Here is a 57671-nt window from a genome sequence, read left to right on the forward strand (position 1 = left end):
ACTGCGTGGTGCGCAGTCATGGCCCGGCCGCTTTCGGAGAAGATATGCGGGTGCGGCAGTTCCTGCCGATCGCAGAACTCCTTGAGCATCCCGACTACTGTGCCGGCGTACTCATCGATGTCGTAGTTAATCGAACTGGCATTGCGCGAATGGGTGCCATCGTAGTCGACGCCGAGGCCGCCGCCCACATCGATATGGTCGACCGGCAACCCGAGCGCGCGGAGCTCGGCGTAATAACGAATGGCTTCACGGAAGCCATCACGGTAGTCCGCCAGGTTGGCAATCTGCGAGCCCATGTGGAAGTGCAGCAAGCGCACGCCCTGATCGACGCCAGCCGCGCGAAAGCGCTCGATGACAGTCAGCAACTGCGCAGCGGACAGACCGAACTTTGACTTTTCACCACCGGTGTCGGCCCACTTGCTCGAAGCCAGTGAGGACAACCGTACGCGCAAGCCAACCTGCGGGATGATCTTCAGCTCCGCCGCTTCCTCGATCACCATGCCCACTTCGGACATCTTTTCGATGACGATGAACACGTTGTGGCCGAGCTTCTGCCCCATCAGCGCCAAGCGGATGAATTCGCGATCCTTGTAGCCGTTGCAGACGATGGTGCCGCCCTTCGGTGCCAGCGCCAGCACCGCCATCAGCTCAGGCTTCGAGCCTGCTTCCAGGCCGATCGATACATTCTGTGTAGCGATGATGTTCTCGATCACCGCTTCCTGTTGGTTGACCTTGATCGGGTACAGCGCGGTGTATCTGCTCTGGTATTCGAGGCGCTCGATATTGGCATCGAAGGCACCGGTCAAATGACGTACCCGGTCCTGCAAAATGTCAGGGAAGCGCACCAGCAGCGGCAAGGTCAGCCCGGCATCGCGCAGCTGCTCGATCAGGCCGGTGAATTCAACGGCCGCGCCATTGGGTCCTTGTGGGCGCACTTCGACGTGACCGTCATCACTGATCGAAAAGTAGCCTGCACCCCAGTGGCGAATGCCATAGACGCTACGGCTGTCCGCTGCGGTCCACTGACTGCCGTCATCTTTACGTGTGCGTCGTACGGGCATCTAGGCCTCCTGAGAATAGGGATGAGTCTGTCGAGCTTAGCGCGACAGCGGGGCAATCCGGTTTGGACAGCCGACGCGCCCGGAAATAAGCGCACGCGCCTGAATGAGTCAGATCGGACGTTCAACCGCCCGATTTCTTGGCCTTGAATCCGCGCTTGATCAGTTCGTCGATGAGCAACTGAACATGGTCACCCTGGATTTCGATCACGCCTTCCTTGAGTGCGCCACCAGTACCGCAACGACGCTTGAGCGCACTGGCCAACTCCTTGAGCTCGACCTCCGCAAGCGGCACACCGGTTACCGTGGTGACTGTCTTGCCGCCGCGACCTTTGCTCTCCCGGCGCACGCGCGCGATGCCATCACCCTCAGGTATCAGCGCTTGCTTGCAGACGCAGGCATCCAGCGGCTGACCGCAATCCGGGCAGTGGCGCCCCGCATCGGTGGAGAAGACCAGACCACCTAGTCCGGAAAGGGATGTGGTTTTCTTGGCCACACGCAACCTCATGAGTGTAAGAAATCGGCGCGGCAAGGCTCTGCGCCACAAAGCTGGATAATTTAACAGCAAAACCGGCACACCCGAAGGGCTGCACAGCGCTTTGCCACAAACACCGCCGGATAGCACCGCAGCTACGCACTGACCATTGAAATGCTGCACCCAGACTACCGAAAGGCCAGTGGCTTTGCCGCGAGAGCGAGCGCCTCACACCCAGTGATAGATGACGTGTGAAGCGCAGCGTGCGCCTATGTACAACCGGGGAAGGTTTCGATGCGACGAGCGCACAACGAAACGCCTCCCTTGAACATCGAAACCAGCTAGTCGCAGGGCTGGCACGCATGGCACGCACCAGCCGTGGGCAATGTCACAACCGACCCGCAGGGGCGTAAGGCTCGGGATCGATGCACGGCGACCGATCCAGCATCAGATCGGCCAACAGCTGACATGAAGCCGGTGCAAGCACTAGTCCGTTTCGGAAGTGCCCGCAGTTGAGCCAAAGCCCATCATGCTCCGGCACCGGACCAATATACGGAATGCCGTCCGGCGAAGCAGGACGCAGACCCGCCCAATGCTTGACCACCTCAGCATCGGCTAGCCCAGGCAGCAAATCGACAGCGGTCGCCTTGAGACTTTCCAGCGCATCTTCGGTCGGCGTCTTGTCGAACCCAACGTCCTCCAACGTACTGCCCACCAGAATGTGGCCATCACGCCGCGGAATCGCATAGCGGCGCTTGGCCAACACCATGCTCGGCAGGAAGTCCTCAACGCACTTGAACAGAATCATCTGCCCCTTCATGGGCTTGACCGGCAGCTCCAGCCCCAGCGTTGCCAGCAGATTCCCACTCCAGGCACCCGCAGCCACTACAACCTGATCCGCCCGCATCTCACCCTGCGCCGTCTGCACGCCTACGATACGCGTACCTTCACGAACGAAACCGCTAACAGGGCAATGCTCGATGATCGTGACATTGGGCAGCTTCGCCAAAGCTGCACGCAGCGACTGCAGCAAACGGGGATTACGGACGTTGGCGACGCCTGGCATGTACACCGCCTTTGAGAAACCCTCCCCAAGCGATGGCACCGCAGCACGCACCTGCTCCATAGCCACTCGATGCAGCGGTCGATTATGTCGGTGCGCCCAGGCTAGCGCCTGATCCTCGTCTTCCAGGTCGAGCCAGTAGAGCCCAGTCTCGTGAACTTCAGGGTCGATCCCGCTCTGCTGCTGCAACGACTCGCCAAGCTTCGGATAGAAGTCCTGCGACCAGTGCGCTAGCGCCGTTATCGCTGGGCTGTAACGCCAAGGATAAAGAGGAGAAACGATACCTCCGCCTGCCCAGGAGGCTTCCTGGCCAACCGCCGCTTGATCGATTACCTCAACCTTCCAACCAGCCTGTGCTAGCAATAAAGCAAACTGGAGCCCTATCGCTCCAGCTCCGATAACCAAGACATCCATAAACCGTTACTCACCTATGTCAAATGGCGAGGATATAAAACACTTCAGTTAACGTCACCAGCATGCGTCCAGCGGCATCGGGTTCTGAATACCTGTCTGATCAAGCGTCTGGTTGTTGGCTTGGTCAATCTGATATTCGCCGCAGAGGTCTCCAGCCATGCTTCCAGCACGGGTAGCCCTCAAAACGTAGTTTGAGCGAGTCGGAGTCCCTTCCGCAGCTATGGTGTAATTTGCGTTTCCGCTTTGCGGGGATTGGGTAGGGAATACTGCAGCCAGCCCAGAACCATCTGCGTTCAGATACGTGCTGTTTAGCGAGTAGTGCCGCTCGAGCGCTTGCGCTGCCTCAAGGAGCGTTGCCTTAACCTCTGCACGCTTTCCTTTACGCACATACTCCTGATATGCGGGCAAGGCAATCGCAGCAAGGATACCCATTATGACGATCACAATCATAAGTTCGATGAGGGTGAACCCAAATTGCCTGATAGCGCAGTGAGGTGTTCCTGTCATTGCAACTGTCTCCAGGATTGCCGGCCAGTGGCGGCGGTGCCTGCGTCCTCCAGCGTCACGCCAATGTTGCCGCTGGAGCCGGAGGTGTATTTGTACTCGACTTCACCACCCGAGATGATCCCTGGGTTGCGGATCAGCTCCTCAAAGCCCTTGCCGCCAACGCTGCCTTGATTTTCGCCATCATCACCCCACTCGGCGAAATCGTCGTCATTTATCACGCCGTCGTTGTTCACATCGAACACCGAGCCTTCGAGGCGACCACCGGACATTGCGTCGACCTCCATCAGCCAACTGTTTCCTCCATAGGCGCACGCGTCGCCGGAGGGAACACTCGTGGCAAAGATGATTTTGCCACCGCGCAATGTTGCGGCAGACGTGACCCGCTCGCCGTCTCCCGTGGTTCCGGTGGGGTACACCAGATTCAAATACCAACCTTGCTTGCGGCTGCCATTAGTGCCGTATTCAAACGTGGAGTCAGACATGACACGCACCGCAAAATCAGCAGCTGAACCAGAGCGGGTTGTGGCCGACGAGGACTCGTAGACGATCGTCTGCTGCTGCAAGTCGCTAAGTGCAACGAGCTGGGTCTTTCTGTTCATGTTGACCGAGGTGTGCACATCGCTGTCCCACACACCGTAGAACGACTGGACCGGCGGTTCGTCGCCGACGATCCGGTCGGTGTCACCCAGGTAGCGGCCCGTACCGAAATAGAGCATCACACCACCGCTGGGGTGATTGCCGGCGACGAGTCGAGTAGTGATCGGCTGATTGGCCTGGGTTGTAAAGATCGGTTTGCCGGACAGCCCAGCCGCCCACGAGGTCTGAGTTGATCCGTTGAGGTCGAATCGCCAGACGTTCCCCTTCATGTCACCCGCGTAAACATAATCCGTGATTCCATCAGCATTCAGGTCGGCCGGAAACACCGCCGACAAGCCGTTGTCCCCAGCTACACCGACGGGGATTCGTTTGAGCAGCTCACCGGAATTAAGATCGACGATGAACAAAGCAGCCTGGCCACTCTGGCTGTTATAGCCATTGCCGAAGATGGCGACCCATTTGTCATTCGCGGCGAGACGAGCGATGGTCGGCTGGGTGATGCCCTGCCCGACCTCTACACTGTCCGCTTCGGGAGTATCGGCATTCGGAAACTCCCACAAGACCTTGTTCGGCCCGAAGTTATCAGGATCGGTTACATCCAGGGCGAACACCGAACGCCCGCCAGCTCCCAGGCTGCCCAACAGCACGGTGGCCCAGCCGGCACCGCTTCCGGTGCCAAGGTAGGCATCGACCACCCGTGCCGAACCATCCACATAGTAGCGATGCTGGTAGGCGGGATCAGCTAACTGGCTGAGCCCGTTGGCAAGGGCGCCAGGTATGTAAGCAAGAATTTCCTGCCCCGGGCTCGCGCTGCCGCAGCCTCCTGCGCAGAATCCATGCAACATGCCGTCGTTGGCGCCTGCATAGACCATCGCCTTGCGACTGATGCCAGATTTGAAGGTGCGATAGGGGTTACTGTCGGCCGTCGGCCGCTCCGGCTCACCGATTGGCAGGCGGCTGAAACCGTAGTCCTGGTTGCCAACGAATACCGGGTCTGAGTTAACGATGTCACCCAGCAAGCCGGAAGGACGGTCACGGAAGCTGCCGCCGTTGCGCTCCTCTCCCTCGGTGTCGCCACGCAGATAGTTGATCAATGCCTCGCTACCCACCGCAGTCTGATAAGGCTCGCTAAGTTCGCCCCATTCGAATTCCACAGCCTCTTCGGCGGCGTGGTCCCAGGTTGCGATCGTCCGGTCGTTTTCGGCCGGAATCAGCTCGGAGGCTTCCCAGGCGGTCGAGCCAATAGACCCATTGGCGTTGACGTTGAGCGCACGCAGCTCACCGGACCAGAACTCGCTGTTGAAGCGCGCCTGGAAAATCTGAGTTCCGGTATCCAATCGCGTAGAGTTGGTCGCAACCGCTGAAGCCGAAGATGTCTGGATGAGGATATTGTTGAAGGCGCTGGTCAGTTGATCACGCAGACCTAGCGCGTTAGTAACCAGGTAATAGTTGTCTGGATCGGGATCGGACTCGCCGGCGGCGGCACTCGTCCACTCCTCACGCAGATCCGGAATGCCGTTGCCGTTACGGTCCTTAAAGCCACCCCACTTGGCCGCGTACCACAGCGGGCCCTTGAGGAGCGAGGCCGTGCTGGCACCACTCGAGGTATTAACCGTGAAAGTGCGAGTCGCCTGCAAGGGCAGCTCGTCCGCACCCCGCAGATCGGACGGCGTCGCGCGGCTCGGAGGTGTATCCAGCGTATAGGCAACGCTGACGTCGTTGGCAGCGGGAGTGTCCTCGTCGCGTACTTCGAGGTAAACCCCATCCGCGGTCGTACCTGAAATGACGTAACCCATATGCTGTACCACGCTACCGGCCGCGTACTCGGATGTCAGCTCCAGCCGTAACTGGCTGTCGCCGATCACCTCGTACTCATAGCGCACGATCGCATCCATGTCGTGGTCGTTGCCCTGTTCGACGTCCTCGAAGTTGATGCGGAAGGTACCGCTACGTCCATCCTCGGCGATGTCCTCGACATAGAAATCAACAATGGTATTGGTCGGGTGATACGCACTGTATGGCGTCGACCCACTGCCAACGGACTTGCCGAAAGGTACCAGCGTGATGAAGTGGTCGCCTACAGGAATACGGAACTGCGGAAGGGGGGAGGCAAGCGCCACGACGTAACTGCTCAACTTCTGGTCGCCTGTGGCAGCGCTAAGGTCGTTGCGCAAACCGTAATAAGCCAAACTGGCCGAGTAGTAACCGCCCATCTTGGTCGGTTCGGCCGGAGCGAGGCCACGAATATTGCCGAACGAAGTCACGGTTTTTGCCGTTGGAGCGCCGTCGCTGACCGCAGCCGACTGGCCAATGAAATGCTGACGGCTGAAACCCGAGCCAAACTCACCGTTCCAGATCGTTTGCCCCTCGTTCGCCACATTGAGTGACGACAAACGTGAAGGCGATGCTGTCACCCCATCGCCGAACGCCGTGCCAGGGAGGTCATCTGTGTCATAGGAGGGATTAATGTCGCTGATGATCGTCTGGACCGGCGCAGCGCAGCTATACGCGCCCTGACCAACGTAGGGGTTGTCCCAGGTCGCCAACGGCAGCCCGAGCCCGGTTTCGTAACCGTTAGAGCTGACATTGCTGGAATAATCCGACGTCGCCGAACTCGCCCCAGCAAAATAGCGCAGGGTTTCGTACATCATTTCGGCGACTGGGTTGCCCCACATGTTGCACTGATTGTTGCTGATTGCCCCATTGGTGATCAGGCCACAGCCGCCGCTGTTGCCGTTCGAACCATGCTGGGATCCGTTGTAGCCCATGAACCCCAAGCGATCGATGGTTTCAATGACGCCGATGACGTCGTCGTCAAACACACCCGTTTCAAGATTAAGCTCGTCGCTGATGTCACCGACCGTGCGCCGCAGCACGCCACCTCTAAGGTTGTTGCGATAACTCCCGGTAAGCAGGCCAAATTTCATGCGCGCCACCGAGGTTTCGTCAGTGGCGGTGCCAAACTCCTGCAAGAGGCCTACCGGCTTGTGGGTGACGTAGCTAGTGCCGTCATCAACACGTGTGTAGCTTTGGCAGTTGTCTTCCAGCAGCCCGGTTGCGCAGACCTGAACCCGCACGACGTAGTCGGGATCGTCTCGCGTAGAGGCCGGTACGGTACGGCCATATACCCAGAGTTTGAGGTTTTCGAACCAGGATGCGGGCACCACTTCCCAGGCCGTTCCATTCCGCCAGCCAAGGCTATAGCTATCGCCACCGCCGACCTCCTCATGGCGAAACTCGATAGTGTGATCACCGGCCGTCAGCGTGATTGATCCCGCGTGGTCGGCAAAGTTGCCCGCACCGTGGCCGCCATACCAACCAACGACTAATTGGCCATCAATCAGCACCTCGACGGCATCATCGCCGTTGACGGCGAACTGGTACGGTCCGCTGGTCGGTATCCTGATGGTGCCCTTCAACACGGAGACGTAGTTATCAGCTTGTCCTGCGGTCGTCCCGCTGTCCGCAAGCGCTCCCGCTCCGTTTGCTGTCTTGTTAATACGGGTGCGGGCAACCCCGTCAATGAGTACATTGCCCTCCATCCGTTTGATCAGATCCGCAAATTCAAGGCTGGAACTCGGATGGCTCGTATCCACCCCGGCGACATACACACAGGTTGGCCCGTTACTGCCATGCTCGCAGCGATCACCGGCCACCGGGGCTTCGATGGAAACCCACTCCCAGATGCGAAAACGCGAGTTGCGCAGGACGCGCAGGAGAGGCGCATTGCCGCTGGTTGCAGGTGAAGCCCCGATGGTCACGTTGGCGAAAAGATGACGCGTACCAGCCTGAGGGACGGGCAGCGGCGTGTAGTTTGAGATGTCATACCCATCGACCGCGACGCTGGTGTACTCCTTGCCCCAACTATGTCCGTCTTGCGGAATCGCGCTGCGTTCGAGCACAGTCACGCCCGCACCGGTGCTCGTGTGAGTATCAATGACGCGCTTGCCGCCATAAAGCACCTTACGCAGCGCATCGATGCGAGACATGGTCACGTAATTGAGGAAGTTACCACTCCAATTACCGCTGCAACTGCCATCGAACCGGCTGTTGCTGGTGGCGCCAACCGGCTCGAAACGGCTATCGCCTTCGACATACTGGTAACACTTGGCCGAGTCGAAATAGCCGTAGTAGTCAATGTCGTCCGGCTTGAAGCGGGTATCGAGAAGCCCATCGCCATCAAGGTCCGAAGCGTCGTTATAGGCTTCGTAATAGAGCGTATGGTCACGCCCCATCACCAGCATGTTCAGCGGCGGCACCGCTGCATTGATAAAAAGTGGTGTCTGGGCGATATCGATCGCGGCTTGTACCGAGCCGCTAACGACCATTAGCGCAGCTACGAACACGCCAAGACGAACTTTACTTTTGCTGGTTACCGGCATTTTCCGCTCCCTGCCAAGCCGTTATCTACGGTAGGTTGATTGCAACACGACGCGAGCGTCGGGACTGGCCCCGTAGCCACGGCTGGTTACTCGATAGGAAGAGATGGACTCCTCCGGTTCATCCGCGCCCAAGCCGAACATACCTGTCTGGGTGACTTCCTCGATGATGTACTGGGGCTGGCTGTCGACACCGGCAAGGGTGTCGGCCGGCAAAGCGAGCCAGTTGGTGCTGCCGCTCATGGCCCAACTCGGCACGGAGCCACTACCGGCCGTAAACAAACCACTGGCATTGGTCTCGAAGGGACCGACCACGGCACCCTGCAGGTAACGCTCGGCCGTCCGCAGCCCGGCCTCCGCCGCCTGGAAGGCGACTTCGCGGTCGCGGTTGTTACCCGCCATCCGCTCCTGAAGGATCGAATCTTGGATCGAACTGATGCCGATCATGGTTAGCAACAGAAGAAACACGAGGCTGACCAGCAGGGCCGAACCACGCTGAGATTTCGATACACACATGATTGATCCGGCCATGACTAGGGAACCCGGTTGCGCACGGTGACCACGGAGCTGAACACCTGCCTGAGGAATCCATCCGCGGCAACCGCGCTGCCGTTATAGGTGAGAATCTGGCTTGCCTCGCCAGACGCGGGAGCAACATTCTCCTCGGTGCTGCGCATCAGCAGATTCATCCGGATGCTGACCACGCGCGACCAGTCGGCGACTTCATCGGCGGGCCTGTATTCGTTGGCAGCCCGATTGCCGGAGGTGTCGACACCGTACTCGAGTTGCATATCCTCGACCCCCTCGATGAGCTCCTGCACTTCGGTAGTCGCTCCGCTCCCTGCACGCATCGTCTCTACATAAAGTGACGGAATGGCGGTGCCATTTGGCGTCGTACGGCCTGTATTGCGAACGAAGAAGACGCTGTATTCGAACGCCAGCACTTGGGCGTCTGCGCCGTACGGCTTACTCAGCCGATTGTCGATATTTATGTCGTTTGCATGTGCGATGTTGATTGTCGAACCGCCGCCATTTGAAACAGTAGTGGCTCGAAAAAGATCGGCAGTCGTGCAGTCGGTGATAAACAGCGCATCGCCGGCATCGAAACCGGGCGCATTGTTGGTCACGTGAATTTGCGCGTTGTCGGCGCTCATGTTGCCGGTCAGCGTCACGCCGGTACTGGCCGCACGCCGGATCTCAATCACATCGGTTCCAACCTTGGCGCCCCAGTCATTGACGGCGGCAACCGCATCGTGCCCTTCAATTACGGCCTCCTGGCTGATGTCGAAGTCGAACCCAGCCGGCACATCGGCCGGATCGATAATGTCATTCACGGTGATGCTGCCAAGATTGCCGCATCCCATATACCCAGCCATACGGATATCGTTCGCCATGTAGCCCACAGCGAATCGGCCGTTCTCCTGCACGCGGGCCATCGCCTCCTGCATCCGGTACGTCGTGCGACTTGTAAGAAATACCTGCATTACGGCGGCGCTGATGATCAGGCCCAACGCAAGGGCAATCAGCAGCTCTATCAGGCCAATGCCTCGCGAACGGTGAAAGGTAGGTCCACTCATAACTGCGTCTCGAACACGAACTGCTGGGTTTCGCTTTCGCCGATGCGGCCTTCGCTCCACTGCACCGTAATCGAGATCACGTTGCCGCTGCGCTCGATGGCCCCGGCCCCGGCCGGAAGCTGGGTACCCAGCGCGGCTTTCCACTGCCGCAGATCAGTTGCAGTGATGTTCGCGCCCGCCGGAGCGGCGTCATCGAGGTCCGTGTCGTAGGAGCCACCTCGAGCGTCCGCTCGGTTGGCACGCAGACGGTCCGACATGTCGTAGGCTAGAAATGTAGCCTGAGTGCGAACTGCCGCCGTCTGATTGAACTTCATCGAATTGAGCTGCAGCGCGGCCATACCCAGAATACCGATGCCCAACACCAGCATCGAGACAAGCACCTCGATCAGGCTGAAGCCAGCAGCTCGCCGATGCATTCCCTTACTAGTCATCATCACAATCCTTGCGAGCGGTGGACACGCGCCCTATATGGTTGATCTGCATATCGCGTGCGAGCGGGCAGAAGTCGTCGCCCATGCTGAACGCAAAAAAGAGGCCCTGTCCTGGCAGTACGCCCTGCTGCAACCCTTGTGCGTTGAAGCGAAACTGTTCGGCGGCGCTGCCCGGCGTCACGACACCGCCGACGGTTGTGTAGCTCCTGCCCTTAAGGGAAACGCCATTTCCACCCAGCGCGCCAAACGCGCGAATCAGCTCGGCCGCCGCATAAATGCCGTTACTGTTGGCGTCGTGCCAGACACGCCAACCAGCCTCCCACGTATCGCCGTCAATCAGCGCGGTTACGTAGACGTTGCCGCCGCGCTTGATGGCCTCGCTACGGGCAAGCGCCACCGTTCGGGTGATTTCGGAACTTTGGCTATGGGCCCGGTAGGATCGCAGCAGATCAGTGAAACCTGGCACGGCAATGCCTAACGCAATTCCTAGAATTGCGATCGCGATCATTAATTCGAGCAGGGTGAATCCTCTCAGGAACTTCATTCCGATATCCTTCATCGACGGCTTAAGCCTAACCGCCGCCGATTAGCATGACACTAGCAAGGGGACGAGATGGCCTCTTGGGGCGATGGCTGGCAGCTTAGCGGGCCAGCAACATGAGCATCTGAGAACCGAATCACAAGGCAGGAAGCCATATGAAACAACAGGGATATACGCTCATTGAGTGCATGGTAACGCTCGTTCTGATTTCGATTGTGCTTGGCGTGGGTGTACCAAGCTTCAGCCAGATGCTGCGCAAACAGGCGCTCGATGCGGCTCGAATGAAATTAGTAAGCGCGATACAGATGACCCGGCAGGAAGCGGTGTACCGCAACCGCGCGGTCACGCTGTTACAGCGCAACGGTAATTGGACCAATGGCTGGACGATCATGGTTGACCTTAATGGCAATGGTGCGATGGATGGCACAGACGTAGTCATCCGGCAACAGGCAGGGCCGGACGGAGACGTTACCCTTAGCGGTAATTCGCCGATCAGCCAATACATCCGCTATATGCCCGACGGCACCGCCCGGTTGTACAGCGGAGCGTTCCAGGCGGGAACGCTGACGCTTTGTCACGCAACTGGTGATTTGAAGGGGATCAAGCTGGTGCTGAGCAGTGGCGGCCGGCTACGGCAGGAAACAACCAGCTGCAGCTAGTGAAAAAACCCCAGCACTGTCACACCGCCTTTAACCGCAACTCCTTAGGCATCGCAAACGTGACGTTCTCGGGCCGACCATCCAACTCGTCCATTCCTGTCGCGCCCCATAACCTGAGCTGATCGATAACGCCGCGCACTAGCACTTCAGGTGCTGATGCGCCGGCGGTGATGCCGACTCGCGCAACGTTCTCAAACCACTCCTGCTTGAGATCTTCTGCCCCGTCGATCAGATACGCTGGTGTATCCATGCGCTCCGCCAGTTCACGAAGACGATTGGAGTTCGAGCTGTTCGGGCTGCCCACTACTAGTACCAGATCGCATTCGGCCGCGAGCTGCTTGACTGCATCCTGACGGTTCTGCGTCGCGTAGCAAATGTCATCCTTCCGCGGACCGCCAATGCTTGGAAACTTGCTGCGCAGCGCGTCGATGACGCGACTGGTGTCATCCATGGAAAGCGTGGTCTGGGTGACGAAGGCCAGCGCCTCGGGGTCGCGCACCTCTAGCTTTGCCACATCGTCTTCGTCTTCGACCAGATAGATCGAGCCACCACTGGCGGTGTCGTACTGGCCCATGGTGCCTTCAACTTCGGGGTGCCCAGCGTGTCCTATGAGAATGCACTCACGCCCTTCACGGCTATATTTGGTCACTTCCAGATGAACCTTGGTCACCAATGGGCAGGTGGCGTCAAATACCTTGAGGCCGCGCCTTTCCCCCTCCATCCGCACAGCCTGGGATACGCCGTGCGCACTGAAGATAACGATGAAGCCGTCCGGCACCTGATCAAGCTCATCGACGAAAACAGCGCCCCGCTCGCGGAGATCCTCTACGACAAATTTGTTATGCACAACTTCGTGGCGCACATAGATCGGCGGACCGAAGACTTCCAGCGCGCGATTAACGATCTCGATGGCGCGGTCTACACCGGCACAAAAGCCACGCGGATTGGCGAGTTTGATTTGCATATGAATTCTCGTCGCTCGGGGCGGGTGGGTTGTGGATCAAGTGAAGCTTGATGCTTTATCAGCGTGACGGCCGGACTCACGATAGCGTACGTGGGTCGGGTCGCCCAAAGGGACTGGGCGTGCCCTGCCTCCTACACGAGCAGTGCGCATGAGAGGCTATCTCTTCAGACAGGTTTGACGTCGAATATTTCCACATCGAACGTCAATGCCTTGCCGGCCAATGGATGATTGAAGTCCACGGTTACCTGACGATCATCGAAAGCCTTGACCACCCCTGGCAGCTCCGTCTTGGCAGCATCGTTGAAGATCACCAGCAGCCCTTCGGAGAGTTCCATGCCTTCGAACTGGCTCCGCGGCATGGTTTGCACATTCTGCGGGTTGTGCTGGCCGAAGCCCTGCTCGGGCGCGATCTGAAAAGTGCGCTTGTCACCGGCCTTGAGGCCGAATAACTGCTGCTCGAAACCGGGCAGCAAATTGCCATCGCCAACCTTGAACGTCGCCGGCTGCTTGTCGAAGGTGCTGTCGACTTGCTCGCCATTTTCCAGACTAAGGGAGAAATGCAGGGTGACCTGCATGTCGGGCCCGATACGCTGCTCACTCATTTACCGTTTCTCCCGTTTTACTGCTACGGAACATATCCAACGCCAGCATGACGGCACCGATTGTGATGGCGCTGTCTGCGATATTGAACGCCGGGAAATACCAGCGATTCTGCCAATGCACCAGGATGAAATCGACGACGTGTCCGAGCACCACGCGATCATAGAGATTGCCGACGGCGCCCCCTAAGACCAGTGCCAGGGCCACCGCAAGCCAGGTCTCACCGGGCTTCAAGCGTTTCATCCAGACTACTAGTACGACACTTACGCCAATGGCGATCAATGCGAACAGCCAACGCTGCCAGCCGGAATGGTCGGCGAGAAAGCTGAAAGCAGCGCCTGTGTTGTAGGCCAGCGTCCAGGCGAAGTAGTCGGGAATGACCTCGACTTTCTGATAAAGGCTGAAGTTGGCCTCGAAGTAATGCTTGGTCGCCTGATCTAGCACAATGACCAGCACGCTTAGCCACAGCCAGGTGAGCTTACCGAAGCGCGAGGTCATGCCGACACCCTCGAAAGCGCGTGCCGAGTCTCAGCCGCGCAACCGTACCGCATGCCGTCACGCATGGTGGCGAACCTCACCTGCACCTTCGATGTTCTCAATGCAGCGACCGCAGATCTCAGGATGACCTGAGTGCGTGCCGACGTCAGGCAGGTGATGCCAGCAACGGCCGCACTTGGCGTGACCGGTTTTGCTGATCTGCAGCTTGAGGCCAGGCATTTCGCTCTGCACGGCTTCGGCTGGCGCTTTGGCAAGCGGCGCTACTGTCACCGCAGACGTAATCAGTACGAAGCGCAATTCGCTTCCCAGCTTCGCCAGGTCGGAAACCAGCGTGTCTTCAGCGTACAGGGTGACCTCAGCCTGCAGGTTGCCGCCGATGGTCTTGGCCGCGCGCTGGGTTTCCAGCTCTTTGTTCACCGCAGCCTTGACCGCCATGACCTTTTCCCAGAACTCGCGACCCAGTTCGACGCTGGCAGGCAGCTCAGCAAGTCCCTCGTACCAGGTGTTGAGCATCACCGATTCGTTGCGCTCACCCGGCAGGTACTGCCAGATTTCATCAGCCGTGAACGACAGGATCGGCGCAATCCAACGCACCAGCGCCTCGGCGATGTGATACAGCGCGGTCTGACAGGAGCGGCGCGGCAGGCTGTCGGCACCGGTCGTGTACTGACGGTCCTTGATGATGTCGAGGTAGAAACCACCCAGCTCCTGAACACAGAAGTTATGCACTTTCTGATAGACGTTCCAAAACTTGTAGGTACCATAAGCCTCTTCGATTTCCCGCTGCAACAGCAAGGCGCGGTCGATGGCCCAACGGTCGAGCGCGATCAGCTGATCGACTGGAACCTGATGCTGCGCTGGATCGAAGCCGTCGAGATTACTCAAGAGGAAACGCGCGGTGTTGCGAATGCGGCGATAGGAGTCTGCACTGCGCTGCAGGATGACCTTGGACACAGCCATCTCGCCGGAGTAATCGGTTGAGGCCACCCAAAGACGGAGGATGTCTGCGCCCAGGCTGTCAGTGACTTCTTGCGGCGCGACGACATTGCCCAGCGACTTGGACATCTTGCGGCCGTTTTCATCAACCACGAAACCGTGGGTCAGCAACCCTTTGTAGGGTGCGTGGCCGTCAATCGCCGAGCCGGTCAGCAGCGACGAATGGAACCAGCCGCGGTGCTGGTCCGAGCCTTCCAGATACAGGTCCGCACGCGGGCCGTTGTCATGCCCCATCGGGTGCGAACCGCGCATCACATGCCAATGGGTGGTACCGGAGTCGAACCAGACGTCCAGCGTGTCACTGATCTTCTCGTATTGCGCGGCTTCATCGCCCAGCAGCTCGGCTGCATCCAGCTTCGACCAGGCCTCGATGCCGCCCTGCTCGACATCTTGAGCGACGGCTTCCATCAGCTCGACGGTGCGTGGATGCAGCTCGCCGCTTTCCTTGTGCAGGAAGAACGGGATCGGCACGCCCCAGGTGCGCTGACGCGAGATGCACCAATCCGGACGGCCGGCGATCATGCCGTGCAGCCGCGCCTGGCCCCAAGCGGGAACGAACTCGGTCTGTTCGATAGCGTCCAGCGCGCGACGACGCAGGGAGCTGCCGTCGTGAGCGACTTTGTCCATGCCAACGAACCACTGCGCCGTGGCGCGGTAGATCAGCGGCGTCTTGTGTCGCCAGCAATGCATGTAGCTGTGCTGGATGGATTCATGCTTGAGCAGCGCGCCAACTTCACGCAGCTTCTCGACGATGGCCGGATTGGCCTTCCAGATGAACTGGCCGCCGAAGAATGGCAGATCCGGCACATAGACGCCGTGGCTCTGCACCGGGCTGAGAATGTCATCGTTCTCCATGCCGTAGTGCTTGCAGGAACGGAAGTCGTCTTCGCCGTAAGCGGGCGCCGAATGAACGATGCCGGTACCAGCGCCAGTTTCAACGTAATCGGCCAGGTAGACAGGGGCGAAGCGCTCGTAGAAGGGATGGCGGAAGCGGATGAGCTCCAGCGCCTTGCCCTCGCAGCGGGCGATAATTTCGCCCTGCAGTTCGTAGCGCTGCAGGCAGGATTCGACCAGCTCCTCGGCAAGCACCAGCAGCCGGTCGCCAGTGTCGACCAGGGCGTAGACGAAGTCGGGATGGACGTTCAGCGCCTGGTTGGCCGGGATGGTCCAGGGCGTGGTGGTCCAGATCACGATACTGGCCGGCTTGCCAAAGGCAGCGACGCCGAAGGCCGTCGCCAGCTTATCCGAGTCTTCGACCTGGAAGGCCACGTCGATAGCATCGGACTTCTTGTCCTGATATTCGACTTCCGCCTCGGCCAGCGCCGAACTGCAATCGAAGCACCAGTTCACGGGCTTCAGCCCTTTGAAAACGAAGCCACCCTCGACCATCTTCGCCAGCGCTCGAATTTCACCGGCCTCGTTGGCGAAATCCATCGTACGGTACGGGTTATCCCACTCACCCAACACGCCGAGACGGATGAAGTCGGCTTTCTGCCCCTCGATCTGCTCTGCGGCATAGGCACGGCAGCGCTCGCGAGTCAGATCAGCGGGCTGATTTTTGCCATAGGTGATTTCGACCTTGTGCTCGATCGGCAAGCCATGGCAGTCCCAACCCGGGACATAGGGAGCATCGAAACCGGACAGTGTCTTCGAACGAACAATGAAGTCTTTGATGACCTTGTTCACTGCATGACCGATATGAATGCTGCCGTTGGCATACGGAGGGCCATCATGCAGGACAAATTTCGGGCGATTTTCACCAATCTGCCGCAGCTTCCCGTACAGGTCGATACTGTTCCAGCGCTGCAGGGTCTCCGGCTCGCGCTGTGGCAGACCGGCCTTCATCGGGAATGCCGTGGACGGCAGATTGAGAGTCGCTTTGTAATCGGTCATTTCAGTCCTGACTCGTGGTAAAGGGTGAAGCCCGCCAGTATTCGCGAGCCGCAGCAATATCTGCTTCGATTGCCGTCTTGAGCGCCTCAAGCGAGGCAAAGCGCTGCTCGTCACGCAGTTTGCGGTGAAAGGTCACGCGCAGCAGACGCCCATAGAGGTCGCCTTGATAATTGAGCAAATGCACTTCCAGATGCGGTTGGCCGTCGCTTTTAACCGAGGGTCGCATGCCGATGTTGGCGACCGCCGGCTGAGTGAGACCGTCAACCTCGGTGCTCACCATGAACACTCCGCTAAGCGGCGTATTTTTGCGTTTGAGCTGGATATTGGCGGTCGGCGCACCCAACTGTCGACCTAGCGCCTGACCATGCATCACTCGGCCGGTAATGCTGAACGGCCGACCGAGCAGCTTTTGCGCCAGATCCAGGTCGCCGTCAGCGAGCACCTGACGCAAGCGCGTGCTACTGACGCGCTCGCCCTCGACTTCTATGGTAGTGGCAGCCTCGACGGTGAAGCCTTCGGCAGCACCGGCCTTCAGCAAAAAATTGAAATCCCCGGCACGGTCGCAGCCAAACCGGAAGTCGTCGCCCACTTCCAAGTGCCGCACGCCAAGGCCATCAACCAGCGTCGCGTGAACGAACTCTGCAGCACTCAACTCCCGCAAACGACGGTTGAACGCCAGGCACAGCACCAAATCGACACCCTGCTCACTCAGCAGCTGCAATTTCTCGCGCAGGCGGGTCAAGCGAGCGGGCGCCTGATCTGGTGCGAAGTACTCGCGCGGCTGCGGCTCGAAAATCACCACGCAGCTGGGCAAGCTAAGCTCGGAAGCACGTTCGCGCAGGCGCTCCAGGATGGCTTGATGCCCCCGGTGAACCCCGTCGAAATTGCCGATGGTGGCGACGCAACCCCGATGCCGGGGTCGCAGGTTATGAAGACCTCGAACCAGCTGCATACCGCACTTCTTGCTTGAAAAGTCGCCGATTATACGCATGAGGCTGCGGTCACGGACAGGTTTGCCACCCGCGCAAGGTACGGATCAATGACGGAGATGCCGAGGACGCAAACCAAGCACTACCAGGCCCGCCGCGAAAGCACCCAACCCGGCCACGACGAGCAGCCCCAACTGCAGCGCTCGCTGCTGCCAGCCCCAAGCGAACCATTCGACCGACGGCGCATTGAGCCACCAGACCATCGCCACCATTGCAGCACAGCCGCCGACCAACCGAAGGAGGAACAACCCCCATCCGGGCGTAAACCGGAACACGCCTGTCTTGTACAGCCCCCAGAACAGCAGGCCTGCATTGAGCATCGACGACAACGAGGTCGCCAATGCCAGCCCCACATGCTGGAGTGGCCAGATCAGCATCAGGTTCAGTGCCATGTTGGCGATCATGCAAATGATTGCAACGCGCACTGGCGTCTTCAAATCCTGGCGAGCGAAGAAACCTGGCGCCAGCACCTTGATCAACATGAACGCCAGCACGCCCAGCGAATAGGCCTCTAGCGCATTGGCGGATTGCACTACGGCCTCCTCGCTCATTGCACCGTAAAAAAACAGACTGGCAATCAGCGGCTCAGCGAGGATGCCCAGCGCAAGCGCCGCTGGAATCCCCACCAGGAGAACCATTCTCAGCGCCCAGTTGAGGGTATCGGAAAACGCCTTGGGATCCTCCCCAGCATGCTGACGCGACAGGCTGGGCAAAATCACCGTACCGATGGCGATACCGAATGCTCCAAGCGGCAATTCCGAAAGGCGGTCAGCGTAATAGAGCCAGGACACGCTACCGGTCTGCAGAAACGACGCGAGAACCGTATCGAGCAAGAGGTTGATCTGACTGACCGACACACCGAACAAGGCCGGAACCATCAGCAGCATGATTCGCCGTACGCCCTCGTCTCCGAATCTCACCCGCGGCCTGGGCAACAACCCCAGCTTGGCGACGTAAGGGAGCTGAAACGCCAGCTGGGCGAAGCCGGCAATGAATACCCCCCAAGCCAGGGCCATGATCGGTTGATCGAAGTAAGGCGTCAGGAAAACAGCCGAGCTGATCATGCAAACATTCAGCAGCACCGGCGTGAAGCCCGGCACCGCGAAATGCCCGTAGGTATTGAGCACGCCGGAGGTGAAAGCCGTTAGCGAAATCAGCAGCAAGTAGGGAAAAGTGATGCGCAGCAGCTCGCCAGCGAGCTGCATTTTGGCTGGGTCGTCATGAAAGCCGGGCGCAAAGAGCATGACCACGTATGGCGAAGCCAACACGCCAACCGCCGTAATGCCCGTCAGGATCAGCCCAAGCATGCCGGCAGTACGATCTACCAGCAGCTTAACCTCCGTCAGAGTTTTTTTTGTCCGGTATTCCGACAGCACCGGAACGAAAGCCTGTGCAAACGCGCCTTCTGCAAACAGACGGCGTAAAAAGTTGGGAATCTTGAAAGCGATGAAGAAGGCATCAGCAGCAGCGCCAGAGCCGAAGTAGCTGGCCACCACCATATCGCGTACCATGCCCAGCACCCGGGATAGCAGCGTCATCACGCTGACTACCGCACTGGACCGCAGCAATCCACCTTTGCCGGATGTATCGGACATTTGTCTTCCTAGAGTTGCAGCAGGAGGGGTTCTGGCCAGGGCACTGAGCATCGACTCGATGACCAGTTTCGACAGTTAACAGAGTGCGCGAGTTTAGCGACCCCCCTTCTGTCCGGCCAGTGTCTCGATTAGTTCAACCGGGGTTGACAAGGGCCAGCCGCATCGGCATGATTCGCGGCCTTATTTGCTTTGTAATCCCACGTTTTCGAGGAGTTCGACGGTGGCCAACAGCCCTTCCGCCAAAAAACGCGCAATTCAGGCTGAGAAGCGTCGCAGCCACAACGCCAGCCTGCGCTCCATGGTTCGTACCTACATCAAGAATGTGGTCAAAGCCATTGATGCAAAAGATCTGGATAAAGCTCGTACTGCTTACACTGCAGCCGTGCCTGTAATCGACCGTATGGCCGACAAGGGCATCATCCACAAGAACAAAGCAGCTCGGCATAAAAGCCGCCTGAACGGCCACATCAAGGCCCTCGGCGAAGCTGCTGCAGCCTAAGCTGTACGCTCTTATGAAAAAACCGGCCTCGAGCCGGTTTTTTTATGCCTGCGATTCAGCCATCACAACAACCAACTGAACCACATACCGCTTACGGCTGAGCCCAAGGCAGTATTGGAATCGCAGTCACCGCGTTCTGCGGGCTTCCTTCGATAACCCGATCGCTGTACACCAGATAGACCAGCGTATTGCGAGCCTCATCGAAAAAGCGGACCACCTGCATTGCCTTGAACACCAAAGACGTTCGCTCCTTGAAGACCACTTCGCCATCTTTGAGCTTCTCGCTCATGCGGATGGGCCCCACCTGCCTGCAAGCGATCGACGCCTCGGCGCGATCCTCAGCCAACCCGAGCCCGCCCTTTATGCCGCCAGTCTTTGCACGCGATAGATAGCAGGTCACACCCTCAACCTTCGGGTCATCAAACGCCTCAACCACAATCTTGTGGTTCGGCCCCAGCCATTTAAAGACCGTGTCGACCTCGCCCACTTCGCGCGCCATACCAACCACTGGCCACATCAACAAAACCACTAACGTTTTTGCCAGGCGCATCGAACCACCTCAGACCAAGATCATATTGTCGCGGTGAATTAGCTCGGGCTCATCGACATAACCGAGCAGCTTTTCGATTTCATCCGACGGACGCCCAAGGATTCGCTGCGTTTCAGCCACGCTGTAGTTGGCCAGACCGCGCGCAACCTCACGACCGTCCAGACCGACACACACGACCATCTCACCACGACGGAAACCACCTTGCGCCGCCCTGACCCCGACCGGCAACAAGCTGCGATTACCCTGCTTCAGCGCATGCACAGCACCGTCATCAAGGACGACCGTACCACGCATCTGCAGATGCCCCGCCAACCACTGCTTTCGCGCGGCATGACGATTACACTCTGGCGCCAACAGTGTGCCGAGCGACTCCCCCGCCTTCAGCCGCGCCAGCACCTGCTCGATTCGACCACCAATGATCACGGTATAGGCACCAGAGCGCGCAGCCAAACGCGCCGCGCGCAGCTTTGTCTGCATGCCGCCCCGCCCGAGCGCACCACCCGTAGCACCCGCCACTGCGTCCAACGCAGGGTCATCGGCGCGCGCTTCACTGATCAAGCTGGCATCAGGATTATTGCGCGGATCAGCATCGAACATGCCGTCGCGGTCAGTAAGGATCACCAGGAGATCCGCTTCGACCAGATTCGCCACCAACGCAGCGAGCGTGTCGTTGTCGCCGAAGCGGATCTCGTCAGTGACAACCGTATCGTTTTCATTGATAACCGGCACCACACCCAGATCAATCAGCGTACGAAGCGTACTGCGAGCATTGAGATAGCGCTTACGGTCCGAGAGATCATCATGGGTTACGAGAACCTGCGCAGTTTGTTGTTCGCAACGCGCAAAACTGGCTTCCCAGGCCCGGATCAACCCCATCTGCCCAACGGCTGCCGCAGCCTGCAGCTCATGGACGGCCTTTGGCCTGGCAGCCCAACCGAGACGACTCATACCGGCAGCGACAGCGCCGGAGGACACCAGAACCAGCTCGACACCCGCCTCGCGCAGCGCGACCATTTGATCAACCCAGACAGCCATAGCCGCCTGATCCAGCCCGCGACCATCAGCCGTCAGCAAGGCGCTGCCAATCTTCACTACCCAGCGCCGCGCACCGCTCACCTTGTCCCGCATCGATCCTGCCTTCCAATCGGTACCTGGCCAAACCACTCGGCGGGCGACAGACGAGCCAGCCCGCAACCATTCGCTAGTGACGCTCGCAACGATGCAAACATGCGCCATCAACGCACGTAGAAGATCTCAGCACCACCTTCATCGTCGTCATCATCATCGAAGTCGTCTTCATCGACCTCATCGACAGATTTCACGCCCGCACGACGCAAGGCGCGCTGATCATCCAGCTCCTGAAGGCGAGCACGCGCCTCGTCCTCGATCTGCCGATCCAGCTCAGCAAGCGCCTCCGCATATGCTGGCTCCTCGGCGATACGCACCAAGCGCTCATCCAGGTAACGCATGATGGCCTGACTTAACGCCTCGGTACCCTCGCGCTCAAGGGCAGAGATGACGAAGACAGGACCGTCCCAGTCAAGGCGCTCGACCACCTGCTGAACACGCTCGTCGCGGTCCTCTTCGAGCAGCTGGTCAGCCTTGTTCAACACCAGCCAACGGTCACGTTGCGCCAGCGCCGGACTGAACTTCTCCAACTCACTGACGATAACTTCAGCCGCATCGGCCGGATCACTTTCATCCAGCGGCGCCATGTCCACCAGATGCAGCAACAGCCGCGTCCGCGCAAGGTGCTTGAGGAACCGAATGCCCAGCCCTGCACCTTCCGAAGCGCCTTCAATCAGACCCGGAATGTCAGCCACCACGAAGCTCTTGTAGCGACCAACGCTCACCACCCCGAGGTTCGGCACTAGCGTGGTGAACGGATAGTCGGCAACCTTCGGCTTGGCAGCCGACACCGAGCGAATGAACGTACTCTTACCAGCGTTCGGCAACCCCAGCAGCCCAACATCCGCCAGTACCTTCAACTCAAGTTTCAGGTCGCGAGCATCACCTGGCTTGCCTGGCGTGGTCTGGCGAGGAGCACGATTGGTGCTGGACTTGAAGCGGGTGTTACCCAGCCCGTGCCAGCCACCCTGAGCGACCAGCAGGCGCTGACCGGCCTTCGTCAGGTCGCCAATGACGTCCTGAGTAGCCGCATCAATTACCGTAGTCCCAACCGGGACTGGCAAGACAAGGTCGTCGCCCTTGGCGCCGGTACATTCGGTACTGCCGCCTTTCTGGCCATTCGGCGCATTGAAGCGACGGGTATAGCGGTAGTCGACAAGGGTATTAAGGTTCTCGTCAGCCTGCAGATAAACGGAGCCACCGTCACCGCCGTCACCCCCGTTGGGGCCGCCTTTTTCGATGAACTTCTCGCGACGGAAGCTCATCATGCCGTTACCGCCGTCGCCAGCCTTTACAAAAATCGATACTTCATCGACGAATTTCATGGGAACGCCTCCCGCCGCCAGGACGGGCTAGAAAACAGGAACATAAGGGTCTTGCAAAACCCAGCGATAATTAGAGCACAGCAGCGTTTTGCAAGAGCCCTACAGAGGATACAGAAACAAAAAAGCCCCGTCGCATGACAGGGCTTTTCCAGCAACGCCGCGATTAGGCCGCGACGACGCTCACGTAGCGACGACCAAACTGGCCCTTCACTTCGAATTTGATCACGCCTTCCACCTTGGCGAACAAGGTGTGATCCTTGCCCATGCCAACGCCGTAACCGGCATGGAACTGGGTGCCGCGCTGACGCACGATGATGTTACCGGCCTTGATGACCTGGCCGCCATACATCTTCACGCCAAGACGTTTGGCTTCTGAGTCGCGACCGTTGCGGGTAGAACCGCCAGCTTTTTTGTGTGCCATGAGTTCAATACTCCTATAAGGGGATTCAGGCCCGATTAGCCCTGAATGCCGGTGATTTTGACCTCAGTGAACCACTGACGGTGGCCCTGACGCTTCATGTGATGCTTACGACGGCGGAATTTGATGATAGTGACCTTGTCATGACGGCCCTGAGCGATCACTTCAGCAGTGACCTTGGCACCATCGACCACCGGAGCGCCGATCTTTACATCATCGCCGTTGCCAATCAGCAGAACGCGGTCAAAAGTGACGGCTTCGCCAGTGGCAACTTCGAGTTTTTCAATCTTGAGGCATTCGCCTTCGGCGACCTTGTATTGCTTGCCGCCAGTAACGATAACTGCGTACATCTGTGTATCTCCGTTGATCCTGCTCACCCAGCGCTTAAGTGAAATAGTTGGAGGCTGGCATGGCTGCTCGGGGCCGGATAGGACGCCCTTGCAATTGCGTAAGGCAGGGAAATGCCCAGGGGGAAAGTTCAGGGTCCGCGATTGTACGCATCCACCTGAGCCTGCGCAATAGCTGCCGGACCTTGCCTTGACACTGCCTGACCCGCCCCATAGCATGCCGCGCAATCTCCGAGGAGTACTCGTCCCCGATGCAACCCCAGGCCTTTTACCAAGTAGTGGCTGAAGATTTCGCCGATGTTGACGGCATCATCCGCAACCAGTTGACGTCCCGCGTACCGCTGGTGGAAAAGATCGGGGATTACATCACCTCGGCCGGCGGCAAGCGCCTGCGTCCTCTGCTGGTCCTGCTCAGCGGCAATGCGCTGGGACTCAAGGGTGAGCAGCTGCGCCTGCTGGCAGCGATCATCGAATTCCTGCATACCTCGACGCTGCTACATGATGACGTCGTCGATATGTCCGGCATGCGCCGCGGTCGCTCAACCGCCAATGCCCTGTGGGGCAATGCGCCCAGTGTACTGGTCGGTGACTTCCTCTATGCGCGTTCTTTCGAAATGATGGTCGAGCTGGGCTCGATGGAAGTCATGCGAATCATCTCGCAGGCTACTCGCGTCATCGCCGAAGGCGAAGTGCTGCAACTGTCCAAGGTGCGCGACGCCAGCACCACCGAAGAAATCTACATGGAAGTCATACGCGGCAAGACCGCCATGCTTTTCGAAGCCTCCACGCACAGCGCCGCCACTCTGGCGGGTGCCAGCGAAGAGCAGCGCGAGGCACTGCGCAGCTTCGGCGACTACCTCGGCATTGCATTCCAACTCGTCGATGACCTGCTCGACTATCAGGGCGATGCCGAAGCGCTGGGCAAGAATGTTGGCGATGATCTTGCCGAAGGCAAGCCGACATTGCCGCTGATCTACACGATGCGCGAAGGCACGCCGGAACAGGCCGCCCTGGTGCGCCAGGCCATTCAGAAAGGCGGCATCGAGGATCTGGAAAGCATTCGCCGTGCGGTAGAAGCAGCCGGCGCACTGGATTATACGGCCCGCCTGGCTCGTGACTATGCTGATCGCGCCATAGCCTGCCTCGAGCTGATCCCTGCCAACAGTTATCGTGATGCCCTGGTCGAGCTGAGCCGTTTCGCAGTCGCACGCACCCACTGAGCACAGAACAGTGGAGGGTGCGAACTGAGCGCTCTTCACCCCTCCCTAAACACCCTACTCTGCGCATCAGCAAATGCCTCAGAGATTCTTAGCGCTTGCATATCTGCAAATAACAATTATTCTCATTAACAGAGATTAATTGGAGGTGCGCATGACTTATCTGATCGATGCCTGGCTGGACCGCCCGCAACCTTACCTGCGGATACTCGACCGCAGCACCGGTGCTGTGTGCATTACCTTAGAGGGAGACGCCCTGGACGAGCTTCGCGACCAGGGCGACTTGGATCTGCAGGAACTGAGCACCAGCGAACCCTGCGTGCTCAAGGAACAGGTGCGAAACCTGTTCCTGTTCTCCTATGCCAGGGCGTTGCGCCCCTAGCGGCAGCGGCTTTAAAGAACAGCCAGCAACTCGACATCGAACACCAGTACGCTGTGTGGCGGGATACTGCCAACGCCTTGCGCACCATAAGCGAGCTCGCTTGGCACATAAAGGCGCCATTTGCTGCCCACGCCCATAAGTTGCAGCGCTTCGGTCCAGCCGGCGATCACGCCACCCACCGGAAACTCGGCCGGCTGGCCACGCTGGTAGGAGCTGTCGAATACCGTGCCGTCAATCAGTGTGCCGTGGTAATGGGTACGCACTTGATCCTCAGCGCTGGGCTTGTTGCCCTCGCCGGCGGTCAGCACTTCGTATTGCAGGCCTGACGGAAGCGTAGTCACTCCGTCACGCTGGCCGTTTTTTGCCAGAAACGCTTTGCCTTCACCGGCAGCGGCTTCGGCCTTTTGCTGAGCCTCGGCTTGCATGCGCTCACGAATGACGGCAAAGCTGGCGTTGAGTGCTTCCGGAGCAACCTGGCTGGCTGCACCCGAAAAGGCGTCTCGAATACCTGCGATCACTGCATCCAGGCTGATCCCCGGCGGCGGGTTCTCGCGCAGCTGATCACCCAGTTGACGGCCGATACCGTAGCTCACGCGCGTTTCGTCGGTTGATAGATTCAGGTCAGTCATGCATCGGCTCCGCCGGAAAAAAGGCCGCACAGCCTAGCACAGCGACTAGCATCGCCCACCCTAGACTGTTCTATAGAACAGCATAGAGGCGCTAGGTAAACGGAATGCTCACCAGGCAGAACGCAGGCTGATCGGCACCCGCAGCGGCTCTCGAACACCCTCGGCCAAGCCGCACATTTCATCGTACGCAGAACTGTGAACCAGAAAGAAAGGGACCGTGGGCATCTCACTGAGGAGATCACGCGCATGCTCAACGGATCGCAGATGAATCACTTTGGCCTGCTCATCACATAGCACATGTGACTTGCCGTGGGCGTGGACACTCAACAAGTAGAAGCCGCCCTCAAGAGACACCAGATCCAGCGCCTCGACATCATGCGCTTGCGCGCCTTCCAGCAATGCCTGCAGATTCATGCGCACCACCCTGTACAAAATTCTACCTTTGTACAATATCAGGGGAGCCAATCACAACCAATCAACCTTTCACGACTTCGGCGCGAAAAAAACCATCAGTGCTTGGTGAGCTTATCCAGATACCCCATGGCGAAAGCTGAAAAGACGAACGTGAGATGGATAATGACGTACCACATCAATTGATCGCTCTCGAGCTGCTGCGCGTCCATGAACATGCGCAACAGGTGAATCGACGAGATTGCCACAATTGAAGCAGCGACCTTCATCTTCAAGGAGCCGGAATCCATTTTTCCGAGCCAGTCGAGCTTTTCCTTGCCCTCGTCCACGTCCAGCTGCGAAACGAAGTTCTCGTAGCCAGAAAGCATCACCATCACCAGCAAACCGCCAACCAGCGCCATATCGATCAGCGAGAGTAGCTTGAGGATCAGATCGCCTTCACTCAGAGAAAGCACGGCAGGAAGGATGTGCCAGATTTCCTGAAAGAATTTAATCGCCAGGGCCAGCAGGGCAAAGGCAAGACCAAAGTAAATAGGCGCCAACAACCAACGGGCGGCGTACATGGTGTTTTCGATCAAGCGTTCCATCTGTTCTCACTGCGCGGGGCGGGGTTCGGCAAGCGAGTATACGCAGCGCGGCGGAGTCTTCAAGACGGTGCTATAGCGGCATGTTTCTGCTGTGGATAAGAATTTGCCAAGACCTTTGCCAGCCCCAATAACCGGGACCGCGCCGGCATCCCTTGGCCGGTGCGCTCAGGATTTAGCGCCCCATCCGCTCAGATAGCGCGACTGGTTGGCGTTGACCTTGCGTAACTCTGCCTGCATGTGCAGTTGCCAGATCGATGGCGATTCCGATTCCGCATAGCCTTGCCCATAGAGATTCTCGGCAATCGCCTTCAGTACCGATTCGGCCTCGCGAGGCCCGCGAAATGGGCCTTGCGCTTTGATTGCAGTAGGCTGCCCAGCATCGATTCCAGCCGCACACAGCAACGTCCACAAACCATTGCCTCCGGACAGGGGCCGGATGATGCATTCGATACGGGTCACCAGACCCAGGCACTCGCGGTTCAAACAGAGTGTTTGCGACATGACGGCGATCCTCGCGCTCGGTTGCGCGCCCTCATCTGGGAGGATAGGGCCGCAAATCCGTTATCCACAGATGCTGTGGATAACCATGTGGATAGAGAGTGGAAACTCTCTTCCATTGCAGACCCGCCGCGTGCCGTATCGTTCCGTCCACTACTCTGCGTTTGAACCGATTACCCTTGCTCGGCCCCTTTTACCTGGGCTGCGGCCAGCACCTCCTCGGGGGACGCTGCATCGCTTCGATGATCGTCTTCCAGTTCGATCTCGGCGATGTCGCGCAAACGCTCCACGACCCGCGCATTGACGCTGCCCTTGGGGAACTGCCCGTCCTTGTCCGCCGCGCCTACCGGCTCACCCACCAACAGCGAAAGCGCTTCATCGACATGACGCACCGCGTAGATATGAAAACGCTCCTGGCGCACGGCTTCCAGCACGCGCTCGTCGAGCATCAGCGTCGTAACGTTGGCGAAAGGAATGATCGCACCCTGGTCTCCGGTCAAACCGCGTGCTTCGCACAAGCGGAAGAAGCCCTCGATCTTTTCGTTCACACCACCGACCGCCTGCACCTCGCCGAACTGGTTGATCGAGCCGGTAATAGCAAAGCATTGCTTTAGCGGCGTGCGCGAAATAGCCGAAATCAGCGCACAGCATTCGCCCAATGACGCACTGTCGCCGTCGACATAACCATAAGACTGCTCAAGCGCGATGCTGGCGGAGATCTCCAGCGGAAACTCCTGGGCATAGCGGCTGCCGAGAAAGCCGGTGAGGATCATCACGCCCTTAGAGTGAATCGGCTGGCCGAGATTGACCTCGCGCTCGATATCGACGATTCCCGAGCCGCCCGGATAGACAGTGGCGGAGATACGCGCCGGCATGCCGAACGCCGAGTCACCCACCTCCAGGACGGTCAGGCCATTGCACTTGCCAATGGCCGCCCCCTCGCTGTCGATCAGTATCACGCCGGCGAGGATGTCTTCGAGAATGCGCGCCGAAACACGCCCGGTACGAGTGGCCTTTGCCTTCAACGCGCGTTCAATATGGCCGACGTCGGTCACCTCATTCTTGGCCAGCTGACGGATGAAATCCGCCTCGCTGACCAGCTGGAACAGATCACCGATCCGGGCCGACAAGCGCCCCTGGTGCTCGGCCAAACGGGCGCTATAGGTTGCCAGACGCGCAACTGCGGCGGCCGTCAACGGCGCCATACCCTCTTCCGAGGTGCGCGTTTTCATCAACTGTGCGAATTGCTCTAGGCTGTCCTCGGCCAGCGGGATTTCTTCATCGAAGTCCACCAGCACGCGAAACATCTCCTGAAAGTCCGGATCCAGATCCTGCAGGGTGTAATAGAGCTGGCGGGAGCCGATGATCACCACTTTGACATTGAGCGGGATCACTTCCGGATTCAACGTCACCGTAGCCAATCGACCCAGCTCGGCCAGCGGCGACTCCATCTTCAGCTTGCGCGACTGCAAGGCACGCTTCAGCGCTTCCCAGACAAAGGGTTCGCTGAGCATCTTTTCCGCTTCGAGCATCAGGAAGCCACCATTGGCACGGTGCAGCGCGCCGGGTCGCAGCTGGCGGTAGCTGGTGTAGAGCGCGCCCTGATCCGTACTGTACTCGATGCGACCAAACAGGTTGTCGTAGGTCGGGTGCGGCTCGAACACCACTGGCGCGCCGCCATCAAGCGGATGGCCGACAACCAGGCTTGGGCTGTACTGTTCTTCAAGCAGTTGCCGGGTCTGAGCATCGGGACGGTTTTCATCCACCAGCTGCTCCACGACGGTTTTCAGCAGATTGACCTGCACGGCCTGCAGGTAAGCCTCAATGCCGGCGTTTTCGCCATACTTCTCCGACAGCGGGGTCAGCAGCGGCTGCAACGCCTGGCTGATGGTTTCATCGTTGAGTTGGCGCAGCTGGTTGCTGGACTCGCGCTTCCATTGCGGCAGGCTGGCAAGCCCCTCGTTCAGGTTGACTTCGAGCGCGGAGATGTCTTCGTGGTAACGCTCGCGCTCCGCTTCCGGCAACTGGGCAAATTCCGCCTCGTCCATCGACTTGCCGTCCTTCATGGGCGTGAAGGCAATGTTGCTGCTGTCCCGATACAGCGCGATTTCTTTTTCGAGGGCCAGCTTTTCGATGACATCCAGCGCCTTGTCGTAGCGCTGGTTGAAGGCGCGGTCGATGGCGCTCTTCTTCTGCTGGAAGCTCGGGTGCTCGAACACAGCCGGGAACGTGGCCATCAGATTGTCGATCAGCTGCCCAATATCGGCGATGAACTCACCCGCACCGCCCTGCGGAAGCTCAACCACGCGAGGCTCGCGAGGCTCGTCGAAGTTGTTCACATAGAGCCAGTCCGACGGTGTATCCAGTCGCTTGCCTTCAGCCTTGAGGTAGCGGCGCACGAACGAGAAGCGTCCGGTCCCCGGCTCGCCCATCACATAGACGTTGTAGCCAGGGCGCGGCATCGCCACCCCGAACTGCAGCGCCTCGACGGCCCGCTCCTGTCCGAGCACGCCAAGAAAAGGCTCCAGCTCATCGGTGGTCTTGAAGGCGAACTGGCTGGGTTCAAAGGGACGGGTCAGCGCATCAGGCGCCAGGCGCAGGCCGGCAGCGACGGTTTCGGGCATTGGAAATCCTTGCAGGAATGGCCTGGTGGCCACGATTGATGCTGCCATTCTGGCGATGCCTCCCGCTGGCCGCAAGGTCCAGCAAGGCGCAGCTCGAAGGTTTGCCGAACGGGGCAAGTTTGCGTTCGGGCAAGGCAACCCCTGCGACACACGAGCCGGCGGCGAAAGCCTCCGCCTTGATTCAGATCAACCTAGCGCCTTCGCGAGTAGCGCCTCATGGAGCGGCCAACGTAGAAAAAGGACTCCGTGATGCGCTCCCCTATCCCCGTCATGATCAGCGGATTGATGCTGATCTCGAACATCGCCCATGCCGACGAACTGCGCGAACGCGCCAACGAAATTTTCAAGCCGATCCCGGCCAAGGTGGCAGAACTCCGCGGGAAAGCCGTCAGTCCGGATCAGGCACAACTCGGTCACAAACTCTGGTTCGACCCCCGCCTGTCGCGCAGCCACGTCATCAGCTGTAATACCTGTCACAACCTCAGCCTAGGTGGCGGCGACAATGTCACCACCTCGATCGGCCATGGCTGGCAGAAAGGGCCACGCAACTCCCCCACCGTTCTTAACGCCGTGTTCAACGCCGCCCAGTTCTGGGATGGACGCGCCGAGGATCTGCAGGCCCAGGCCAAGGGCCCGGTACAGGCCGGAGTGGAGATGAACAACACGCCCGATCGCGTCGTCGCGACCCTGAAGAGCATCCCCGAGTACGCCAGCGAGTTTAAAAAGGCGTTTCCTAGTGACAAGGATCCGGTCAGCTTCGACAACATGGCTTACGCACTGGAAGCGTTCGAAGTCAGCCTGATTACTCCGGACGCCCCGTTCGACCGCTATCTCAAGGGCGATGACCAGGCACTCGACGCCAAGCAGAAGCAGGGCCTGGCGCTGTTCATGGACGCGGGCTGCACCGCTTGCCACAGCGGCGTCAACGTCGGCGGTCAGGGCTACTTTCCGTTTGGCGTGATCAAGAAGCCTGGTGCTGAAATCCTGCCCGCTGGCGACAAGGGCCGCTTTACCGTGACCAACACGGCCACCGATGAATATGTCTTCCGCGCCGCGCCGCTGCGCAACGTAGCGCTAACGCCGCCCTACTTTCACAGCGGTGAGGTCTGGGAGCTGGAGCAGGCAGTGGCAATCATGGGCGACAGCCAGCTAGGTCGCACACTCAAGGAAGACGAGGTCGGCGCCATTGCGGCCTTCCTGCGCAGCCTGACGGGCGAGCAACCTCGGGTTGCCTACCCCGTCCTCCCCCCCAGCTCGGTCGATACGCCAAAGCCGGAGTGACCCTTCTCAGCTCCCGACACCCCCGTCGGGAGCTGAGTTGTTGAAGCCTGCTATATCCGGATCACGATCGATTCTGCTCACGTAACGCGTCGCGAATCTCTGTCAGCAGCTGCTCCTCCTTGCTCGGGGCCGGCGGAGCTGACGGCGCTTCAGCTTCTTTGCGCTTGAGATGGTTGATCGCCCTAACGGCGAGGAAGATCGCAAACGCCACAATGGTGAAGTCGAACACCGTCTGGAGGAAGCGGCCATAGCTCAGGGTAACCGCCGGCGCATCGCCAACGGCCTGCTTGAGCACGATAGCCAAGTTCGAGAAATCCACGCCCCCAATCAGCATGCCCAGCGGCGGGGTAACCACGTCAGCAACGAACGACGAGACAATCTTGGTGAAAGCGGCGCCGATGATGATGCCGACTGCCATATCGATCACATTACCTCTGACTGCAAAGGCTTTGAATTCACTGAGCATGCCCATTTGCCTGTTCCTCTGATGCTGATAGGGAGTGGTCGACGCGACCGCCGTGCCGCTTCGACCATCGGCAGCATAGGTTGGGTTCAATACTCAGGCCAGACAGCCCGTGCGACAGACGGGTTTAACGCAGTCGGTTTGGCTTGATCGCCGTCAAAAAGAATTGCGAAAGGCGGGGCTAAGGTACAGCTCCTCATATCCACCCGGAGCGGCACCATGCACGTTGAACACCATCCCCTGATGAAGGACTTCCCGGAAAAGCTCGAGCAGCTTCATCAGCTGCGTCAGCAGGATCCAAAGTTCGCCCGCAAGGCTGAAACCTACGAGGCGCTGGACAAGCAGATCTGTCGCGTGGAAGACGGCGTCGAACTGCTCGATGACGAAGCGCTAAACGCGCTGAAAATTGAACGTGTTTCCCTCAAGGATGACATCGCTCGCGACCTCAAACGCGCCAGCGGTAGCTGCTGCGGTGGCTGCTGCGGCTGATCTGCTTCAAGCCGCGTCCCGTGTCCATACGCCAGCCATGTGGCGTATGGATGGCGGAAGTTCCACTCTCTGCCCTGCCCTCTACCGTCTTTTGGCGGCTATCGCTAAACGTCCGACTCGCCAGCCTGCCCACTCCGAGCAAAACGTTTTTAAGCTCATCCCTGCAACAATCCACCGAACCTGAAGCCGGACCCCACCCAGACAAAGGCTACCGCCGTCAGCGTGATCAGGACGATATGCACGCCCAGCTGGGGCAAGCGCTGGGCATCAAGTTTCGGGATTATCGCTAACCGGGCATGTACACCCAGCACCGCCGTAAAACCCAGAAGCACCAGCTTGGCCTGGACCAGATGAGCGATGGACGTACCACCTAACCACTGCGCGTGCGGCAGCCACTGCCCGGCCAGCCATATGCCAGTCGCTATCTGCAGCAGCAAGGCCGGTATCCCGACCCGTTCGTAGAGCTGTTCAAAGGCACGCACGGGCTGCACGTCACGGCAGCGCAAGGCGCCCGGCAGCACACTGAACAGCAGCACCAGATGGCCGCCCACCCAGACGCTGGCACCTAGCAAGTGCAGAAACAACAAATGGCGCATGGATTCACTCCTGTTCGATTTGTTTACAGTCTGGCGGCTGATGTGGCGCTTGTGGCTGATGGCGATCAAGTCAGCCGCTATCATGCGGCTCCACTCATCCGACGCGGAGTTCCCATGGCCAAGGCTAAGCGCATGTATGGCTGCACCGAATGCGGCTCAACCTTTCCCAAATGGGCCGGCCAGTGCGGTGACTGCGGCGCCTGGAACACCCTGGTGGAGACCATTATCGATGGCGCCGCGCCCCCGTCCGGGCGGGCCGGCTGGGCTGGCGATCAGGCCAACATCAAAACCCTCGCTGAAGTCAGCGTTGAGCAAGTGCCGCGATTTTCCACTGCGTCCGGCGAGCTGGACCGCGTGCTCGGCGGCGGTCTGGTCGATGGCTCGGTAGTGCTGATCGGCGGCGATCCCGGGATCGGCAAGTCGACCATCCTTCTACAGACCCTGTGCAACGTCGCCCGCCAGTTTCCTGCGCTCTACGTGACCGGCGAAGAATCTCAGCAGCAGGTCGCCATGCGTGCCCGACGTCTGGATCTGCCGCAGGACAAGCTCAAGGTAATGACTGAAACCTGCATCGAAACCATCATCGCCACCGCTCGGCTGGAAAAGCCCAAGGTCATGGTGATCGACTCGATCCAGACCATCTTCACCGAGCAACTGCAGTCCGCCCCCGGCGGGGTCGCCCAGGTTCGCGAGAGCGCCGCGCTGCTGGTGCGCTTTGCCAAGCAGAGCGGCACGGCGATCTTTCTCGTTGGCCACGTGACCAAGGAAGGCGCACTGGCGGGGCCGAGGGTGCTCGAGCACATGGTCGACACGGTGCTTTATTTCGAGGGTGAATCGGATGGGCGCCTGCGCCTGCTGAGAGCGGTGAAGAACCGCTTCGGCGCGATCAACGAGCTGGGCGTGTTCGGCATGACCGACAAAGGGCTCAAGGAAGTGACCAACCCCTCCGCGATCTTCCTCACCCGCGCCCAGGAAGCCGTGCCAGGCAGTGTGGTGATGGCAACCTGGGAAGGCACCCGACCCATGCTGGTGGAAGTGCAGGCGCTGGTGGACACCAGTCACATGGCCAACCCGCGCCGCGTCACGCTCGGCCTGGATCAGAACCGCCTGGCCATGCTGCTGGCCGTCCTGCATCGCCACGGCGGCATTCCGACTTACGATCAGGACGTGTTCATCAACGTGGTAGGCGGCGTAAAGGTGCTGGAGACGGCCTCAGACCTGGCGCTGATGGCGGCAGTGATTTCCAGCTTGCGCAACCGACCGCTGGACACCGATCTGCTGGTGTTTGGCGAGGTCGGTCTGTCCGGCGAGATCCGGCCAGTGCCGAGCGGGCAGGAGCGGTTGAAGGAAGCCGCCAAGCATGGGTTCAAGCGCGCCATCGTACCGAAGGGCAACGCGCCCAAGGAGGCGCCCGCCGGGCTACAGGTGATCGCCGTGACGCGCCTCGAACAGGCGCTGGACGCGCTGTTCGAGTGATCGCGGTTTTACCGGGGCTCGCCGAGTGCTGCCAGCTCACGCTCGAGCAGCGCTTCGTCGCCGAGGTTAAGCTCGACCAGCCGCCGCAGATGGCTGATGGAGTCCACATCGATGTGCCGACAGACTATACCGACCAAGTCACCATCGCCGCGGGTCATCTCGACCTGCATGCGCACTTCGGCGTCATCCGAAAGCCGGATGCGCGCTTCGAACGGCTGAGCGGGATCGGCGTCCCACTCAGCTGGGCGGTGAACCAGCAGCCCCTTAAGCGAGAGATCGTGTAGCTGGACCGGCCAGCAACGCTCGCCTTGCCTCAGCTCCGTTTCGGCGTCGAATTCGAAGCGCTGAAAGCGCCGGCGGTCACTGTTTGTCTCGGTCATCGTATCCACTCCCCTCGGACTTCTTGTTCAACTATAGGCGACGTCAACGTCGGCCCGCTCAGAGCCAGCGCCGTACGCGCCGACGGTATATTCGGTAATCGTCGCCGAACAACCGCAGCAGCAAATGCTCTTCATGAATGATCACGGTGCGCTGCATGCACACAATCAACAAAGGCAGCAGCAGCCAGGGCCAGACACTGTTCAGCAACAACCCGACACCGCAATAGACAAAGGTGTCAGCCAGATAGATCGGGTTGCGCGAGAAACGAAACGGCCCGCTCTGCAACAAACTGCTCGGCTTGCCATAGGGGTTGATGGTGGTGCGATAGCGAAACATTTCCAGCGCTGACCAGAGCATCAGTGCGATGCCGACGGCTACCACCACCCAGCCCGCATAGAACGTCAACTCGTATTCAGGCAGATCGAGAGGCACCGCTCTCGACAGCCCCCATGCACACCCCATGAAAGCCAGGTAGACCAAGGGCGGTGGCGGAATCAATCTGGCAGAGGCATGGCTCATGGCGCGTCCCGGTGTATTGGATAAACCTATCCTACAGAAGCCGGCAGTTAACACCGCCAGCTTTTAGTTGGACTTCCCAAGAAACCTAAACAAGCGCGTAAGTTAATGCTGCCCTGGTAGCCAGCCATGCACCATGGCGTGTTTCATCAGGTCCGCCGGTCGATCGATATCCAGCTTGCGGCGAATGCTCAGTCGATGGGTTTCCACCGTCCGTACGCTGATCTGAAGTTCGCGCGCCATGGTTTTGTTGTTGTGCCCTTGTGCCAGCATCAACAGCACTTCGCGCTCACGCGGGGTGAGTTCGCGCTCCTCGGCACTGCGACTGGCCAGCTTTTCAGCGATGCCCTCGCTGTAGTAGGTGCCCCCCGCAGCAATCGCCTGAATCGCGACGATGATTTCCCGTGACGGCGCGTCTTTCAGCACATAGCCGCTGGCGCCAACCTTGACCGAGGTGTTCACGTATTCCTGATTGTCGTACATGCTCAGAATCAGCACCCGCACGTCCGGAAACTGCTGGCGCAGCGATTGGGTCAGCTCGAGACCGTTTACATCCTTTAGGCCAATGTCCATCAGCACCACATCGGCCGTGGCGCGACTCAGCAGCTCAATGGCCTCGGCGCCGCTGCCAGCCTCACCGACCACATCCAGTTCGGGCACGGCCATCAGCAAGGCGCGGATGCCGTCCCGAACCAGGGCATGGTCGTCGATCAGAGCCACCTTGATACAGGCTTGCGGGTTCATCGAGCGGGCCTCTTGTATTGAAATTCGATATTCAGCCGGCCCGTGCCGGCAAGGTGACATCCAGTTCCGTGCCGCCGGACTCAGACAACAGGCTGAAACGTCCACCGAAGTGCTCCACCCGTTCGCGGATGTTACGCAAACCGATGCCGCCTCCCTTGATGCTGTCGAGATGGCGCGGGTTGAAGCCGACGCCATCGTCCCGCACCCGCAAGCGTACCGACGCATCATCGCCGTCCAGACTGATGTGCACTGACTGCGCGGCGGCGTGTCGCTCGATGTTGGCCAGCGCTTCCTGCAACACGCGGAACAGCGCAACAGCCACCGAATCGTCAGGATCGCTCTCACCGAGGCCGTTGCTGTATAGCATTTTCAGGCTGCTGCGCTGTTCGAACTCTGCCACAAGCTGGCCAACCGCTGCCGACAAGCCCAAGGTGTCGAGCAGCGACGGATGCAGATCATGGGAGATGCGCCGCACCTCGCCAATCGCCCCGGCCAGCCGCTCGGTGCCGCGATCCAGCGTTGCCTGCGCATTGGGATTTCCGCTGGCGAGTTCATGACTGGCCAGTTCGAACTGAAACTTGATCGACACCAGCAGCTGACTGATGCCGTCATGCAACTCTCGGGAAACGCGTGAACGTTCTTCTTCCTGCAAGCTGACGATGCGCTGGGTCAGCAACTGCAGCTTGCGGTCGGCCAGGCGCCGCTCGCTGACGTTGAGCGTCAGGCCGCTGGCGAAGACCAGCAACACCGCGACGAGCGCGACGCCGGCGATGGCCAGCATGGTGGTGTAGATACCGCTGGCGACCTCTCCGCGCACCTGCAGGATCGCCTGATCCACATCCTCAAGATAAATGCCGGTCCCCAGCATCCAGCCCCAGCGCTCCAGCATCACCACATAGGCCAGCTTCGCGGCGAACTGTCCGGTCGAGGGTTTTTGCCAGGCGTAGCGTTGGAATCCCGTGCCCGTCTCGGCGCTCTGCATGAGCGCCTGGATCACCTTGAGACCGTTAGGGTCGGTCATATTCCAGAGATCCTTGCCGACCAGCTCCTGCTGGCGCGGGTGCATCAAGTTGCGTCCGCTGCGGTCGTAGACGAAGAAATAGCCATCGCTGCCGAAACTGAAGCGTCCCAGCGCGGCCAGCACCTTCTGTTTGGTCTCTTCATCATCCAGCTTGCTGTCGTAGAGCGGCGCAATGGTGCTCAAGGCCATTTCGACGTAGTTCTTCAGCTCGGCCTGCTTGCTCGCCAGGATGCTGCTCTCGATCAGCTTCGCCTGCTGCTCGCCGAGACGCTGGTTCTGGAACAGCACCAGTGCGCAGACCACCGCCACGGCCAGGAGCAGTGGCAGGATGCTGAGCGCGGCGATTTTGTGCTTGAGCTGCATCGACCCTCTCCGATGACCTGAACCTGGGCGAAACGTAGCGAAACTTAACCCAGACGGTAGGCCAGGCACAGTACCAGATGGCACTTGGCCTTGACGCTCGGTAACTCGGCCCTTTCTCGCTGAAACGAAAAAGCCCGGCAAAGGCCGGGCTTTCGATACCGCATGAAGCGTCTTACTTACCGTAAACCGGGAACTTGGCGCAGACCGCTTCGACCTTGCCACGCACTGCTTCGATAACCGACTCGTCGCCCATCTTGTCGAGGATGTCGCAGATCCAGCCTGCCAGGTCACGGCACTCGGTCTCGCCGAAGCCACGGGTGGTCACGGCCGGGGTACCAATGCGCAGTCCGGACGTCACGAACGGCGAACGCGGGTCGTTCGGCACGCTGTTCTTGTTCACGGTGATGTGCGCGTTGCCCAGCGCGGCATCGGCGTCCTTACCCGTGATGTCCTGCTTGATCAGGCTGAGCAGGAACAGATGGTTCTGGGTGCCACCGGACACCACGTCGAAGCCGCGCTGAATGAACACCTCGGCCATGGCCTGGGCATTCTTTACCACCTGCTGCTGGTAGGCCTTGAATTCAGGCTGCAGCGCTTCCTTGAAGCACACTGCCTTGGCCGCGATGACGTGCTCCAGCGGGCCGCCCTGGGCGCCAGGGAATACAGCAGAGTTCAACTTCTTCTCGATCTCGGCATTGGCGCGGGCCAGGATCAGGCCACCGCGCGGGCCGCGCAGGGTTTTGTGAGTGGTAGTGGTAACGACGTCGGCGAACGGCACCGGGTTCGGATAGACACCAGCGGCAACCAGACCGGCCACGTGGGCCATGTCGACGAACAGGTAGGCGCCTACCTTGTCGGCGATTTCGCGGAAGCGAGCAAAATCCAGCTTCTGCGAATAGGCAGAGAAACCGGCGACGACCATCTTTGGCTTGTGCTCGAGGGCCAGGCGCTCGACTTCGTCGTAGTCAATCAGGCCCTGGTCGTTGATGCCGTACTGCACGGCGTTGTACAGCTTGCCAGAGGACGACACGCTGGCGCCGTGGGTCAGGTGACCGCCGTGGGCCAGGCTCATGCCGAGAATGGTGTCACCGGCGCTCAGCAGGGCCAGATAGACGGCGCTGTTGGCTTGCGAACCGGCATGCGGCTGGACGTTGGCGTAATCGGCGCCAAACAGCTCTTTGGCGCGGTCGATGGCCAGCTGTTCGACCACGTCGACGTACTCGCACCCACCGTAGTAGCGCTTGCCCGGATAGCCTTCGGCGTACTTGTTGGTCAGCACCGAACCCTGGGCTTCCATCACCGCCGGGCTGGTGTAGTTCTCCGAGGCGATCAGCTCGATGTGGTCTTCCTGACGCTTGGCTTCCTGCTCCATGGCAGCGAAGAGATCGGCGTCGAAACGGGCGAGGGTCAAATCACGGCTGAACATGGCAGTCCTCTGAGAATCAGCTGGCGGTAATAAAGAGGCGCGGATTCTACCCTATCCACCGAGGTGCGGGTATGAGCCGTGGTCATCTGCAACATGAGACAAGCTGCAAGCAAATCGAAGTTGCGGCTCGCCGCACCGCTACAACACGGGCCTTGGTTCGAGCTGACCACAGGCAGCCTGCAGCCGGCAGTTTGAAACCGATTCTTTCAACATCGCCGCTGAAACTGGCCGCCCCAGATAGAAACCCTGCACTTCGTCACAGCCATGGTCGCGAAGAAAATCCAGCTGGGCCTGATTTTCGACGCCCTCGGCAATCACCGACAACCCGAGACTGTGCGCCATGGCAATGATCGCTCGGGCTATCTGCCCGTCCTGCTCGCCTTCGGGAAGGCCATCAACGAAGCTGCGGTCGATTTTCAGCACATCGATGGGAAATTGCTTGAGGTAATTCAATGAAGAGTAACCCGTGCCGAAATCGTCAATGGCAATCGATGGACCGAGCTGCTTGAGCGCATCGAGCATCCGCAGCGCGCCGCCGACATCCTGCATCAGTATGCTTTCGGTCAGCTCCAGCTCCAGTCGGCTCGGTTCAATTCCGCTGGCCGCGAGGATTCCGGCGATGCGCTGGCCCAGCTGCCCATCGGCAAACTGGCGGGCCGAAAGGTTCACCGACACCTTTGGCACCACCACGCCCTGCCGCTCCCAGCTGCCGATCTGCCGACAGGCTTCGTCGATGACCCAGTCACCTACCTCGACAATCAGCCCCAGCTCTTCCAGCGCAGGGATGAACTCACCGGGCGGCACCAGCCCTCGGGATGGGTGCTGCCAGCGCAGCAACGCTTCGACGCCAGTCAGCGTGTGGCCGTCGGCAAGGTACTGTGGCTGGTAGTGCAGCACGAACTGTTGCTGTTCGAGGGCGTGGCGCAGATCGCTTTCCAGCTCCAGACGTTCCAGTGCGCTGGCATTCATCTCGGCCTGGTAAAACTGGAAGTTGTTTTTGCCTCGTTCTTTGGCGTGGTACATCGCGGTATCGGCATTCTTCATCAGCTGACTGATGTCGTTGCCGTCCTGTGGGCTCAGGGCGATGCCAATACTCGCAGTGACAAAGAACTCGCGGCCAGAGAGCACGAAGGGGTCGGCAAGACTGGCCAGGATTCGTTCAGCCACGTGAATGGCCCTGCTCAGTGCTTCATCGCGATCTCCGCCAGGGTGCAGCAGAAAAGTGAACTCATCGCCGCCCATGCGCGCCACGGTATCGTCTTCATCCACACAAGAGGCCAGACGGACCGCGACATCCTTGAGCATGCGGTCACCGGCGGCATGGCCGAGCGAGTCGTTGATCGGCTTGAAGCGATCCAGATCGAGAAACATCAGCACGACCCAGCCACGGCGACGGGCGGCCAATTGAAGGCTGCTGTGCAAACGGTCCTGAAACAGGGTGCGATTGGGCAACTGAGTCAGCCCGTCGTAATAGGCAAGGCGGTGGATCCGCTTTTCGCTGGCTTTACGCTCACTCATGTCGCTGAAAAAACAGACATAGCTGACCAGCTCATTCTCATCATCGCGAACGGCGGTAATGCCAATCCAGCACGGGTAAGTCTCGCCACCCTTGCGCTTGAGCCAGAACTCCCCTTCCCAGCTACCGGTCTGGAGGACCTGGCTGTGCACGTAATCCATCTGGTTGGCCTGCTGCCTATCGGCGCTGAGCACCATTGGCAGCTCGCCTTTTACCTCGTCGCCGCTGAAGCCGGTGATCCGGACGAACGCCGCATTGACCTGAGCGATCTTGCCCGCGGGGTCGGTGACGACGATGGCCGCGGTGGAATGGTCGAATACGGTTGCGGCGCGGCGCAATGCCGTATCGGCCTGACGCTGTTCGCTGACATCCCGGCCGATGCACAGGGTCCCATCGAACCGGTTGCTCTCGTCGGAAATCAGCATGATCCGCAGTTCGATTGCAACGGGCCGGCCATCAGCCGCGAGGCAATCGAAATACAGCGTTTGCGTCTGTAAATCCTGCCCCAGCTTGGCCAGTTCAGCCGGGCTGGCCGACGCATCGCGCACCCGCCGCATCAGATCATAGAAGCGCGCCGCCTGACGCGGCTTGGTCACTACCCGCGCCAGCCCATGACGTGCCGCCCACTCCGGGCTGTAGCCAAGCACGGTCTGGATTGAAGGGCTGATGTAATCAATGCGCAGCGAACTGTCGGTGGTGAAGATCACATCGCGCAGGCTGCCAGCGAGCATCCGGTAGCGGCGCTCGCTGTCACGCAGCGAGTGGCTGTGGTCCATGTTCGCGGTAACGTCTCGTGCCACGCCGATCAAGCGTCGCACCCGCCCCTGGTCATCACGGGTCAGGACCTGTTCCGTCACATTGAACCAATGCCATTTGCCGTCACGGTGGCGCCAGCGCAACAACGACTCCTGAGCCACGCCGTCAATCATCGAACCGCGCAGGGCCAGCAGCCTCCAGATATATTCTTGATCGTCTGGGTGGCTGATGCGCTGCCAGAACAGATCGCTGTCCTCGCCGCGTTCCTCTTCGCTGTAGCCCAGTCGCGCGGCCAGATTGCTGTTGCTGAAGAGCAACTTGCCGGCCTCCAGATCCTGCACGTAAAGCGTGTCGGGTACCGCGCGCAGCACCTCTGACCAGAAGCGCTCACGCTCAACCAGCGCGGCCTGCGCCGCCCGCTCACGGGTGATATCACGCATGACCCAGACAAAGCCGGACGGCTCCACCTCACCCGCCAGCCGCAAAGCCCGACGCGTGATCGAAAAGAGATGGCTTTCGCCCTCTTGGAGCAGTCGCACCGCCTCAAGGCACAGGTCAACGGTCGAATTGGCCGCATCGAACGCCAGGGGATCCAGAGTCGGCAGCAGCTCCTGCAAACGATAACGCGGCGCCTCTCGGCTATTCAGGCCGAACATTGCCTTGGCCTGGCTGTTGAGAAATTGCAGGCGACCACTGAAGTCGCTGATCAGGATCCGCTCTTCAATCGCTCCGAGAGCCGTCGCCGAATAACGCAACAGCTGCCAGTGGACGCGCAGGCGTCGTGGCACCAGAAGTCGCGCACACGCGGTGGCGATTCCCCGTGCAAGCCTTTCAAGGCGGGCTGACGCTGATGGAAGTCGATCGACCAAACGTTGAGAGTCCCAAGTGGCATGGCAATGAGCGCTGGGCCGAACCAGCGCCTGAACGGGGCCAAGAATGCCTTGAGAGCCATCAAAGCGCCAGCATCGGATCGACGTCCCGGTTTGCCCTGCCAGGTGCATTACGGTAGCTTTGCCAGTTCGGTTCGACCCGTCCACGGCGGCGGGATTCGCCTCACTTTTTCCTTCGTCACGGGCACTCGTCTCCATGGCTCAATACGTCTACACCATGCATCGGCTCGGCAAAGTCGTTCCGCCGAAGCGTGAAATCCTCAAGAACATTTCCCTGTCATTCTTCCCGGGCGCCAAGATCGGCGTGCTCGGCCTCAACGGCTCGGGCAAGTCCACCCTGTTGAAGATCATGGCCGGGGTCGACAAGGAGTTCGACGGCGAAGCGCGAGCGATGCCCGAGCTGAATGTCGGCTACCTGCCGCAGGAGCCGGAGCTGGACCCGAACAAGACGGTTCGCGAAGTCGTCGAGGAAGCTGTCAGCAGCATCAAGGATGCCCAGGCGCGCCTAGACGAGGTCTACGCCGCCTACGCCGAGCCCGATGCCGATTTCGACAAACTGGCCGCCGAGCAGGCCAAGCTCGAAGCGATCCTGCAGGCCAGCGATGGCCACAATCTCGAGCGCCAGCTGGAAGTCGCCGCCGACGCCCTGCGTTTGCCGCCGTGGGACGCCAAGGTCGAGCACCTGTCCGGTGGTGAGAAGCGCCGCGTAGCGCTGTGCCGTCTGCTGCTGTCGGCTCCCGACATGCTGCTGCTGGATGAGCCGACCAACCACCTGGACGCCGACTCGGTCGCCTGGCTGGAGCACTTCCTCCACGACTTCACCGGCACTGTCGTCGCGATCACCCACGACCGCTACTTCCTCGACAACGTGGCCGGCTGGATTCTCGAGCTCGACCGCGGCCAGGGCATCCCCTATGAGGGCAACTACTCCGGCTGGCTGGAAGCGAAATCCAACCGTCTGGCGCAGGAATCCAAGCAGCAGTCGGCCCACGAAAAAGCCATGAAGGAAGAACTGGAGTGGGTGCGCAAGGGCGCCAAGGCCCGCCAGGCGAAATCCAAGGCCCGCCTGCAGCGCTTCGAAGAACTGCAGTCGCAGGAATTCCAGAAGCGCAGCGAGACCAACGAAATCTACATCCCTGCCGGCCCGCGTCTGGGTGACAAGGTCATCGATTTCCACAATGTGACCAAGGGCTACGGCGACCGTGTACTGATCGACGACCTTTCGTTCAGCATGCCCAAGGGCGCCATCGTCGGCGTGATCGGCGGCAACGGCGCAGGCAAGTCGACATTGTTCCGCATGATCATGGGCAAGGAGCAGCCGGATTCAGGCAGCATCGAGATCGGCGACACGGTGCAGGTCGCCTGCGTCGACCAGAGCCGCGATGATCTCGATGGCAGCAAGTCCGTGTGGGAAGCGGTGTCCGATGGCGCCGACATGATCCGCATCGGCAACTATGAGGTGCCCTCGCGCACCTACGTGGGGCGCTTCAACTTCAAAGGCGGCGACCAGCAGAAGTTCGTCAAAGACCTTTCCGGCGGTGAGCGTGGTCGCTTGCACCTGGCATTGACGCTGAAGGAAGGCGCCAACGTGCTGCTGCTCGACGAACCCTCCAACGACCTCGACGTGGAAACCCTGCGTTCGCTGGAAGAGGCCTTGCTGGACTTCCCTGGCGCGGCCATCGTGATCTCCCACGATCGCTGGTTCCTCGACCGTGTCGCCACGCACATCCTCTCCTATGAGGATGACGGCAGCATCGTATTCTTCGAAGGCAACTACACCGAGTACGAAGCCGATCGCAAGAAGCGCCTCGGCGATGCAGCTTCTCAGCCGCATCGGGTGAAATACAAGAAACTTGCCCAGTAGCAAACCATAGCGGAGCCGAAAGGCTCCGTTTTTGTGTGGCGAAGCGCCTCTGGTGGCAACTGGCCCAATACCGGATAATCGCGCTTTTTCGGCGCCGGGCACGACACTTTTGTGTCAGAGTCAGCAGCAATCACAATGGAAGGTCAAGGTCACCATGGCAGCACTGGGATTACGCGGCAAATCACTGCTGGCGTTGCTATTGACCTTCCTGCTGGCAATCGGCGTGGCTGTACTGGTCGGCCGTGAAGCGTTGCAAGGCGTGCAGAACCGTTTTGGCGAAGCCTATGCGCGCAATGTAGTTCAGCTCAACCGTGAACGATTGTTTGCACCGGTCACGCGAGAACTAGCGCTGGCGCAGCGGCTGGCGGAATCGCAGATCACTCGCGCCTGGCTGCTCGATGAGAGCGATCCGGCCAAGCGTGAGCTGTTCTTCCGCGAAGCGGCCGGTTATCAGCGCGCGCTGAGTGACCATTCCTACTTTGCGGCGTCCGCAGCGAGCAACCGTTACTACTCCAACGGCGACCAGCAACCTCCCAGCGAGGCGCCCCGCTATGAGATGAAGCCCGACGCGCCAGAAGACGAGTGGTTCTACGTCACCCTGCGTTCGGACGCGCCCTACCATCTCAACGTCGACCGCTCGGCCGTGACTGGCGACCTGAAAATCTGGTTCAACATCCTGGTCCGGGATGGCAGCCGCCCGCTCGGCATCGTCGGCTCCGGGATCAGCCTGAACGCGTTCGTCACCCAGTTCATCGAAGAAGACAAGACGGGCGTCGAGTCGATGGTGCTGGATAGCTTCGGCTCGATCCTGGTCCACCCCAACCAAAACCTGGTGACGCTGAACGCCGACACCTCGCAAGGTCGTTCGCTGTCCACCAGCCTGCTCGGCCTGCTCGACGATATCGACCAGGCAAAGGCACTGCGACAAGCGATGCGCTACAGCCGCGAACACCCTGGCGAGACGGCCACATTGGAGGCAAGCCTCGATGGTGAGCCCCGCCTGCTGGCGCTGACCTGGATTCCCGAACTGCAGTGGTTCGTCGCCAGCGCCGTGGATCTACGAACCGCGCAAGTCATCGAGCTGAGACCCCTGCTGCCCGCTCTCGGTGCTGTGTTGTTGCTACTGCTATTGCTGATCGCGGCCGGTGCCTGGCTGGTCGACCGTCGCGTACTTAGCCCGTTGCGGCAACTGCGCAAGAGCGCTCAGGCCATCGCTGCCGGACACTACAACGCGCCGCTACCGACCGATCGGGACGACGAGATCGGCGAGCTCAGCGCAGCCTTCCGCAGCATGGCGCTTAAAATCCGTAGCCATACCAGCGAACTGGAAAGCCGCGTCGACGAACGCACGCGTGAACTGCAGCAGGCCAACCGGGACATGGCCGCCGCACACAAGAAAATAGAGGACTCGATCGATTACGCCAGCCTTATCCAGCACGCCATCCTGCCCAAGCGCCAACTGGTGGCCGACCTCGATGAGCGCCACGCGGTGCTCTGGCATCCTCGCGACGTGGTGGGTGGCGACTTCTATGTCTATCGCGCCACCGAACAAGGCTGTCTGCTCGGCGTGGTCGACTGCGCCGGCCACGGGGTGCCCGGCGCCCTGATGACCATGCTCGCCCACGCTGCCATCGAACAGGCCATCGCCGATGCGGGCCTGCACGACCCGGCGGCTATTCTTGCGCGCACTGACGGCATCGTGCGCAGGATGCTGCGCGACGACACGACCCAACAGGCACTCGCCACCAACATGGACGTCGGCCTCGCCTACGTCGATTTCGAACGCCGCCTGGTGGTCTACGCTGGCGCCAAGGTTGCGCTCTACTACAGTGATGGCGAAAGCCTCGAGGAGCTGCCGGCCGGACGCCGCGCCATTGGCGACCGACGCGTTGGCGAGTACGGGAATGCCGAAGTCGGGCTGAAGCCAGGCCGCACATTCTATCTGGCCACCGATGGCTTCCTTGATCAGGCAGGTGGCGAGCTCGGTTATGGTTTCGGCAATAGCCGCTTCGCCGATATGATTCTGCGTCATGCCCGCCTGCCCATGAACGAACAGGGGGCGGCGTTCAAAGCCACCCTGGACGAATACCAGGGCGATTACCCCCAGCGTGACGACATCACGATGTTGTGTTTCCGTTTCGATTGAGCGCCATTCACCGGAGTCGAGTTGCCCCATGGAAACCCTTGACCTGTTCGCCATGCGCGAAAGCTACAACCGACAGCAGATCATGCTGTGCTTCAACGGCCCGATTTCGCGCAGCCTGATCGAGGAAATCGGCAACGCGCTGCGTAACTACCTCGCGGCTGATCATGCCAACCCGTCGTCGGCGATGGATGTGTTTGCCGTGTACATCGAGATGACCCAGAACATTCGCCATTACGCCAAGGTGCGTAACTGGGCGGATCAGGAGGCCGGCGCGACAGTCGTGGTCGCCCGCAACGATGCCGACGGGCGCTATGTGGTATCCGCCGGCAACCTGATCGAGACCGCGGACGGCGAAGCGCTGATCGCCAGCATCGAAGAGCTGGCCCGCCTGGACAAGACGCAGCTCAAGGCTCGTTACAAAGAACAATTGCGCAAGCCACGCGAAGACAACAGTGTCAGCGGCGCAGGACTCGGCCTGATCGACATCGCCCGCAAATCCAGCGAACCGCTGAAAGCCTCGCTGCAAACCGTCGCCAACGGCCGCTCGTTCATCAGCCTGAGCGCGGTCATCTGACTTACAAGAGCCAACTGCACATGAATGATTTCTCCATTGCCGGCAGCCAGTCATCGCCCGCCATTCAGTCCGACTGGGAAAACGGCGTGCTCGCCATGCAAGGCGACTCCTACCCGGAAAACTCCTATGAGCTTTTCCATCAGGTCATCGAGTGGATCGAACGTTACCTGGCCGAAGCCGGCCGCCCGCTGCGCCTGGAACTGCACCTGCTCTACCTGAACACCAGCAGCATCAAAGCCGTGATGGACATCTTCGACCTGCTCGAAGCGGCCCATCAGGATGGCAAAGGAGTGGCCGTCAACTGGCACTACGACCGGCGCAACGAACGTGTGGTAGAGCTGGCCGAAGAGTTCAAGGAAGACTGCACCTTTCCATTCATGATCCTCAGCCACGATTAGAAGGTCCTTATGCGCGGGCAGAATCCGCTGGAAAGTCAGGTTTTGGAGTCGCTGTCCGACCCCGAGAACCAAGGCCATCCACTGCATGAAACGCTGGGTCAGCTGTGGGAGGCACACCACAGCCTGCTCAACCGCATCGAGCGAATCGCCCGGGTCTCCGACGGCTACCAGAGCATCGTCCGCGACCGCGAGATGACACTTTCGGCCCGTTTCGACAAGCAGCTGCGACAGCTGGAAAAGGTCGCACGCATTTCAGATCGTTATCAGACAATGCTGCGTGACCTGAACGTCGCACTGAAAGAAGCCTCCACCCATGACGCCCTCACCGGCATCGCCAACCGCCGCTTGCTTACCGAGCGACTACGCGAAGAAACCGAACGGGCGAAACGTTATTCACGGCCCCTGTGCGTGGTCATGGTCGACATCGACCGTTTCAAGGCCATCAATGACGACCATGGCCATGAGGTTGGTGACAATGTGCTGATGGAAGTGGTGCGGGTGATGGAAGCCGAGATCCGCGAGCATGACCTCTGCGGCCGCTGGGGTGGCGAAGAATTCCTCCTGCTGATGCCGGAGACCTCGACCGAAAGCGCAGTGCGGATAATGGAGCGGTTGCGTCAAGCCGTCGCCAAGCTGCGGGTACGGGTCAATGACGACTCGCTGTCGGTAACGGTGAGCCTGGGCATGGCACAGCTGCGACACGATGAGAACTACTCCAGCGCCATCAACCGAGCCGATGTGGCACTGCTGCGCGCCAAGCGCAACGGCAGGGACCGCTACGAGCTGGCGGACTGACCGTACAAATCCTTGCATCGTCAGCGCTCAGTCGCTGAAAACGCCGGTTTTGCGCTCGACCCGGCGTTCCCCATCGCCCAGCGCAATACCGCTGGCGACCTTCTGTTCACATCGGTGCGATGAATCTCATCGCACCCAGCAAGTACTGGTAACGCACCCGCCTGCAAGCGGGCGCGTCACCGGATGACGCCGGCGCTTAGTCGTTGATCTGCTTCAGGTAGCTCGCAGGCTCAGCGCCGAGGTTGTTCAGCATGCGCTCGCTGTACCAGTCGATGAAGTTGACCACACCGAACTCATAGGTCTTCGAGTAAGGGCCGGGCTGATAGGCCGTCGAGTTGATCCCGCGCTGGTTCTCTTCGGCGAGGCGACGGTCCTGATCGTTGGTCGCGTCCCACACCTGACGCAGGCGCGCCACATCGTAGTCGACACCTTCGACCGCATCCTTGTGAACGATCCACTTGGTGGTAACCATGGTCTCCTGCGCGCTGATCGGCCACACGGTAAAGACGATCACGTGATCGCCCATGCAGTGGTTCCAGGAGTGCGGCAGATGGAGGATACGCATGGAGCCGAGCTCGGGGTTCTGGATGCGGCCCATGAGCTTCTTGCTACCCTGCTTGCCGTCCATGGTCATCGAGACCGTGCCCTTGAGCAACGGCATGCGCACGATGCGGTTACGCAAACCAAAGCTGGCGTGGGCATAGGGAATCTTCTCCGCCTCCCACTTGGCGGCGGAATCGGCAACGTGATCCTTGAACGCCTGGCTGGCCCGTGGATCGGTGACGTCGTCCCACTCCAGCAAGGTATTGAGCAATTCCGGATGCGCGCCGTTGCAGTGGTAGCACTCGCGGTTGTTTTCCAGCACCAGCTTCCAGTTGGCCTTTTCCACCAGGGTGCTCTGCACCGCCACCTTGGTGTTCTCCATGTCGTACGGTTCCATGTAATGCGACAGGGTGGCCAGGAAGTCGTCGATCGCTGGCGGGTTCTCGGCCAGGGAGATGAAGATGTAGCCGCCAGCCGTCTTGCACTGCACCGGCTTCAACCCGTACTGGTTGAGATCGAAGTCAGCGCCCATCTCGGTGCCGGCGAACAGCAGCCGACCGTCCAGCTCGTAGGTCCACTGATGGTAGGGGCAGACCAGCTTGGCAACCTTGCCCTTGTCGCTGGTGCACAGCCGTGAACCACGATGGCGACAGACGTTATGGAAGGCATGGACCGCACCTTCCGCACCGCGGATAACCAGAATCGGGTTAGTGCCGATCTGTAAAGTCAGGAAATTGCCCTTGGCGGGTATTTCGCAGGTCATGCCGGCGATCAACCATTCTTTATGGAAGATCTCCTGCATGTCGATCTGGAACAGCCGTTCATCGCTATAGAACGGCTGCGCCAGAGAAAAATTCGGCTCGCGTGCCTGCAACATCTCGGCCGTGGCTTTGCGCGCGGCTTCGAGTGGATCGCCCAGGCTCAGGTTGGAAGTGACATCCATCGGTTGCTCCTCAAGCCGGCCGCGCCTTGCAGGCGTCTGTGGCTGGCGACAAAAGTGGCTATTCGGTTACGACGCAAGGCGGCGAGCCGGACGGCATCAGCGCCGTCAAATAGAGAAGCGGCTCCAGCGAATCACCCCCTGCTCGGCTGGGACCGAGTGTGTCGCGGCGCAACAGGCAAACCTTATCCACGGGCGACAGGCGCGCATCCGTTTCCGACGCGCAAACGCCCATGACATCGACCTGGTCGCGATAAGCATGCCGATGTCGCGGGTAGGTAAGTGACGCCGCGGCGTGTTACGCACAATTCTGTGCCATAAGGGCTATGCGGCGTGGAGTCGCAGTCCCGGAAAAGGGGCCCAACGGGTCGATGTAGCAGCGCGCAATCGAGGTGAGCATGTCCAGTAATTTCCTCAATCCGGTCAATACCCAGACATGGACCAACGGCCGCCATCTGGTGCGCTGCGTGAAGGTGATCCAGGAAACCTGGGATGTCCGCACCTTCTGTTTCATGTCCGATCAACCCATCATGTACTTTTTCAAGCCGGGCCAGTTCGTGACCCTCGAGCTTGAAATCGAAGGGCAGCAGGTGATGCGTTCCTACACCATCGCCAGCTCACCCTCGGTGCCTTACAGCTTCTCGGTGACGATCAAGCGCATCCCCGGCGGCAAGGTATCCAACTGGCTGCACGACAACCTCAGTGAGGGTGACCAGCTACCGGTGCACGGCCCGGTCGGGCTGTTCAACGCCATCGACTTTCCTACAGAGAGAGCCCTGTTTCTGTCCGGTGGCGTCGGTATCACACCGGTCATGTCGATGGCCCGCTGGTACTTCGACACCAACGCCAACGTCGACATGGTGTTCGTCCACAGCGCCCGCTCGCCAAAGGACATCATCTTTCACCGCGAGTTGGAGCACATGGCCTCGCGGGTCAACAACTTCAGCCTGCACATCATTTGCGAGAAACACGGCATGGGCGAGGCCTGGGCCGGTTATCGCGGCTACCTCGACCAGCGCATGCTGGAGCTGATCGCGCCGGACTTCGCCGACCGGGAAATCTTCTGCTGCGGCCCGACCCCGTACATGAACGCGGTCAAGCGACTGCTGCAGGCTAATGGCTTTGACATGCAGCACTATCACGAGGAGTCTTTCGGTGCGACGCCGGCAGACGTGCGCGAAGACGTCAAGGAACTGGCCGAACAGGCAGCCGAGGCGCCCGACGTACCGCTAGCCGACCTGAATCAGGTGGAGTTCACCGCGACCGGCAAGAGCATTCGCGTCGGCCCGCGCGACACCGTCCACTCGGCTGCCGCACAGCTCGGCCTGCACATTCCCAAGGCCTGTGGTATGGGCATCTGCGGTACCTGCAAGGTATTGAAGACCTCCGGCGAGGTGGTCATGGAGCACAACGGCGGCATCACCGATGAAGACGTGGCCGAGGGCTACATCCTGTCGTGCTGCAGCGTGCCACAGGGCGACGTGGTCATCGACTACTGAGCCAGGGCTGCACGGGCGGAGCCAGTCCCCCGTGCAGCATCCCCAGCGCCACCTGCGTCGGGCGCTACGCCGCAATTCACAGGCCGCGTAGCGCCGGCTCATCTCGCATGTCGACTAACTGAGAAGCGACCTGCTCGACTGGCTGATTTGCCAGCCACAGCCAGCGCATCACCTCGCAACCGGCCCCTCCGACATCTCATCATCGCCCCGTCGCGACCCTTGTCGCCCCTGCTTTACTTCATTCTGCCCAACGCGCAAGCGACTTCTGCGCTGCGCAATCGGCGTGCGCAAACGGCCAGCCGGCGCGCGCGACCGATTACTTGCGCGAGATTTCCGAGAGCGACGACAGCATGTCGCAAACGAACTCCCGCAAGACGCAGGCAGGCATCTTCCCACCAAGGCCCAGCCCTACCATCGCATCCAGACACACCAAGGCCTTCACCGAGGCGAATGGCGCCGTTGCGCCTTTAGGAGATCCGCGATGTTCAGCAAGCAAGACAAAATCCAGGGCTATGACGACGTACTTCTGGCGGCGATGGATGCCGAGGAAGAGCGTCAGGAACATCACATCGAACTGATCGCCTCGGAGAACTACACCAGCAAGCGCGTGATGCAGGCCCAGGGCAGCGGGCTGACCAACAAGTACGCCGAAGGCTATCCGGGCAAGCGTTACTACGGTGGTTGCGAGCACGTCGACAAGGTCGAGCAGCTGGCCATCGATCGCGCCAAAGAGCTGTTCGGCGCCGATTTCGCCAACGTCCAGCCGCATTCGGGCTCCTCGGCCAACAGCGCCGTCTACCTGGCGCTGCTCAACGCAGGCGACACCATTCTCGGCATGAGCCTGGCTCATGGCGGCCACCTGACGCACGGCGCCAAGGTCAGCTCGTCCGGCAAGCTGTACAACGCCGTTCAGTACGGCATCGACACCGATACCGGCCTGATCGATTACGACGAGGTCGAGCGCCTGGCGGTCGAGAGCAAGCCGAAGATGATCGTTGCCGGCTTCTCTGCCTACTCGAAGACTCTGGATTTCCCACGTTTCCGCGCCATCGCCGACAAGGTCGGGGCGCTGCTGTTCGTCGACATGGCGCACGTGGCGGGCCTGGTCGCGGCCGGCCTGTACCCGAACCCGATTCCGTTCGCCGACGTGGTCACCACCACCACGCACAAGACCCTGCGAGGCCCACGTGGCGGCCTGATCCTGGCCAAGTCCAACCCGGTCATCGAGAAGAAGCTCAACGCCGCGGTCTTCCCGGGCGCCCAGGGCGGTCCGCTGATGCACGTCATCGCAGCCAAGGCCGTGTGCTTCAAGGAAGCCCTGGAGCCTGAGTTCAAGGAATACCAGCAGCAGGTGATCAACAACGCCAAGGCCATGGCCAAGGTGTTCATCGAGCGCGGCTACGACGTGGTCTCGGGCGGCACCGACAACCACCTGTTCCTGGTCAGCCTGATCAAGCAGGGCATCACCGGTAAGGATGCGGACGCGGCACTCGGGCGCACCGGCATCACCGTCAACAAGAACGCCGTACCCAACGACCCGCAATCACCCTTCGTCACATCCGGGCTGCGGATCGGCACACCAGCCATCACCACCCGCGGACTCAAGGAAGACCAGAGCGTCGAGCTCGCGGGCTGGATCTGCGACATCCTCGATCACCTCGGTGATGACGATGTCGAGGCCCAGGTGGCTCGCCAGGTCGCAGGGCTGTGCGCCGACTACCCGGTGTATCGCTGATTCGAAAGGTGGAAGGCGCTGCTGCCTTCCACCGCCAGTTGTTGGTGGATCGCTGAGGGGGTGACCCCGCTACGAGTCGCAAAACCGCTTCGAGGCGGTCGTTTTTCCAGGAGCATTCGACATGCAACGTTATTCCGGCTTCGGCCTGCTCAAGCACTCATTCAGCCATCACGAAAACTGGCAGCGCATGTGGCGCAACCCCAAGCCCAAGCCAGTCTACGATGTGGTCATCGTCGGCGGTGGCGGCCATGGTCTGGCCACGGCGTACTACCTGGCGAAGCAGTTCGGCGTAAAGAACGTCGCCGTCATCGAGAAAGGCTGGTTGGGCGGTGGCAACACCGCGCGCAACACCACCATCGTTCGTTCCAACTACCTGTGGGACGAATCGGCACGTCTCTATGAACACGCGATGAAGCTGTGGGAAGGCCTGTCCCAGGACATCAACTACAACGTGATGTTTTCCCAGCGCGGCGTGTTCAACCTCGGTCACACCCTGCAGGACATGCGCGACATCGAGCGCCGGGTCAGCGCCAACCGCCTCAACGGCATCGACGGTGAAGTGGTCGATTCCCGTCAGGTGGCGGAGATGATCCCTTACCTGGACTGCTCGAAGAACACCCGTTATCCGATCCTCGGCGCCTCGCTGCAGCGCCGCGGCGGCGTCGCCCGTCACGACGCAGTGGCCTGGGGTTATGCCCGCGCCGCCGACGCCCTGGGCGTCGACCTGATCCAGCAGACCGAAGTGATCGGCTTCCGCAAGGAAAACGGCGTGTGCATCGGCGTGGAAACCAACAAGGGCTTTATCGGCGGCAAGCGCGTCGGCGTGGTCACGGCCGGTAACTCCGGGCACATGGCCAAGCTGGCCGGCTTCCGCCTGCCGCTCGAGTCGCACCCGCTGCAGGCGCTGGTCTCCGAGCCGATCAAGCCGATCATCGATACCGTGATCATGTCCAACGCCGTGCATGGCTACATCAGCCAGTCGGACAAGGGCGACCTGGTCATCGGCGCCGGCATCGACAGCTACGTCGGCTACGGCCAGCGGGGCTCCTACCCCACCATCGAGCACACCCTGCAGGCGATCGTCGAGATGTTCCCGATCCTCTCGCGGGTGCGCATGAACCGCCAGTGGGGCGGCATCGTCGACACCACTCCGGACGCCTGCCCGATCATCGCCAAGACACCGGTCAAGAACCTGTTCTTCAACTGCGGTTGGGGTACCGGCGGCTTCAAGGCCACGCCGGGCTCGGGTCACGTCTTTGCCGCCAGCCTGGCCAAGGGCGAGATGCACCCGCTGGCCAAGGCGTTTTCGATCGAGCGTTTCTACAACGGCGCGCTGATCGACGAACACGGCGCGGCTGGGGTCGCACACTGATTTTGTGCCCCTCCGCCGACGGCGGAGGGATGTAGGTTTTCTGGAGGTACCCGACCATGCTGCATATTTTCTGCCCTCACTGTGGCGAATTGCGCTCCGAAGAAGAGTTCCACGCGGGCGGCCAGGCCCACATCCCCCGCCCGCTGGACCCGAACGCCTGCACCGATGAGGAATGGGGCGAGTACCTGTTCTTCCGCGACAACCCGCGCGGCATCCACCACGAGCTGTGGATCCACGCGGCCGGTTGCCGCCAATACTTCAACGTCACCCGTCACACGGTGAGCTACGCAATTCTCGAGACTTACAAGATCGGCGAACAGCCCAGCGTCACCGAGGCATCGCTCGCCTCGAAGAAGGCTGCCGAGCAAGGAGTAAAGGCATGAGCCAGGTCAATCGTCTTTCCCAGGGCGGCCGCATCGACCGTAACCGGCCCCTGACCTTCACCTTCAATGGCGAGACCTATCAGGGCTACGCCGGTGACAGCCTGGCCGCCGCGTTGCTGGCCAACGGTGTCGACGTGGTCGGCCGCAGCTTCAAGTACTCGCGTCCGCGCGGCATCGTTGCCGCCGGTTCCGAAGAGCCTAATGCCGTGCTGCAGATCGGTAGCACCGAAGCGGCGCAGATCCCGAACATCCGTGCCACGCAGCAGGCGCTGTACCCAGGTCTGACCGCCAGCAGCGTGAACGGCTGGCCGAGCGTCAACACCGACCTGATGGGCATTCTCGGCAAGGTCGGCGGCGGAATGATGCCGCCCGGGTTCTACTACAAGACCTTCATGTACCCGCAGAACCTCTGGCTGACCTACGAGAAGTACATTCGTAAAGCCGCTGGTCTGGGCCGCGCGCCCACGGAAAACGATCCTGACCGCTACGATCACCTCAACCAGCATTGCGATGTTTTGGTAGTCGGTGCTGGCCCGGCTGGACTGGCAGCCGCGTTGGCCGCCGGTCGCAGTGGCGCCCGCGTGATCCTGGCCGACGAACAGGAAGAGTTCGGCGGCAGCCTGCTCGCCACCCGCGAGACCCTGGACGGCAAGCCAGCCGCTGAATGGGCTGCCGGCGTGATTGCTGAACTGGAAAAAATGCCGGAAGTGACGCTGCTTCCCCGCTCCACCGTGAACGGCTATCACGACCACAACTTCCTGACCATTCATCAGCGTTTGACCGACCACCTCGGTGAAGTCGCGCCCAAGGGTGCCTTGGGCCAACGGATGATTCGTCAGCGCATGCACCGCGTTAGAGCCAAGCGCGTCGTGCTGGCCACGGGAGCTCATGAGCGTCCGTTGGTGTATTCGAACAACGATGTGCCCGGCAACATGCTCGCCGATGCAGTCTCCACCTATGTGCGCCGCTACGGCGTGATCCCCGGCCGCCAGCTGGTACTGTCGACCAACAACGACTACGCCTACCGGGCAGTGCTCGACTGGCTGGACGCAGGCCAACAAGTGGCTGCGGTGGCCGATGCACGCAGCAATCCAAAGGGTGCCTGGGTCGAGGAAGCACGTCGTCGTGGCGTTCGCATTCTTGCCGGCAGCGCGGTGGTCGAAGCGCGCGGCAGCAAGCGGGTCACCGGGGCGCGCATCTGCGCCATCGACCTGGCCAGCCACAAGGTCGTCAGCCAGGGCGAAGTGATCGATTGCGATCTGATCGCCAGCTCCGGCGGCTACAGTCCGGTGGTCCACCTGGCCTCGCACCTTGGCGGTCGTCCGGTCTGGCGTGAAGACCTCCTGGCCTTCGTGCCCGGCGAGGGCTTCCAGCAGCGCACCTGCGCTGGCGCAGTGAATGGCGTGTTCGCCCTTGGCGATGCGCTCGCCGACGGCTTCGAAGCGGGCGCCACAGCGGCTGCCGAGACCGGCTTCAAGGCAGTCAGCGGCAGCGTGCCGCAGGCCGAACAACGCGTCGAGGAAGCCAGCGTCGCGCTGTTCCAGGTCCCGCACGACAAATCTACCGAGCGTGCGCCCAAGCAGTTCGTCGACCTGCAGAACGATGTCACCGCGGCCGGTATCAAGATCGCTACCCGCGAAGGCTTCGAGTCGGTCGAGCACGTCAAGCGCTACACCGCACTGGGCTTCGGTACTGACCAGGGCAAGCTCGGCAACATCAATGGTCTGGCCATTGCCGCCCATTCGATGGGCATCAGCATCGCCGAGATGGGCACCACGATGTTCCGGCCGAACTACACGCCGATTACCTTCGGTGCGGTCGCCGGTCCTCACACCTACGAGCTGTTCGAGCCCAAGCGTTACACCGCCATGCAGGCCTGGCACCTCAAGAATGGCGCCGAGTTTGAAGACGTCGGTCAGTGGAAGCGCCCCTGGTATTTCCCCAAGAAGGGCGAAGACCTGCATGCCGCCGTGGCCCGCGAATGCCTGGCCGTGCGTAACGCGGTGGGCATCCTCGACGCCTCGACCCTTGGCAAGATCGACATCCAGGGTCCGGACGCACGCGAGTTCCTCAACCGCGTCTATACCAACGCCTGGACCAAGCTGGATGTGGGCAAGGCCCGTTACGGCCTGATGTGCAAAGAAGACGGCATGGTCTTCGACGACGGCGTGACCGCTTGTCTGGCCGACAACCACTTCGTGATGACCACCACCACCGGCGGTGCGGCACGGGTGATGGAATGGCTGGAGATCTACCACCAGACCGAGTGGCCTGAGCTGAAGGTGTACTTCACTTCAGTCACTGACCACTGGGCGACCATGACCCTGACCGGCCCCAACAGCCGCAAGCTGCTGGCCGAGGTCACCGACATCGACCTGGACAAGGACGCGTTCCCGTTCATGACCTGGAAGGAAGGCAAGGTAGGCGGCGTGCCAGCACGGGTCTTCCGCATCTCCTTCACCGGTGAGCTGAGCTACGAAGTCAACGTCCAGGCCGACTATGCGCTGGATGTGTGGGAGCAGGTCATCGAGGCAGGCAAGAAACACGGCCTGACGCCTTACGGCACCGAGACCATGCACGTCCTGCGCGCCGAGAAGGGCTTCATCATCGTCGGTCAGGACACCGATGGCTCGGTGACCCCGGACGACCTGAACATGGGCTGGTGTGTAGGCCGTACCAAGCCATTCTCCTGGATCGGCTGGCGTGGCATGAACCGTGAGGATTGCCTCAAGGAAAACCGCAAGCAGCTGGTCGGTCTGAAGCCGCTTGATCCGAAGAAGGTACTGCCCGAGGGCGCGCAGCTGGTATTCGATCCCAAGCAGCCCATCCCGATGACCATGGTGGGCCACGTGACCTCCAGCTACATGAGCGCGGCCATGGGTTATTCCTTCGCCATGGCCCTGGTCAAGGGCGGCCTCAAGCGCATCGGCGAGCGAGTCTACGCACCGCTGGTCGATGGCAGCGTGATCGAAGCGGAGATCGTCAGCTCGGTGTTCTACGACCCGAAAGGCGAGCGGCAGAACGTGTGAGGTGAACGTGAGGCTGGCGCGCCAGCCTCACGCTCGGTACACCCGGAATTCTACGGCGCCGCACGGCGCCAGGCAGGTAAACCATGACTGCAGTGAACGTGTACAAACAACGCCCGGACAACATCCAGGGGCAATCGCCGTTGCACCACGCCGGCCTGAAAGAGCTGGTCGGCAAGGGCCGTGCTGGCGCCGGCATTCGCCTGCGGGAAAAGAAGCTGCGCGGGCACCTGACCTTGCGCGGCGACGCCCACGACCCGGCCTTCGTCAAAGGCGTTAACCAGGCGCTCGGAATGGAACTGCCGGTCGCACTGACGCTGGTGGCCAACGGCGAGACCTCGCTGCAGTGGATGGGCCCGGACGAGTGGCTGCTGATCGTTCCGCAGGGCGAGGAATTCGCCACCGAACAGCGCCTGCGCGACGCGCTGGCCGGCCAGCACATCCAGGTGGTCAATGTCAGCGGCGGGCAAACCCTGATCGAGCTCTCCGGGGAAAAGGCCCGCGAGCTGCTGATGAAGTCGACACCCTACGACGTGCACCCGAGCAACTTCCCGGTGGGCAAGGCCGTGGGCACCCATTTCGCCAAGAGCCAGCTGGTGATCCGGCGTACCGGTGAGGAAGTCTGGG

At 60.4% G+C, this 57671-nt stretch carries 51 protein-coding genes and 1 pseudogene (2 of these 52 cut by a window edge); 18 read left to right on the forward strand and 34 right to left on the reverse strand.

Annotated features, from left to right (window positions below):
- From speA to CXK96_RS18430, 9 genes are all read right to left on the reverse strand, one after another.
- Positions 1–1061 carry the 5' portion of an arginine decarboxylase gene (gene speA / locus CXK96_RS18390; RefSeq protein ID WP_102837882.1) on the reverse strand. Its footprint begins 853 nt before the window's first position, so only the first 1061 of its 1914 coding nucleotides appear in the window; it begins with the start codon at positions 1059–1061; its stop codon lies beyond the left edge, outside the window.
- A 121-nt stretch (positions 1062–1182) separates the two neighbouring features.
- The gene (locus CXK96_RS18395; protein WP_102837883.1) at positions 1183–1554 is read right to left on the reverse strand and encodes a translation initiation factor Sui1; all 372 of its coding nucleotides are present in this window, start codon (positions 1552–1554) and stop codon (positions 1183–1185) included.
- 367 nt (positions 1555–1921) lie between these two features.
- Positions 1922–3010, reverse strand: a complete 1089-nt coding sequence (gene thiO, locus CXK96_RS18400; protein ID WP_102837884.1) for a glycine oxidase ThiO — start codon at positions 3008–3010, stop codon at positions 1922–1924.
- Positions 3011–3064: 54 nt separating this feature from the next.
- The gene (locus CXK96_RS18405; RefSeq protein ID WP_102837885.1) at positions 3065–3517 is read right to left on the reverse strand and encodes a type IV pilin protein; all 453 of its coding nucleotides are present in this window, start codon (positions 3515–3517) and stop codon (positions 3065–3067) included.
- Positions 3514–8496, reverse strand: a complete 4983-nt coding sequence (locus CXK96_RS18410) for a PilC/PilY family type IV pilus protein (RefSeq protein ID WP_102837886.1) — start codon at positions 8494–8496, stop codon at positions 3514–3516. The genes CXK96_RS18405 and CXK96_RS18410 overlap by 4 nt, the downstream gene beginning before the upstream one ends.
- Positions 8497–8517: 21 nt before the next feature.
- Complete coding sequence (locus CXK96_RS18415) at positions 8518–9009, reverse strand: pilus assembly PilX family protein (protein ID WP_102837887.1); 492 nt, start codon at positions 9007–9009, stop codon at positions 8518–8520.
- A gap of 17 nt (positions 9010–9026) precedes the next feature.
- Positions 9027–10070 carry a PilW family protein gene (locus tag CXK96_RS18420; RefSeq protein ID WP_102837888.1) on the reverse strand — a complete coding sequence of 348 codons (1044 nt, stop codon included), beginning with the start codon at positions 10068–10070 and terminating at the stop codon, positions 9027–9029.
- Positions 10067–10501 carry a type IV pilus modification protein PilV gene (gene pilV / locus CXK96_RS18425; protein ID WP_256061667.1) on the reverse strand — a complete coding sequence of 145 codons (435 nt, stop codon included), beginning with the start codon at positions 10499–10501 and terminating at the stop codon, positions 10067–10069. Before pilV ends, CXK96_RS18420 begins: the two co-directional genes overlap by 4 nt.
- On the reverse strand, positions 10494–11045 hold the full coding sequence (locus CXK96_RS18430) for a GspH/FimT family pseudopilin (protein ID WP_180981561.1): 552 nt from the start codon (positions 11043–11045) through the stop codon (positions 10494–10496). The genes pilV and CXK96_RS18430 overlap by 8 nt, the downstream gene beginning before the upstream one ends.
- Positions 11046–11197: 152 nt before the next feature.
- On the opposite strand from CXK96_RS18430, the gene CXK96_RS18435 reads away from it, so the two are divergent.
- Positions 11198–11701, forward strand: a complete 504-nt coding sequence (locus CXK96_RS18435; RefSeq protein WP_102837949.1) for a GspH/FimT family pseudopilin — start codon at positions 11198–11200, stop codon at positions 11699–11701.
- Positions 11702–11720: 19 nt separating this feature from the next.
- Here the strand turns inward: CXK96_RS18435 and ispH are convergent, their stop codons facing one another.
- From ispH to murJ, 6 genes are all read right to left on the reverse strand, one after another.
- Positions 11721–12665, reverse strand: coding sequence for a 4-hydroxy-3-methylbut-2-enyl diphosphate reductase (gene ispH, locus CXK96_RS18440; RefSeq protein ID WP_102837891.1), 945 nt, complete (start codon positions 12663–12665; stop codon positions 11721–11723).
- A 164-nt stretch (positions 12666–12829) separates the two neighbouring features.
- Positions 12830–13267 carry an FKBP-type peptidyl-prolyl cis-trans isomerase gene (fkpB, locus tag CXK96_RS18445; protein WP_102837892.1) on the reverse strand — a complete coding sequence of 146 codons (438 nt, stop codon included), beginning with the start codon at positions 13265–13267 and terminating at the stop codon, positions 12830–12832.
- Positions 13260–13763, reverse strand: coding sequence for a signal peptidase II (gene lspA, locus CXK96_RS18450; RefSeq protein ID WP_102837893.1), 504 nt, complete (start codon positions 13761–13763; stop codon positions 13260–13262). The genes fkpB and lspA overlap by 8 nt, the downstream gene beginning before the upstream one ends.
- A 57-nt stretch (positions 13764–13820) precedes the next feature.
- Positions 13821–16652 (reverse strand): isoleucine--tRNA ligase, encoded by a 2832-nt coding sequence (gene ileS, locus CXK96_RS18455; protein WP_102837894.1) that lies wholly within the window; start codon positions 16650–16652, stop codon positions 13821–13823.
- A 1-nt stretch (position 16653) separates the two neighbouring features.
- Positions 16654–17604, reverse strand: a complete 951-nt coding sequence (gene ribF, locus CXK96_RS18460) for a bifunctional riboflavin kinase/FAD synthetase (RefSeq protein ID WP_102837895.1) — start codon at positions 17602–17604, stop codon at positions 16654–16656.
- Positions 17605–17688: 84 nt separating this feature from the next.
- Positions 17689–19236, reverse strand: coding sequence for a murein biosynthesis integral membrane protein MurJ (gene murJ / locus CXK96_RS18465; RefSeq protein WP_102837896.1), 1548 nt, complete (start codon positions 19234–19236; stop codon positions 17689–17691).
- Between the two features lie 220 nt (positions 19237–19456).
- Here murJ and rpsT point away from each other — a divergent pair, with 220 nt between their 5' ends.
- Positions 19457–19735, forward strand: coding sequence for a 30S ribosomal protein S20 (rpsT, locus tag CXK96_RS18470; RefSeq protein ID WP_003281567.1), 279 nt, complete (start codon positions 19457–19459; stop codon positions 19733–19735).
- Positions 19736–19826: 91 nt separating this feature from the next.
- Here the strand turns inward: rpsT and CXK96_RS18475 are convergent, their stop codons facing one another.
- From CXK96_RS18475 to rplU, 5 genes are all read right to left on the reverse strand, one after another.
- Positions 19827–20285 (reverse strand): CreA family protein, encoded by a 459-nt coding sequence (locus CXK96_RS18475; RefSeq protein ID WP_102837897.1) that lies wholly within the window; start codon positions 20283–20285, stop codon positions 19827–19829.
- Between the two features lie 9 nt (positions 20286–20294).
- Complete coding sequence (proB, locus tag CXK96_RS18480) at positions 20295–21413, reverse strand: glutamate 5-kinase (protein WP_102837898.1); 1119 nt, start codon at positions 21411–21413, stop codon at positions 20295–20297.
- 107 nt (positions 21414–21520) lie between these two features.
- A complete protein-coding gene (cgtA, locus tag CXK96_RS18485; protein ID WP_102837899.1) occupies positions 21521–22738 on the reverse strand; it encodes an Obg family GTPase CgtA in 1218 nt (405 codons plus the stop codon).
- A 163-nt stretch (positions 22739–22901) separates the two neighbouring features.
- Positions 22902–23159, reverse strand: coding sequence for a 50S ribosomal protein L27 (rpmA, locus tag CXK96_RS18490; RefSeq protein WP_019339713.1), 258 nt, complete (start codon positions 23157–23159; stop codon positions 22902–22904).
- Positions 23160–23194: 35 nt separating this feature from the next.
- The gene (gene rplU / locus CXK96_RS18495) at positions 23195–23506 is read right to left on the reverse strand and encodes a 50S ribosomal protein L21 (protein ID WP_102837900.1); all 312 of its coding nucleotides are present in this window, start codon (positions 23504–23506) and stop codon (positions 23195–23197) included.
- A 248-nt stretch (positions 23507–23754) separates the two neighbouring features.
- On the opposite strand from rplU, the gene CXK96_RS18500 reads away from it, so the two are divergent.
- Positions 23755–24723 carry a polyprenyl synthetase family protein gene (locus CXK96_RS18500; protein ID WP_102837901.1) on the forward strand — a complete coding sequence of 323 codons (969 nt, stop codon included), beginning with the start codon at positions 23755–23757 and terminating at the stop codon, positions 24721–24723.
- Between the two features lie 151 nt (positions 24724–24874).
- Entirely contained in the window at positions 24875–25102 is a 228-nt protein-coding gene (locus tag CXK96_RS18505) for a hypothetical protein (protein WP_102837902.1), read from the forward strand.
- Between the two features lie 11 nt (positions 25103–25113).
- Here the strand turns inward: CXK96_RS18505 and CXK96_RS18510 are convergent, their stop codons facing one another.
- The 5 genes from CXK96_RS18510 to CXK96_RS18530 form a co-directional block, all read right to left on the reverse strand.
- The gene (locus CXK96_RS18510) at positions 25114–25731 is read right to left on the reverse strand and encodes an FKBP-type peptidyl-prolyl cis-trans isomerase (protein WP_102837903.1); all 618 of its coding nucleotides are present in this window, start codon (positions 25729–25731) and stop codon (positions 25114–25116) included.
- A gap of 108 nt (positions 25732–25839) precedes the next feature.
- Entirely contained in the window at positions 25840–26145 is a 306-nt protein-coding gene (locus tag CXK96_RS18515; protein ID WP_102837904.1) for a DUF6482 family protein, read from the reverse strand.
- Positions 26146–26240: 95 nt separating this feature from the next.
- A complete protein-coding gene (locus CXK96_RS18520) occupies positions 26241–26729 on the reverse strand; it encodes a TIGR00645 family protein (protein WP_102837905.1) in 489 nt (162 codons plus the stop codon).
- A gap of 165 nt (positions 26730–26894) precedes the next feature.
- A complete protein-coding gene (locus CXK96_RS18525; RefSeq protein ID WP_102837906.1) occupies positions 26895–27230 on the reverse strand; it encodes a hypothetical protein in 336 nt (111 codons plus the stop codon).
- Between the two features lie 170 nt (positions 27231–27400).
- Positions 27401–29851: a Lon protease family protein gene (locus CXK96_RS18530; RefSeq protein WP_102837907.1), complete on the reverse strand. Its 2451-nt coding sequence runs from the start codon at positions 29849–29851 to the stop codon at positions 27401–27403.
- Between the two features lie 249 nt (positions 29852–30100).
- On the opposite strand from CXK96_RS18530, the gene CXK96_RS18535 reads away from it, so the two are divergent.
- The gene (locus CXK96_RS18535) at positions 30101–31132 is read left to right on the forward strand and encodes a cytochrome-c peroxidase (protein WP_102837908.1); all 1032 of its coding nucleotides are present in this window, start codon (positions 30101–30103) and stop codon (positions 31130–31132) included.
- Between the two features lie 61 nt (positions 31133–31193).
- Here CXK96_RS18535 and mscL read toward each other — a convergent pair whose 3' ends face one another.
- Positions 31194–31604, reverse strand: a complete 411-nt coding sequence (gene mscL, locus CXK96_RS18540; RefSeq protein ID WP_102837909.1) for a large-conductance mechanosensitive channel protein MscL — start codon at positions 31602–31604, stop codon at positions 31194–31196.
- Positions 31605–31814: 210 nt separating this feature from the next.
- Between mscL and CXK96_RS18545 the strand changes: the two genes are divergently transcribed.
- The gene (locus tag CXK96_RS18545; protein WP_102837910.1) at positions 31815–32084 is read left to right on the forward strand and encodes a YdcH family protein; all 270 of its coding nucleotides are present in this window, start codon (positions 31815–31817) and stop codon (positions 32082–32084) included.
- A 155-nt stretch (positions 32085–32239) separates the two neighbouring features.
- Here CXK96_RS18545 and CXK96_RS18550 read toward each other — a convergent pair whose 3' ends face one another.
- On the reverse strand, positions 32240–32680 hold the full coding sequence (locus CXK96_RS18550) for a CopD family protein (protein WP_102837911.1): 441 nt from the start codon (positions 32678–32680) through the stop codon (positions 32240–32242).
- Positions 32681–32794: 114 nt separating this feature from the next.
- Between CXK96_RS18550 and radA the strand changes: the two genes are divergently transcribed.
- Positions 32795–34156 carry a DNA repair protein RadA gene (gene radA, locus CXK96_RS18555; RefSeq protein ID WP_102837950.1) on the forward strand — a complete coding sequence of 454 codons (1362 nt, stop codon included), beginning with the start codon at positions 32795–32797 and terminating at the stop codon, positions 34154–34156.
- 8 nt (positions 34157–34164) lie between these two features.
- Here radA and CXK96_RS18560 read toward each other — a convergent pair whose 3' ends face one another.
- The 6 genes and pseudogenes from CXK96_RS18560 to CXK96_RS18585 all read right to left on the reverse strand — a co-directional run.
- Positions 34165–34536 carry a PilZ domain-containing protein gene (locus CXK96_RS18560; RefSeq protein WP_102837912.1) on the reverse strand — a complete coding sequence of 124 codons (372 nt, stop codon included), beginning with the start codon at positions 34534–34536 and terminating at the stop codon, positions 34165–34167.
- Positions 34537–34594: 58 nt separating this feature from the next.
- Positions 34595–35056 carry a methyltransferase family protein gene (locus CXK96_RS18565; RefSeq protein ID WP_102837913.1) on the reverse strand — a complete coding sequence of 154 codons (462 nt, stop codon included), beginning with the start codon at positions 35054–35056 and terminating at the stop codon, positions 34595–34597.
- A gap of 102 nt (positions 35057–35158) precedes the next feature.
- Positions 35159–35797, reverse strand: a complete 639-nt coding sequence (locus CXK96_RS18570) for a response regulator (RefSeq protein WP_102837914.1) — start codon at positions 35795–35797, stop codon at positions 35159–35161.
- A 31-nt stretch (positions 35798–35828) separates the two neighbouring features.
- On the reverse strand, positions 35829–37181 hold the full coding sequence (locus CXK96_RS18575; protein WP_102837915.1) for a cache domain-containing protein: 1353 nt from the start codon (positions 37179–37181) through the stop codon (positions 35829–35831).
- 172 nt (positions 37182–37353) lie between these two features.
- Entirely contained in the window at positions 37354–38607 is a 1254-nt protein-coding gene (glyA, locus tag CXK96_RS18580) for a serine hydroxymethyltransferase (RefSeq protein ID WP_102837916.1), read from the reverse strand.
- 138 nt (positions 38608–38745) lie between these two features.
- Positions 38746–41400: pseudogene (locus tag CXK96_RS18585) on the reverse strand (sensor domain-containing protein); the annotation flags it as partial.
- A gap of 565 nt (positions 41401–41965) precedes the next feature.
- On the opposite strand from CXK96_RS18585, the gene ettA reads away from it, so the two are divergent.
- The 5 genes from ettA to siaD all read left to right on the forward strand — a co-directional run bounded on the left by ettA (position 41966) and on the right by siaD (position 47546).
- Complete coding sequence (gene ettA, locus CXK96_RS18590; RefSeq protein ID WP_102837918.1) at positions 41966–43633, forward strand: energy-dependent translational throttle protein EttA; 1668 nt, start codon at positions 41966–41968, stop codon at positions 43631–43633.
- Positions 43634–43787: 154 nt separating this feature from the next.
- Complete coding sequence (gene siaA, locus CXK96_RS18595; RefSeq protein WP_102837919.1) at positions 43788–45779, forward strand: biofilm regulation protein phosphatase SiaA; 1992 nt, start codon at positions 43788–43790, stop codon at positions 45777–45779.
- Between the two features lie 28 nt (positions 45780–45807).
- On the forward strand, positions 45808–46353 hold the full coding sequence (siaB, locus tag CXK96_RS18600) for a biofilm regulation protein kinase SiaB (protein WP_102837920.1): 546 nt from the start codon (positions 45808–45810) through the stop codon (positions 46351–46353).
- 20 nt (positions 46354–46373) lie between these two features.
- A complete protein-coding gene (siaC, locus tag CXK96_RS18605) occupies positions 46374–46751 on the forward strand; it encodes a biofilm regulation phosphoprotein SiaC (protein ID WP_102837921.1) in 378 nt (125 codons plus the stop codon).
- A gap of 9 nt (positions 46752–46760) precedes the next feature.
- Positions 46761–47546, forward strand: a complete 786-nt coding sequence (gene siaD / locus CXK96_RS18610) for a biofilm regulation diguanylate cyclase SiaD (RefSeq protein ID WP_102837922.1) — start codon at positions 46761–46763, stop codon at positions 47544–47546.
- Between the two features lie 196 nt (positions 47547–47742).
- Here the strand turns inward: siaD and gbcA are convergent, their stop codons facing one another.
- On the reverse strand, positions 47743–49032 hold the full coding sequence (gbcA, locus tag CXK96_RS18615; RefSeq protein ID WP_102837923.1) for a glycine-betaine demethylase subunit GbcA: 1290 nt from the start codon (positions 49030–49032) through the stop codon (positions 47743–47745).
- A 395-nt stretch (positions 49033–49427) separates the two neighbouring features.
- On the opposite strand from gbcA, the gene gbcB reads away from it, so the two are divergent.
- The 6 genes from gbcB to CXK96_RS18645 form a co-directional block, all read left to right on the forward strand.
- Positions 49428–50528: a glycine-betaine demethylase subunit GbcB gene (gbcB, locus tag CXK96_RS18620; RefSeq protein ID WP_102837924.1), complete on the forward strand. Its 1101-nt coding sequence runs from the start codon at positions 49428–49430 to the stop codon at positions 50526–50528.
- Positions 50529–51009: 481 nt separating this feature from the next.
- Positions 51010–52263, forward strand: coding sequence for a serine hydroxymethyltransferase (gene glyA, locus CXK96_RS18625; protein WP_102837925.1), 1254 nt, complete (start codon positions 51010–51012; stop codon positions 52261–52263).
- 121 nt (positions 52264–52384) lie between these two features.
- Entirely contained in the window at positions 52385–53635 is a 1251-nt protein-coding gene (locus CXK96_RS18630; protein ID WP_102837926.1) for a sarcosine oxidase subunit beta family protein, read from the forward strand.
- 56 nt (positions 53636–53691) lie between these two features.
- Complete coding sequence (locus CXK96_RS18635) at positions 53692–54018, forward strand: sarcosine oxidase subunit delta (RefSeq protein ID WP_102837927.1); 327 nt, start codon at positions 53692–53694, stop codon at positions 54016–54018.
- Complete coding sequence (locus CXK96_RS18640; protein WP_102837928.1) at positions 54015–57047, forward strand: sarcosine oxidase subunit alpha; 3033 nt, start codon at positions 54015–54017, stop codon at positions 57045–57047. Before CXK96_RS18635 ends, CXK96_RS18640 begins: the two co-directional genes overlap by 4 nt.
- An 83-nt stretch (positions 57048–57130) precedes the next feature.
- Positions 57131–57671, forward strand: partial view of a sarcosine oxidase subunit gamma gene (locus CXK96_RS18645; protein WP_102837929.1) — the 5' portion only. Its footprint extends 89 nt past the window's final position; only the first 541 of its 630 coding nucleotides appear in the window; its start codon is at positions 57131–57133; its stop codon lies beyond the right edge, outside the window.

The organism is Stutzerimonas stutzeri, assembly GCF_002890895.1.
Classification (GTDB): domain Bacteria; phylum Pseudomonadota; class Gammaproteobacteria; order Pseudomonadales; family Pseudomonadaceae; genus Stutzerimonas; species Stutzerimonas stutzeri_AB.

Excerpts from the sequence above, each read along its gene's own strand:
- pilV (WP_256061667.1), bottom strand. The coding sequence starts at position 10,501 with ATGACTAGTAAGGGAATGCATCGGCGAGCTGCTGGCTTCAGCCTGATC.
- ispH (WP_102837891.1), bottom strand. The coding sequence starts at position 12,665 with ATGCAAATCAAACTCGCCAATCCGCGTGGCTTTTGTGCCGGTGTAGAC.
- radA (WP_102837950.1), top strand. The coding sequence starts at position 32,795 with ATGGCCAAGGCTAAGCGCATGTATGGCTGCACCGAATGCGGCTCAACC.
- rpmA (WP_019339713.1), bottom strand. The coding sequence starts at position 23,159 with ATGGCACACAAAAAAGCTGGCGGTTCTACCCGCAACGGTCGCGACTCA.
- mscL (WP_102837909.1), bottom strand. The coding sequence starts at position 31,604 with ATGGGCATGCTCAGTGAATTCAAAGCCTTTGCAGTCAGAGGTAATGTG.
- CXK96_RS18525 (WP_102837906.1), bottom strand. The coding sequence starts at position 27,230 with ATGTCGCAAACACTCTGTTTGAACCGCGAGTGCCTGGGTCTGGTGACC.
- CXK96_RS18420 (WP_102837888.1), bottom strand. The coding sequence starts at position 10,070 with ATGAGTGGACCTACCTTTCACCGTTCGCGAGGCATTGGCCTGATAGAG.
- CXK96_RS18640 (WP_102837928.1), top strand. The coding sequence starts at position 54,015 with ATGAGCCAGGTCAATCGTCTTTCCCAGGGCGGCCGCATCGACCGTAAC.
- CXK96_RS18565 (WP_102837913.1), bottom strand. The coding sequence starts at position 35,056 with ATGAGCCATGCCTCTGCCAGATTGATTCCGCCACCGCCCTTGGTCTAC.
- CXK96_RS18530 (WP_102837907.1), bottom strand. The coding sequence starts at position 29,851 with ATGCCCGAAACCGTCGCTGCCGGCCTGCGCCTGGCGCCTGATGCGCTG.
- CXK96_RS18560 (WP_102837912.1), bottom strand. The coding sequence starts at position 34,536 with ATGACCGAGACAAACAGTGACCGCCGGCGCTTTCAGCGCTTCGAATTC.
- proB (WP_102837898.1), bottom strand. The coding sequence starts at position 21,413 with ATGCGGGACAAGGTGAGCGGTGCGCGGCGCTGGGTAGTGAAGATTGGC.
- gbcB (WP_102837924.1), top strand. The coding sequence starts at position 49,428 with ATGTCCAGTAATTTCCTCAATCCGGTCAATACCCAGACATGGACCAAC.
- CXK96_RS18515 (WP_102837904.1), bottom strand. The coding sequence starts at position 26,145 with ATGAATCTGCAGGCATTGCTGGAAGGCGCGCAAGCGCATGATGTCGAG.
- ileS (WP_102837894.1), bottom strand. The coding sequence starts at position 16,652 with ATGACCGATTACAAAGCGACTCTCAATCTGCCGTCCACGGCATTCCCG.
- rplU (WP_102837900.1), bottom strand. The coding sequence starts at position 23,506 with ATGTACGCAGTTATCGTTACTGGCGGCAAGCAATACAAGGTCGCCGAA.
- CXK96_RS18415 (WP_102837887.1), bottom strand. The coding sequence starts at position 9,009 with ATGTGTGTATCGAAATCTCAGCGTGGTTCGGCCCTGCTGGTCAGCCTC.
- siaD (WP_102837922.1), top strand. The coding sequence starts at position 46,761 with ATGCGCGGGCAGAATCCGCTGGAAAGTCAGGTTTTGGAGTCGCTGTCC.
- ettA (WP_102837918.1), top strand. The coding sequence starts at position 41,966 with ATGGCTCAATACGTCTACACCATGCATCGGCTCGGCAAAGTCGTTCCG.
- CXK96_RS18520 (WP_102837905.1), bottom strand. The coding sequence starts at position 26,729 with ATGGAACGCTTGATCGAAAACACCATGTACGCCGCCCGTTGGTTGTTG.
- CXK96_RS18475 (WP_102837897.1), bottom strand. The coding sequence starts at position 20,285 with ATGCGCCTGGCAAAAACGTTAGTGGTTTTGTTGATGTGGCCAGTGGTT.
- CXK96_RS18550 (WP_102837911.1), bottom strand. The coding sequence starts at position 32,680 with ATGCGCCATTTGTTGTTTCTGCACTTGCTAGGTGCCAGCGTCTGGGTG.
- CXK96_RS18410 (WP_102837886.1), bottom strand. The coding sequence starts at position 8,496 with ATGCCGGTAACCAGCAAAAGTAAAGTTCGTCTTGGCGTGTTCGTAGCT.
- ribF (WP_102837895.1), bottom strand. The coding sequence starts at position 17,604 with ATGCAGCTGGTTCGAGGTCTTCATAACCTGCGACCCCGGCATCGGGGT.
- siaC (WP_102837921.1), top strand. The coding sequence starts at position 46,374 with ATGAATGATTTCTCCATTGCCGGCAGCCAGTCATCGCCCGCCATTCAG.
- CXK96_RS18510 (WP_102837903.1), bottom strand. The coding sequence starts at position 25,731 with ATGACTGACCTGAATCTATCAACCGACGAAACGCGCGTGAGCTACGGT.
- CXK96_RS18500 (WP_102837901.1), top strand. The coding sequence starts at position 23,755 with ATGCAACCCCAGGCCTTTTACCAAGTAGTGGCTGAAGATTTCGCCGAT.
- CXK96_RS18570 (WP_102837914.1), bottom strand. The coding sequence starts at position 35,797 with ATGAACCCGCAAGCCTGTATCAAGGTGGCTCTGATCGACGACCATGCC.
- siaA (WP_102837919.1), top strand. The coding sequence starts at position 43,788 with ATGGCAGCACTGGGATTACGCGGCAAATCACTGCTGGCGTTGCTATTG.
- siaB (WP_102837920.1), top strand. The coding sequence starts at position 45,808 with ATGGAAACCCTTGACCTGTTCGCCATGCGCGAAAGCTACAACCGACAG.
- lspA (WP_102837893.1), bottom strand. The coding sequence starts at position 13,763 with ATGACCTCGCGCTTCGGTAAGCTCACCTGGCTGTGGCTAAGCGTGCTG.
- thiO (WP_102837884.1), bottom strand. The coding sequence starts at position 3,010 with ATGGATGTCTTGGTTATCGGAGCTGGAGCGATAGGGCTCCAGTTTGCT.
- CXK96_RS18435 (WP_102837949.1), top strand. The coding sequence starts at position 11,198 with ATGAAACAACAGGGATATACGCTCATTGAGTGCATGGTAACGCTCGTT.
- CXK96_RS18575 (WP_102837915.1), bottom strand. The coding sequence starts at position 37,181 with ATGCAGCTCAAGCACAAAATCGCCGCGCTCAGCATCCTGCCACTGCTC.
- fkpB (WP_102837892.1), bottom strand. The coding sequence starts at position 13,267 with ATGAGTGAGCAGCGTATCGGGCCCGACATGCAGGTCACCCTGCATTTC.
- gbcA (WP_102837923.1), bottom strand. The coding sequence starts at position 49,032 with ATGGATGTCACTTCCAACCTGAGCCTGGGCGATCCACTCGAAGCCGCG.
- glyA (WP_102837916.1), bottom strand. The coding sequence starts at position 38,607 with ATGTTCAGCCGTGATTTGACCCTCGCCCGTTTCGACGCCGATCTCTTC.
- CXK96_RS18635 (WP_102837927.1), top strand. The coding sequence starts at position 53,692 with ATGCTGCATATTTTCTGCCCTCACTGTGGCGAATTGCGCTCCGAAGAA.
- glyA (WP_102837925.1), top strand. The coding sequence starts at position 51,010 with ATGTTCAGCAAGCAAGACAAAATCCAGGGCTATGACGACGTACTTCTG.
- CXK96_RS18505 (WP_102837902.1), top strand. The coding sequence starts at position 24,875 with ATGACTTATCTGATCGATGCCTGGCTGGACCGCCCGCAACCTTACCTG.
- murJ (WP_102837896.1), bottom strand. The coding sequence starts at position 19,236 with ATGTCCGATACATCCGGCAAAGGTGGATTGCTGCGGTCCAGTGCGGTA.
- CXK96_RS18630 (WP_102837926.1), top strand. The coding sequence starts at position 52,385 with ATGCAACGTTATTCCGGCTTCGGCCTGCTCAAGCACTCATTCAGCCAT.
- CXK96_RS18405 (WP_102837885.1), bottom strand. The coding sequence starts at position 3,517 with ATGACAGGAACACCTCACTGCGCTATCAGGCAATTTGGGTTCACCCTC.
- CXK96_RS18545 (WP_102837910.1), top strand. The coding sequence starts at position 31,815 with ATGCACGTTGAACACCATCCCCTGATGAAGGACTTCCCGGAAAAGCTC.
- CXK96_RS18430 (WP_180981561.1), bottom strand. The coding sequence starts at position 11,045 with ATGAAGTTCCTGAGAGGATTCACCCTGCTCGAATTAATGATCGCGATC.
- CXK96_RS18535 (WP_102837908.1), top strand. The coding sequence starts at position 30,101 with ATGCGCTCCCCTATCCCCGTCATGATCAGCGGATTGATGCTGATCTCG.
- cgtA (WP_102837899.1), bottom strand. The coding sequence starts at position 22,738 with ATGAAATTCGTCGATGAAGTATCGATTTTTGTAAAGGCTGGCGACGGC.